The 56,270-nt window shown below is 59.8% G+C and carries 53 protein-coding genes (2 of these 53 cut by a window edge); 25 read left to right on the forward strand and 28 right to left on the reverse strand.

Going from position 1 to position 56,270, the window contains the following annotated elements; genetic code table 11:
- Both alaS and BUA15_RS00475 read left to right on the forward strand, forming a co-directional pair.
- Positions 1-71 carry the 3' end of an alanine--tRNA ligase gene (gene alaS, locus BUA15_RS00470; RefSeq protein WP_072713892.1) on the forward strand. It extends 2,791 nt beyond the left edge of the window, so 71 of the gene's 2,862 nt are visible here — the last part of the coding sequence; the start codon falls outside the window, past its left edge; its stop codon occupies positions 69-71.
- A gap of 12 nt (positions 72-83) precedes the next feature.
- Entirely contained in the window at positions 84-1,517 is a 1,434-nt protein-coding gene (locus BUA15_RS00475) for a polysaccharide deacetylase family protein (protein WP_072713893.1), read from the forward strand.
- A gap of 10 nt (positions 1,518-1,527) precedes the next feature.
- Here BUA15_RS00475 and BUA15_RS00480 read toward each other — a convergent pair whose 3' ends face one another.
- From BUA15_RS00480 to BUA15_RS00530, 11 genes are all read right to left on the reverse strand, one after another.
- Positions 1,528-1,923, reverse strand: coding sequence for a YbaN family protein (locus BUA15_RS00480; protein ID WP_072713894.1), 396 nt, complete (start codon positions 1,921-1,923; stop codon positions 1,528-1,530).
- Between the two features lie 89 nt (positions 1,924-2,012).
- On the reverse strand, positions 2,013-2,570 hold the full coding sequence (locus BUA15_RS00485) for a hypothetical protein (protein WP_072713895.1): 558 nt from the start codon (positions 2,568-2,570) through the stop codon (positions 2,013-2,015).
- Between the two features lie 123 nt (positions 2,571-2,693).
- Positions 2,694-4,769 (reverse strand): phenylacetic acid degradation bifunctional protein PaaZ, encoded by a 2,076-nt coding sequence (gene paaZ / locus BUA15_RS00490; protein ID WP_072713896.1) that lies wholly within the window; start codon positions 4,767-4,769, stop codon positions 2,694-2,696.
- A 36-nt stretch (positions 4,770-4,805) separates the two neighbouring features.
- Entirely contained in the window at positions 4,806-5,420 is a 615-nt protein-coding gene (locus tag BUA15_RS00495) for an acyltransferase (RefSeq protein WP_072713897.1), read from the reverse strand.
- A 17-nt stretch (positions 5,421-5,437) separates the two neighbouring features.
- Positions 5,438-6,643 (reverse strand): 3-oxoadipyl-CoA thiolase, encoded by a 1,206-nt coding sequence (pcaF, locus tag BUA15_RS00500; RefSeq protein WP_072714557.1) that lies wholly within the window; start codon positions 6,641-6,643, stop codon positions 5,438-5,440.
- A 50-nt stretch (positions 6,644-6,693) separates the two neighbouring features.
- Positions 6,694-7,134, reverse strand: a complete 441-nt coding sequence (locus BUA15_RS00505) for a PaaI family thioesterase (RefSeq protein WP_072713899.1) — start codon at positions 7,132-7,134, stop codon at positions 6,694-6,696.
- A gap of 23 nt (positions 7,135-7,157) precedes the next feature.
- A complete protein-coding gene (locus BUA15_RS00510) occupies positions 7,158-8,369 on the reverse strand; it encodes a 3-hydroxyacyl-CoA dehydrogenase NAD-binding domain-containing protein (RefSeq protein WP_072713900.1) in 1,212 nt (403 codons plus the stop codon).
- Positions 8,366-9,157 carry a 2-(1,2-epoxy-1,2-dihydrophenyl)acetyl-CoA isomerase PaaG gene (gene paaG, locus BUA15_RS00515; protein WP_072713902.1) on the reverse strand — a complete coding sequence of 264 codons (792 nt, stop codon included), beginning with the start codon at positions 9,155-9,157 and terminating at the stop codon, positions 8,366-8,368. Before paaG ends, BUA15_RS00510 begins: the two co-directional genes overlap by 4 nt.
- Before the next feature lie 185 nt (positions 9,158-9,342).
- The gene (gene dnaG, locus BUA15_RS00520) at positions 9,343-11,205 is read right to left on the reverse strand and encodes a DNA primase (RefSeq protein ID WP_072713903.1); all 1,863 of its coding nucleotides are present in this window, start codon (positions 11,203-11,205) and stop codon (positions 9,343-9,345) included.
- A 212-nt stretch (positions 11,206-11,417) separates the two neighbouring features.
- The gene (locus BUA15_RS00525) at positions 11,418-11,912 is read right to left on the reverse strand and encodes a hypothetical protein (protein ID WP_072713904.1); all 495 of its coding nucleotides are present in this window, start codon (positions 11,910-11,912) and stop codon (positions 11,418-11,420) included.
- A 60-nt stretch (positions 11,913-11,972) separates the two neighbouring features.
- Entirely contained in the window at positions 11,973-12,440 is a 468-nt protein-coding gene (locus tag BUA15_RS00530; RefSeq protein WP_072713906.1) for a DUF2085 domain-containing protein, read from the reverse strand.
- Between the two features lie 222 nt (positions 12,441-12,662).
- On the opposite strand from BUA15_RS00530, the gene groES reads away from it, so the two are divergent.
- Positions 12,663-12,962, forward strand: coding sequence for a co-chaperone GroES (gene groES, locus BUA15_RS00535; RefSeq protein ID WP_072713907.1), 300 nt, complete (start codon positions 12,663-12,665; stop codon positions 12,960-12,962).
- Between the two features lie 87 nt (positions 12,963-13,049).
- Positions 13,050-14,672: a chaperonin GroEL gene (groL, locus tag BUA15_RS00540; RefSeq protein WP_072713909.1), complete on the forward strand. Its 1,623-nt coding sequence runs from the start codon at positions 13,050-13,052 to the stop codon at positions 14,670-14,672.
- Positions 14,673-14,752: 80 nt separating this feature from the next.
- Here the strand turns inward: groL and dnaE are convergent, their stop codons facing one another.
- The gene (gene dnaE, locus BUA15_RS00545) at positions 14,753-18,298 is read right to left on the reverse strand and encodes a DNA polymerase III subunit alpha (RefSeq protein ID WP_072713910.1); all 3,546 of its coding nucleotides are present in this window, start codon (positions 18,296-18,298) and stop codon (positions 14,753-14,755) included.
- A gap of 157 nt (positions 18,299-18,455) precedes the next feature.
- Here dnaE and BUA15_RS00550 point away from each other — a divergent pair, with 157 nt between their 5' ends.
- The 5 genes from BUA15_RS00550 (at position 18,456) to BUA15_RS00570 (ending at position 23,803) form a co-directional block, all read left to right on the forward strand.
- Complete coding sequence (locus tag BUA15_RS00550; RefSeq protein WP_072713911.1) at positions 18,456-19,085, forward strand: amino acid kinase family protein; 630 nt, start codon at positions 18,456-18,458, stop codon at positions 19,083-19,085.
- Between the two features lie 124 nt (positions 19,086-19,209).
- Positions 19,210-19,386 carry a histone H1 gene (locus tag BUA15_RS00555; protein WP_072713913.1) on the forward strand — a complete coding sequence of 59 codons (177 nt, stop codon included), beginning with the start codon at positions 19,210-19,212 and terminating at the stop codon, positions 19,384-19,386.
- A gap of 98 nt (positions 19,387-19,484) precedes the next feature.
- On the forward strand, positions 19,485-20,372 hold the full coding sequence (locus BUA15_RS00560) for a DUF3078 domain-containing protein (protein WP_072714558.1): 888 nt from the start codon (positions 19,485-19,487) through the stop codon (positions 20,370-20,372).
- A gap of 69 nt (positions 20,373-20,441) precedes the next feature.
- Positions 20,442-22,553, forward strand: coding sequence for a tetratricopeptide repeat protein (locus tag BUA15_RS00565; protein WP_245771864.1), 2,112 nt, complete (start codon positions 20,442-20,444; stop codon positions 22,551-22,553).
- Positions 22,493-23,803 carry a type IX secretion system plug protein domain-containing protein gene (locus BUA15_RS00570; RefSeq protein WP_245771865.1) on the forward strand — a complete coding sequence of 437 codons (1,311 nt, stop codon included), beginning with the start codon at positions 22,493-22,495 and terminating at the stop codon, positions 23,801-23,803. The genes BUA15_RS00565 and BUA15_RS00570 overlap by 61 nt, the downstream gene beginning before the upstream one ends.
- A 136-nt stretch (positions 23,804-23,939) precedes the next feature.
- Here the strand turns inward: BUA15_RS00570 and BUA15_RS00575 are convergent, their stop codons facing one another.
- Both BUA15_RS00575 and BUA15_RS00580 read right to left on the reverse strand, forming a co-directional pair.
- On the reverse strand, positions 23,940-24,686 hold the full coding sequence (locus BUA15_RS00575) for an MBL fold metallo-hydrolase (RefSeq protein WP_072713916.1): 747 nt from the start codon (positions 24,684-24,686) through the stop codon (positions 23,940-23,942).
- Between the two features lie 106 nt (positions 24,687-24,792).
- The gene (locus BUA15_RS00580) at positions 24,793-25,800 is read right to left on the reverse strand and encodes a polyprenyl synthetase family protein (RefSeq protein ID WP_084660505.1); all 1,008 of its coding nucleotides are present in this window, start codon (positions 25,798-25,800) and stop codon (positions 24,793-24,795) included.
- 158 nt (positions 25,801-25,958) lie between these two features.
- On the opposite strand from BUA15_RS00580, the gene BUA15_RS00585 reads away from it, so the two are divergent.
- The 4 genes from BUA15_RS00585 to BUA15_RS00600 all read left to right on the forward strand — a co-directional run bounded on the left by BUA15_RS00585 (position 25,959) and on the right by BUA15_RS00600 (position 30,898).
- Positions 25,959-27,467 carry a sodium-dependent transporter gene (locus tag BUA15_RS00585; RefSeq protein WP_072713917.1) on the forward strand — a complete coding sequence of 503 codons (1,509 nt, stop codon included), beginning with the start codon at positions 25,959-25,961 and terminating at the stop codon, positions 27,465-27,467.
- 3 nt (positions 27,468-27,470) lie between these two features.
- Positions 27,471-29,051 carry a M14 family metallopeptidase gene (locus BUA15_RS00590; protein ID WP_072713919.1) on the forward strand — a complete coding sequence of 527 codons (1,581 nt, stop codon included), beginning with the start codon at positions 27,471-27,473 and terminating at the stop codon, positions 29,049-29,051.
- A 210-nt stretch (positions 29,052-29,261) separates the two neighbouring features.
- Positions 29,262-29,843 (forward strand): redoxin family protein, encoded by a 582-nt coding sequence (locus BUA15_RS00595; protein ID WP_072713921.1) that lies wholly within the window; start codon positions 29,262-29,264, stop codon positions 29,841-29,843.
- Between the two features lie 20 nt (positions 29,844-29,863).
- Positions 29,864-30,898, forward strand: a complete 1,035-nt coding sequence (locus BUA15_RS00600) for a hypothetical protein (RefSeq protein WP_072714561.1) — start codon at positions 29,864-29,866, stop codon at positions 30,896-30,898.
- On the opposite strand, the gene BUA15_RS00605 is transcribed toward BUA15_RS00600, so the two are convergent.
- On the reverse strand, positions 30,895-31,203 hold the full coding sequence (locus BUA15_RS00605) for a NifU N-terminal domain-containing protein (protein WP_072713923.1): 309 nt from the start codon (positions 31,201-31,203) through the stop codon (positions 30,895-30,897). The two genes, BUA15_RS00600 and BUA15_RS00605, sit on opposite strands and share 4 nt — an antisense overlap.
- 88 nt (positions 31,204-31,291) lie before the next feature.
- On the opposite strand from BUA15_RS00605, the gene BUA15_RS00610 reads away from it, so the two are divergent.
- The 3 genes from BUA15_RS00610 (at position 31,292) to BUA15_RS00620 (ending at position 33,214) form a co-directional block, all read left to right on the forward strand.
- On the forward strand, positions 31,292-31,675 hold the full coding sequence (locus tag BUA15_RS00610) for a phage holin family protein (protein ID WP_072714562.1): 384 nt from the start codon (positions 31,292-31,294) through the stop codon (positions 31,673-31,675).
- 70 nt (positions 31,676-31,745) lie between these two features.
- Entirely contained in the window at positions 31,746-32,759 is a 1,014-nt protein-coding gene (locus BUA15_RS00615) for a hypothetical protein (RefSeq protein ID WP_072713925.1), read from the forward strand.
- Between the two features lie 20 nt (positions 32,760-32,779).
- Entirely contained in the window at positions 32,780-33,214 is a 435-nt protein-coding gene (locus tag BUA15_RS00620) for a hypothetical protein (RefSeq protein WP_072713927.1), read from the forward strand.
- Here BUA15_RS00620 and BUA15_RS00625 read toward each other — a convergent pair.
- Genes BUA15_RS00625 through ytxJ form a run of 3 tightly spaced genes read right to left on the reverse strand, consistent with a single transcriptional unit; the run spans position 33,181 to position 34,738 of the window.
- Positions 33,181-33,825, reverse strand: a complete 645-nt coding sequence (locus BUA15_RS00625; protein WP_072713928.1) for a hypothetical protein — start codon at positions 33,823-33,825, stop codon at positions 33,181-33,183. The two genes, BUA15_RS00620 and BUA15_RS00625, sit on opposite strands and share 34 nt — an antisense overlap.
- 3 nt (positions 33,826-33,828) lie before the next feature.
- Complete coding sequence (locus tag BUA15_RS00630; protein WP_072713930.1) at positions 33,829-34,413, reverse strand: TlpA disulfide reductase family protein; 585 nt, start codon at positions 34,411-34,413, stop codon at positions 33,829-33,831.
- A complete protein-coding gene (gene ytxJ / locus BUA15_RS00635) occupies positions 34,358-34,738 on the reverse strand; it encodes a bacillithiol system redox-active protein YtxJ (protein WP_072713931.1) in 381 nt (126 codons plus the stop codon). The genes BUA15_RS00630 and ytxJ overlap by 56 nt, the downstream gene beginning before the upstream one ends.
- Before the next feature lie 157 nt (positions 34,739-34,895).
- Between ytxJ and BUA15_RS00640 the strand changes: the two genes are divergently transcribed.
- Both BUA15_RS00640 and BUA15_RS00645 read left to right on the forward strand, forming a co-directional pair.
- Positions 34,896-36,701, forward strand: a complete 1,806-nt coding sequence (locus BUA15_RS00640; RefSeq protein WP_072713932.1) for a M3 family oligoendopeptidase — start codon at positions 34,896-34,898, stop codon at positions 36,699-36,701.
- A gap of 172 nt (positions 36,702-36,873) precedes the next feature.
- Positions 36,874-37,989, forward strand: coding sequence for a RuBisCO large subunit C-terminal-like domain-containing protein (locus tag BUA15_RS00645; RefSeq protein ID WP_072713933.1), 1,116 nt, complete (start codon positions 36,874-36,876; stop codon positions 37,987-37,989).
- Between the two features lie 16 nt (positions 37,990-38,005).
- On the opposite strand, the gene BUA15_RS00650 is transcribed toward BUA15_RS00645, so the two are convergent.
- Positions 38,006-39,124, reverse strand: coding sequence for a M24 family metallopeptidase (locus tag BUA15_RS00650; protein ID WP_072713935.1), 1,119 nt, complete (start codon positions 39,122-39,124; stop codon positions 38,006-38,008).
- A 180-nt stretch (positions 39,125-39,304) separates the two neighbouring features.
- Between BUA15_RS00650 and hemA the strand changes: the two genes are divergently transcribed.
- From hemA to BUA15_RS00670, 4 genes are read left to right on the forward strand one after another with little or no spacing between them, the layout of a single operon-like run.
- Complete coding sequence (gene hemA / locus BUA15_RS00655; RefSeq protein ID WP_072713937.1) at positions 39,305-40,687, forward strand: glutamyl-tRNA reductase; 1,383 nt, start codon at positions 39,305-39,307, stop codon at positions 40,685-40,687.
- Positions 40,680-41,642 carry a hydroxymethylbilane synthase gene (hemC, locus tag BUA15_RS00660; RefSeq protein WP_072713938.1) on the forward strand — a complete coding sequence of 321 codons (963 nt, stop codon included), beginning with the start codon at positions 40,680-40,682 and terminating at the stop codon, positions 41,640-41,642. The genes hemA and hemC overlap by 8 nt, the downstream gene beginning before the upstream one ends.
- A 4-nt stretch (positions 41,643-41,646) precedes the next feature.
- Positions 41,647-42,369, forward strand: a complete 723-nt coding sequence (locus BUA15_RS00665; protein ID WP_072713940.1) for a uroporphyrinogen-III synthase — start codon at positions 41,647-41,649, stop codon at positions 42,367-42,369.
- A 7-nt stretch (positions 42,370-42,376) separates the two neighbouring features.
- Positions 42,377-42,799 carry a secondary thiamine-phosphate synthase enzyme YjbQ gene (locus tag BUA15_RS00670; RefSeq protein WP_072713941.1) on the forward strand — a complete coding sequence of 141 codons (423 nt, stop codon included), beginning with the start codon at positions 42,377-42,379 and terminating at the stop codon, positions 42,797-42,799.
- Positions 42,800-42,818: 19 nt separating this feature from the next.
- Here the strand turns inward: BUA15_RS00670 and glgB are convergent, their stop codons facing one another.
- Complete coding sequence (gene glgB, locus BUA15_RS00675; RefSeq protein ID WP_072713944.1) at positions 42,819-44,681, reverse strand: 1,4-alpha-glucan branching protein GlgB; 1,863 nt, start codon at positions 44,679-44,681, stop codon at positions 42,819-42,821.
- A 324-nt stretch (positions 44,682-45,005) separates the two neighbouring features.
- On the opposite strand from glgB, the gene glgX reads away from it, so the two are divergent.
- Both glgX and BUA15_RS00685 read left to right on the forward strand, forming a co-directional pair.
- Positions 45,006-47,189 carry a glycogen debranching protein GlgX gene (glgX, locus tag BUA15_RS00680; protein ID WP_072713946.1) on the forward strand — a complete coding sequence of 728 codons (2,184 nt, stop codon included), beginning with the start codon at positions 45,006-45,008 and terminating at the stop codon, positions 47,187-47,189.
- Between the two features lie 23 nt (positions 47,190-47,212).
- On the forward strand, positions 47,213-47,761 hold the full coding sequence (locus BUA15_RS00685) for an SPOR domain-containing protein (protein WP_072714563.1): 549 nt from the start codon (positions 47,213-47,215) through the stop codon (positions 47,759-47,761).
- 1 nt (position 47,762) lies between these two features.
- Here BUA15_RS00685 and BUA15_RS00690 read toward each other — a convergent pair whose 3' ends face one another.
- Entirely contained in the window at positions 47,763-48,236 is a 474-nt protein-coding gene (locus BUA15_RS00690; RefSeq protein WP_072713948.1) for a cupin domain-containing protein, read from the reverse strand.
- An 83-nt stretch (positions 48,237-48,319) separates the two neighbouring features.
- Here BUA15_RS00690 and BUA15_RS00695 point away from each other — a divergent pair, with 83 nt between their 5' ends.
- The gene (locus tag BUA15_RS00695; RefSeq protein ID WP_072714564.1) at positions 48,320-48,730 is read left to right on the forward strand and encodes a hypothetical protein; all 411 of its coding nucleotides are present in this window, start codon (positions 48,320-48,322) and stop codon (positions 48,728-48,730) included.
- On the opposite strand, the gene BUA15_RS00700 is transcribed toward BUA15_RS00695, so the two are convergent.
- From BUA15_RS00700 to mreC, 7 genes are all read right to left on the reverse strand, one after another.
- Positions 48,727-50,175 (reverse strand): lipopolysaccharide biosynthesis protein, encoded by a 1,449-nt coding sequence (locus tag BUA15_RS00700; RefSeq protein ID WP_072713950.1) that lies wholly within the window; start codon positions 50,173-50,175, stop codon positions 48,727-48,729. The two genes, BUA15_RS00695 and BUA15_RS00700, sit on opposite strands and share 4 nt — an antisense overlap.
- Positions 50,176-50,178: 3 nt before the next feature.
- Complete coding sequence (locus BUA15_RS00705) at positions 50,179-51,108, reverse strand: GNAT family N-acetyltransferase (RefSeq protein ID WP_072713951.1); 930 nt, start codon at positions 51,106-51,108, stop codon at positions 50,179-50,181.
- Positions 51,109-51,137: 29 nt separating this feature from the next.
- Entirely contained in the window at positions 51,138-52,577 is a 1,440-nt protein-coding gene (hslU, locus tag BUA15_RS00710; RefSeq protein ID WP_272482038.1) for an ATP-dependent protease ATPase subunit HslU, read from the reverse strand.
- A gap of 18 nt (positions 52,578-52,595) precedes the next feature.
- Positions 52,596-53,558, reverse strand: a complete 963-nt coding sequence (locus BUA15_RS00715; protein WP_072713952.1) for an NYN domain-containing protein — start codon at positions 53,556-53,558, stop codon at positions 52,596-52,598.
- Between the two features lie 67 nt (positions 53,559-53,625).
- The gene (hslV, locus tag BUA15_RS00720; RefSeq protein ID WP_072713953.1) at positions 53,626-54,177 is read right to left on the reverse strand and encodes an ATP-dependent protease subunit HslV; all 552 of its coding nucleotides are present in this window, start codon (positions 54,175-54,177) and stop codon (positions 53,626-53,628) included.
- 83 nt (positions 54,178-54,260) lie between these two features.
- Positions 54,261-55,751: a D-alanyl-D-alanine carboxypeptidase/D-alanyl-D-alanine endopeptidase gene (gene dacB, locus BUA15_RS00725; RefSeq protein WP_072713954.1), complete on the reverse strand. Its 1,491-nt coding sequence runs from the start codon at positions 55,749-55,751 to the stop codon at positions 54,261-54,263.
- Positions 55,752-55,754: 3 nt separating this feature from the next.
- Positions 55,755-56,270: the 3' portion of a rod shape-determining protein MreC gene (gene mreC / locus BUA15_RS00730; RefSeq protein ID WP_072713956.1), read on the reverse strand. Its footprint extends 309 nt past the window's final position; only the last 516 of its 825 coding nucleotides appear in the window; its start codon lies off the right edge, out of view — the gene reads right to left on this strand; the stop codon is at positions 55,755-55,757.

The raw sequence follows: 56,270 nt of genomic DNA on the forward strand, positions 1-56,270 counted from the left end.
GGCGCCAGCCTGAAAAGCTTCGGGAAGCGCTTGAAGCCGTGCCGCGTCTGGTGCAGCAAATGGTGGGCTGAGCACGCGCTGTAATGTCCGCCACCGTTTTTGTTGATCCCGCGCCGACGCTTGGCTACCTGCCCTGTTGCGTGGAAGGGCCAGCAGCCTGGTTGCCAAAGGCCGCCTACGCTCTGCGCATGTTGCTACTGCCGTTGGGCTGGGCACCGCGCTGGGTAGACCGCCTTACGCTGAAGACGCTGGGCCAAGGAGTTTATTACGGACCGGCAGCAATGGGGTGGCCAGAGGGGGTGCTGGCTATTTGGCTTCACGAAACAACCCCTGCCTACTTTGCCTCTGGCCAACCCTATGGGCCTGAACGGGTACGCTGGCGATGGAATGGCGTGGAACCCTGGCCGGTGCTTTTTGGCAGTCCCGATGGCGCTTTCGATGATCCCATCGCGTCCGTCTTTTTCTGGCTTTCGGGCTGGCAGGAACAGGTTGTGCCGGCCCGTGACGAGCACGGGCGCACGCGCCATGCCGATTCGCTCCAGGCTGCGCTGGGAATCGCCACGCGACCGCCTGTTGAAGCAACGCGCGCCGCGCTGGCCCGAGCGTTGGCGCACCACGGCATCTCTGTGCGGCCTCGCCAGTGGCAGGGCCACCGCTGGGCATTTTGCCCCACCATCGATGTAGACTATCTGCGTAAATGGCGGCCTGGCATTCTCTACCGGGAGTTTGTGCTGTATCCTGTTCGCAATCTGCGCCAGCAGCCGCTTGCTGCTCGTCTGCGACGGCTGGGAGAGGTGATAGGGGAACTGCTGAGCCAGCCCGATCCCTTCCGGGTGGCCTTCTGGCGCATTGTCGAACGGATTCGGCCGCTAGGCACCGGTACGTTCTTTTTCAAAGCCGGCGCTACCAGCGCGCACGACGTACGCTATCGATTAAAGGCAGCGCACCGGTGGGTGCATGCATTGCAGCGCGCTGGCATGGAAGTCGGGTTGCATCCGAGCTATCATGCGGCCGTCCATCGCGAACACCTGGAACGTGAACGCCATCGTCTGGCAGCGCTGCTGGATCGCCCCCTGCTATCGGTCCGGACGCATTACCTTCGCTGGATGGAGCCAGCGACGCCTCGGCTGTTGGCAGCGGCCGGTTTCCGAATTGACAGCACGCTGGGCTGGCCGGATCATGAAGGATTCCGACGAGGCACCTGCCTGCCCTTCCAGTTGTTCGATGTGCAGGCCAACGCGCCGCTGCCGCTCTGGGAGTTGCCGCTGGCCGTGATGGAATCGGTGCTGTTTGTGCGGCGCGGTCTGACGCCGACCAAAGCGCTGCGTGTGACCGAGACATTACTCCAGACATGCCGGCAGTACGGGGGCGTGTGCGTCGCGCTCTGGCATACTACCCTGTGGGACGAACGCGACTTTCCCGGTTGGGGCGCCCACTTCGAGCAGACCCTGCAACAGGCCGCGGCTCAGGAGGCATTGATTGTAGATTTGCGATCAGCGATAAAAAACTGGCGTTGAGCGGTACGGCTTATGTCTGGCTACTTGTTTCGCGTTGGGCCAGCACCTCTTCACGAGTGGGCACGCGCCGGCACAGGTACCAGATGCCAATGGCGCCCAGCATGACCACCAGTATTTTAGCGGTCAGCGTGGGCAGGCGCCAGGCGCTCAGCAGGAGGGACAGTACGATAATCGCGATGGCCCATCGCTTGGTGCGGCGTGGGACGCCGAGCCCGGCGCGGTAAGCACGGATAGCGGGGCCAATGCGCGGGAGATTCAGCAGCCATTGCTCCAGGCGCGGGCTGCTGCGGGCAAAGAAGTAAGCTGCTAGCAGGAAAAATGGCGTGGCAGGCAGAATAGGTAGAAAAATACCTAAGAATCCCAGACCAGTGCAGAGCAACCCACTGCCGAGACGAAGCAATCGCATAGCCGCAGGGCCGATTGGCACGGTGTTGCAGCAGGCACCTACGCTTGGCACAAACGGGCGTTTCCAGGCGAGATGCTTTTCTACAGCCTTTAACGAGAAGGCTGGCGGGACGAGTCGGCCGGCACCGAAACGTCGGGAGGAAGGGAGAGAAGCGTGCGCAAATCGATGGTTTCAAAGGGCCGTCCTTTCAAATAGAGTGGGCAGCCAAAACGTTCGGCATAATCGAGCAGGGCATGCCCAAGTTCTGAAAAGTCAGCATGCCAGCAGGGGATGATTAATTGCTGGCCGTCTACCGTTTCCACGCGCAGATCTTGATCGGTCAATTCCAGGCGATAGACATGCGCCCAGTCGAGCGTCCAGGCATGCCGACTGTAATCATAGCCGGTAAGCGTTGTCTCAGACAGGTGCAGGCGCCAGATTTGATGCTGTAGCCGATAGAGGCGCAGGGCGGCCCAGACGGTCAGGCTGCCCCAGAGCAGGCAGAGCAGCCCTGCCACCCACAGGTCGGAAGGAGCCTGGCGCCGCGCCGCAGCCAGGAGCACCAGCCCGCCAACAAATCCGGCCGCTGCAAGCACGACGGTCCATAAGGCCTGGCGACGCAGGCGTCGGAAAGCGGCCGGGTCATCAAAGATAAGCGGTTCTGCCATGATTGCGGCGCGGTCTTCTTAAAGATTTACGATGGGAAGGCCGATGGGTTCAAGACGTCTCCGGAAAACAAAAAAGCACCGCCGGTAATCCGACGGTGCTTTGTCGCAGGAGCAAAGGGAGCATCACGCTTCTGGCTCGGGTCGGCGAGCGACCAGCGTCAGGATGTCATAGGTGGCGACCAGTTCATCGTCCTGATTGGTTACATCCACGTGCCACCGGACGACTCCGCTGGGGCGCTCCCCTTTTCGGGCCTCGCGCGGAATCTTCTGCTTTACAGTCAGTTTGGCCTGGATGGTATCGCCTGGTTTGACCGGCTTTGTAAAGCGAAGGTTTTCCAGGCCGTAGTTTGCCAGGACCGGACCTGGACGCGGATCGACAAACAGACCGGCGGCTGCCGACAGCACAAAATAGCCATGGGCGACCCGTCCCTGGAAAAGCTCGCTTTCGCGGGCGGCCAGGTCGTCCATGTGGGCATAGAAGAAGTCGCCACTGATGCCGGCAAAATTGACAATGTCGGCTTCGGTGACGGTGCGTCGGGCCGTGGTGTACGTTTCGCCGATGCGCAGCTCATCGAAGTACTTGCGGAAGGGGTGTATGTCAGCTTCCGGTCGGGAAGCGCCAGGCATCCATTCGTTGGTGATGGCCGTGAGCATGTCGGGAGATCCCTGAAGGGCGGTGCGTTGCATGTAGCGATAGAGCCCGCGGATGCCCCCCATCTCTTCGCCGCCGCCGGCGCGGCCGGGTCCCCCATGCACCAGATGCGGCAGGGGGGAGCCGTGGCCCGTGTTTTCACGGGCGCAGGTGCGGTCCAGTACAAGCAAGCGGCCATGATAGGGGGCTGTGCCGAGCACAACGGTGCGGGCCACGTCAGGATCGGCTGTAACCAGCGACCCTACCAGACTGCCCCGTCCCATACGGGCCAGCCGGACGGCCTCTTCCAGATCGTGATACGGCATGACGGTGTTGACCGGACCGAAAGCTTCTACTTCGTGCGGAGCCGTATGCTCGAAGGGACGAGCGCAGTAAAGCAGGGTCGGTGGGAAAAAGGCACCGCGCTCAGGGTCTGCGTCAACGATTTCAAAACCATTACGGCTACCCCAGACGATCTCGCCAGCGGCTGCCAACGCCTCCAGACGAGCCTGCACTTCCGCTACCTGGTCGCGGCTGACGAGCGGCCCCATCTGCACGCGTTCATTGGCGGGGTCACCCACTACGACCTGGCGCAGCCGGTTGGAGAGGGCTTCGAGCACCGCATCGACGCGGTCAGCTGGTACCAGCGTGCGTCGAATCGCAGTGCATCGCTGGCCCGTTTTGATGGTCATTTCTCGGACCACTTCATTGACAAAGAGCTCGAACTCGGGCATATCGGGTGTTACATCAGGGCCGAGCATGGAAAAGTTGAGCGAGTCGGCTTCCATGTTGAAGCGGACCGACTCGCGCAGAATGGTCGGATGCGACTTCAGGCGCAGACCGGTTTCAGCCGAACCTGTGAACGTTACGACGTCCTGACCGGTCAGGTGATCGAACAGGTCGCCCACACTGCCGCAGATGAGCTGGAGCGCCCCTTCCGGCAGCAGCCCCGATTCCAGCATGAGCCGGACGACACGCTCGGCTACATAGGCGGTTACTGAGGCGGGCTTGACGATGGCCGGCATGCCGGCCAGGAAGGTGGGCGCCAGCTTCTCCAGCATGCCCCAGCAGGGAAAGTTGAAGGCGTTGATGTGGACGGCTACGCCTTCAAGGGGCACCAGCAGGTGATGACCGAGGAACGTGCCGCCCCGGGAGATGCGTTCCGGGTCGCCATCGAGCAAAAAGCGTTCATCGGGTAGTTCGCGGCGGCCTTTGCTGGCATAGACGAAGAATGTGCCAATGCCGCCGTCAATATCGAGCCAGGCGTCCTGTTTGGTGGCGCCGGTAGCTCGAGAGAGCTCATACAGTTCTGCTTTGTGCTCGTTGAGGTAGAGCGCCAGTGCTTTAAGCATGCGGGCGCGTTCGTGGAAGGTCATCTGGCGAAGTTTGGGGCCGCCTACGGTGCGGGCATATTCCAGCATGCCTTTGAAGTCGAGGCCTTCGCTGGAAATTTCGGCAATTGGTTCACCGGTGACCGCATGATACACCGTGCGGCCTTTTCCCTGGGGCGTGTGCCAGCGGCCCTGCGCAAAGCTCTGCACTTTGCCGAGATAGACGGTTGTCTCCATGGCGTTTGTGGAATGGTTGGTCTACAGGGGAGGATTTCAGGAGTTCTGGTGCGCTGCCAGCGTTTCACGAAACGTCTTGTAGATTGCTTCCATTCTGGGACGGTTGGGCGGTACTTCGCGCAACGGTTCGCAGGGGCGCAGGCTGCGGCGTAGTTGCTCGGGCAACTGCTGGTACAGGCGTGTGCCGGCCGTTTTCCAGGCCAGCCGTTCGTCGCTCACGTCTCCTACGATGCGAGCAGGAACGCCCACGGCAATTTTGCGGGCAGGGATTTCCATCCGCTCGGGTACCAGGCAAAGCGCACCAACGATACTGCCGGCCCCCACGATGGCATGGTCCATCACCACTGCGTTCATGCCTACCAGCGCATTGCGGCCGATTCGGGCTCCGTGGATGACGGCGCCATGTCCGATATGTGCTGATTCCTCCAGATGAACTGTTACGCCCGGAAACATGTGGATGACACAATTCTCCTGGACATTGCACCCGTCCTCAATGATAATTTCGCCCCAGTCGCCCCGGATGACCGCACCGGCAGCTACATACACGTTCCGGCCGATAATAACGTTGCCGATCACCGTTGCGTTAGGATGAATGAAGGCGCTCTCATGAATAACGGGGCGAAAGCCTTCAAATTCAAAAATGTTAGCCATCGTCTGGCTCTGGATAGTTATACGCGTTCGATTACGGTTGCCATGCCCTGGCCTACGCCTACGCAGAGCGTGCAGAGTGCGTAGCGGGCCTGTCGTTGTTCTAACTCGACGGTAGCCGTCAGGATCAGACGGGCGCCTGACATGCCCAGGGGGTGGCCCAGGGCGATGGCGCCACCGTTCGGATTGAGGCGGGGATCATCGTCAGCCACGCCCCACTGGCGGATGCAGGCCAGCACCTGCGCCGCAAAAGCCTCGTTGAGTTCGATCACGTCCAGGTCGTCGAAGGTCAGGCCGGCCCGTTGAAGGGCTCGACGCGCTGCTTCGACGGGACCAATGCCCATTATGCGCGGTTCCACGCCGACAACGGCGGAGCTGACAATGCGGGCTCTGGGTTTCAAGTTAAAGCGGCGCACCGCCTCCTCGGAGGCTAACAGCAGGGCGCAGGCACCGTCGTTCAGCCCGGAGGAGTTGCCAGCTGTTACGGTTCCCCCTTTTCGAAAAACGGGGGGTAGCTTGGCAAGGGCTTCAAGCGTTGTGTCCGGGCGGATATGCTCGTCGTCTTTTACCAGGCGGGGAGGCGCTTTGGGCTGGGGCGCCTCAATGGGAGCAATTTCCAGTGCCAGCCGGCCTCGCGCGCGCGCAGCAGCCGCTTTCTGGTGGGAGCGATAGGCGAACAGGTCCTGATCTTCTCGTGCAATACCGTACAGCTCCACCAGGTTTTCGGCGGTGCAGCCCATAGGCTCGGCGCCATAGCGGGCTTCCATTCTGGGGTTGACAAAGCGCCAGCCCAGGCTTGTGTCGTAGAGCGCTACGTCGCGTCCAAACGGACGACTGGCTTTGGAAAGTACAAAGGGGGCGCGCGTCATGTGTTCAATACCACCGGCCAGAAAGAGGTCGCCGTCGCCTGCCCGGATAGCACGGGCGGCCTCTACGACCGCACTCATGCCCGAGGCGCAGAGGCGGTTGATGGTTACGCCCGGGACGCTGGGCGGCAGATCGGCCAGCAGCAGTGCCATGCGGGCCACATTCCGGTTGTCCTCGCCGGCCTGGTTAGCGCAGCCCATGTACACGTCGTCAATGGCGGCCGGGTCGAGGTCCGGGTGGCGGTTCAGCAGAGCGCGCAGTACGTGAGCGGCCAGGTCGTCGGCCCGCACGGTAGCCAGCGCTCCTCCCAGGCGGCCAATGGGCGTACGAACGCCATCAATGATGTAAGCGTCACGCATAGGGTTGAACGTAGCCATTCCGTGATTAGAAGCGCTTCCGCACAAACGGTTCAGGCATGCGTCTGTTTCGTGCGGTATACGGTTCCGCGCACATATGCCACGCGGGTACCGTCGGCTCGGGTGACTATGACATCATAAAGTGCGACGCGACGGCCTGCTGACACCTCTTCAGCTACCGCCGTGAGCACATCGCCGGCTTTTACGGGCGTTGCATAGAAAACAGTGCTTTCCAGGGTCATGGTTACTACGCCGCAGGTATTGGAGGCAAAGGCCAGGGCACTGTCGGCCAGCGCAAAGGCAATGCCGCCATGAGCGACGGCAAACCCGTTGAGCATTTCCGGGCGCACCGTCATGCGCACCCTGGCGCGTCCCGGCTCGACCGAAAGGACCTCGATTCCCAGCCACTGGCTAAACGCATCGCGCGCCATCATCTGGTCCACAATGCGCCGGGCCCGCTGTTCGGGCGTTTCGTGCTGCGTCTGAGTGGGCATAGGCCTATCAGGGTGCAGTGGTACTACGTTGCATCCTCAAAGAAACGGGCTCCCTGCCGAATCATCTGTCGAAAGAGTGGACTGGGGCGGTATCGGTCTTCTCGGTAGGTTTCGTAGAGCGCCTCCATCCACCCCAGTACTGTTTCCAGCCCTAATTCGTCGGCCCAGTGCAACAGGCCTCGGGGGTAATTAACCCCTCTGGTCATGGCCAGGTCGAGATCGGCCGGGGAAGCTATCTGCCAGAAGACAGCATCGACCGCTTCGTTAATCAGCATGGCCAGGATGCGTTGAAAGATCTGCTGCCCGAGCGTCGGGTCTGTGGTTGGGGCAGGGTTGGTGGCCCCTTCGCGGTAGTCGTAAAAGCCGATGCCCGTCTTGCGGCCCAGCCGACCGGCTTCGACCATGCGCTGCTGCGTGAAGGAGGGCCGGTAGCGGGGCTCGTAGAAGAAGGCTTTCCAGAGCGTTTCCGTTACGCGATAGTTGATATCGTTGCCGATCAGGTCCATTAGCTCAAAGGGCCCCATGCGAAAGCCCCCGAGCGTGCGCATCGCCCAGTCAATGGTAGGTACATCAGCAATGCCTTCTTCCAAGATGCGCAGCGCTTCGCCATAAAAAGGACGCGCTACGCGGTTGACGATAAACCCGGGCGTGTCGCGGGCCACGACCGGCGTTTTGCCCCAGGCTTCCATGAGCGTGCGGGCGCGGTCCACCACCTCGGAAGCGGTGGCGACACCCGGCACGACTTCCACCAGCGGCATCAGGGGAGCCGGGTTGAAAAAATGCAGGCCGAGCACCCGCTCGGGGTGCTGGCAGGCAGCGGCAATGGCCGTTACCGACAGCGACGAGGTATTGGTGGCCAGAATTGTTCCGGGTGCTACCTGGCGTTCCAGCTGCGCAAAAAGCGTCTGCTTGGCCGCCAGATCTTCAACGATGGCCTCAATGATCAGTCCGCAGGCAGCCAGGGGCTTCAGATCGTCAGAGAGGAACGTGATACGGCCCAGGATTTCGGCGTCCTGCCCCGGCGGCAGTTTGCCCTTTTCGACGAGCCGCTCCAGGATGCGCTTCAGGTGAGCCCGCGCGCTTTCCAGCGCCTGCGGATTGGTGTCGTGAAGAAACACGGAGTGTCCAGAGGTCGCGGCTACCTGCGCGATGCCGCGGCCCATCGTACCAGCCCCGATGATGCCTACTGGTGTGTTGGCGGACAGGTCCGGAAACGTGATCGAAAGGGAGCTCATTTCCCCTGAAAGTTGGGTTTACGTTTTTCAAGAAAAGCGGCCACGCCTTCTTGATAGTCGTGCGTGCGACCGGCTTCGGCCTGCAGCTGGGCTTCCAGTTCGAGCTGAGCATCCAGGTTATTGGTGAACGTGTGGTTCAGCGCTCGCTTGATCATGCCCAGCGCGCGGGTGGGCATGGCAGCCAGGCGACGGGCCAGGGCGGTTGCTTCGTCCATCAAGCGGTCGGCCGGACATACCTGATAGATCAGGCCCATCGCATGGGCTTCAGCGGCCGAAAGCTTTTCTCCCAGCATCATCAGGGCCGTAGCGCGGGCCAGTCCGACCAGACGAGGCAGCAAGAAGGTGCCGCCGCTGTCCGGAATCAGGCCAATGCGCGCAAAAGCCTGGATAAACGCAGCATTTTCGGCTGCTACCACAAAGTCGCAGGCCAGGGCAATGTTGGCACCGGCACCTGCAGCGGCTCCGTTGACGGCGGCTACAAAGGGCTTTTCGGTATGACGAATCAGGCGGATGATCGGGTTGTACTGGGCGCGCACGATTTCGCCCAGGTCCGGTGCGGGTTCTCCTTCACGGGGCAGCACGGCCTGCAGGTCCTGTCCGGCGCAGAAGGCGCGTCCCGCACCGGTCAGCACAATGGCACGCACGGCCGGGTCTTGGGCTGCCTGTTGCAGCGCATGGATGGTTTCGTCGGCCATGGGCCGGTGAAAGCTGTTGAGCACGTCCGGCCGGTTCAGCGTCAGTGTGGCTACGCCTGCTGTCACTTCGTAACGGATGAAGCGATAGTCCATGGCAATGTTGTGAATTGGAAGCGGTTTTGATCTGAAAGAAAACTTATGAAAGAAGGGACCAAAACGGAAAGCCCCGTAGGAGGTAGCCTCCGGCTCTGCCTTTGCTGAAGCGCGCGGCAGCAGCGTGCCCGTTGAGATCCTGGCGCGCCTGGAAAGGCGGAGAGGCATTCGGGGGCCGGTACAGATCAGGGACGGGGGAGTAGTTCAGGATTAAGAAAAGCGCGGCGTTCGATCTGACGGCGAAGTTGCAAGATGTGGTTGAGACGGGCAATAATTTCACGCAGACGCGCCTCATTATGCTGCGCGCGCAGTTGTTCTTCTTTGAGCTGGTGAATGAGCTCATCAATACGTTGCAGTTTAAGGCGCATCATTGCATCGGCGGCCGCTTCATAGGCGCGGTCGCGCAGGCGAGGAACAGGAATGCCTTTGCGCGCCCAGTTTTCAGAAGGTTCGTAGGGTTCCATAAGGGCCTCTGTGGCGAGGCGTTGCAGCTCGGGGCCATAACGACCTTCCAGGAAGGGGCGTGCGTCAACGGCACCGGTTTCGTACTGTTCAAGCAATCGGGTAATCAGTTGACGAGGGGGGCCTTCGGTGAATTCCTCCAGCGCCATATGCCCCAGGACAAAGGCAATCATCGGCCGACCTTCTTCCAGCATGAGGCGCACCAGCAGGCGCTCGGCTTCGTGCCAAACGGGAGGAGGCTGCGGCGGTAGCGACACCGACGTAGAGCGGGGGGAAGGCGCTTCGCGTGCAGGAGCCGTTTCAGTTGCCTGCAGGATTTCCAGAAGGCGAACCGGAGGAATTTTCAGCAGTTCAGCAGCGCGGCGCACGTAGGGTTCGCGTAGTAGCGGGTCAGGAAGGCGCGCAATAGCCTCCACAATAGTGCGGGCCACTTCGGCTTCGCCCTCCGGCGTATCGAGCTGTCCCTGACGGCGCGCCAGTTCGTAGTGGAAAGTCACAAAATCCCGGCGGTGGCGCTGCAGATATTCCTGGAAAGCCCGCGCGCCCTGCGCCCGCACGAACGAATCGGGGTCTTCGCCCGGAGGTAGCGATACCACGTAGACGCTCAGGCCGCGTGCAAGAAACAGTTCAATGCTGCGCAGGGCTGCCTGCTGGCCGGCCGCATCAGCATCATAGAGCAGTACAACCCGCCGCACATAGCGAGCCAGCAGACGGGCTTGGTCAGGCGTAAGGGCGGTACCACTGGTAGCGACTACGTGCTCAATGCCGGCCTGATGCAGCGCGATCACGTCGGTGTAGCCTTCGACCAGAATGGCTTCGCCCTGGGCTCGCAATGCCTGCCGTGCCTGGTAGAGTCCATAGAGCGTGCGCCCTTTGTGATAGACAGGCGTTTCAGGCGTGTTGATGTACTTAGGCTGGTCTGGATGCGGCGTGAGCAGCCGTCCACCAAAGCCAACGACCCGGCCGGTATGCGAAAAAATGGGAAACATGAGCCGATGGCGAAAGCGGTCGTAATACCCGGTGCGCTCTTTACGAGGGAGCACCAGGCCCGCCTGTTCCAGCACCTCTGGCTGGATGCCTGCCTGCGTTGCTGCCTTCAGCAGAGCGTCCCAGGCGTCGGGCGCGTAGCCCAGACCAAAGCGACGAACCGCTTCCGGACGAATGCCCCGCTGTTTGAGATAAGCGCGAGCAACCTGGCCGATTTCCGGATGGCTTAGCTGCTCAAAGTAAAAGCGGGCTGCAAAGCGCAACGCATGGTAAAGCGCCGGACGCAAATCATGGGTGTCCTCTTCGCCGTCCGGAAGTGGAATGCCGGCGCGCTCGGCCAGCAGGCGCACGGCTTCTACGAAGCTGACGCGCTCTATCTGTTGAATAAACGCAAACACATCCCCTCCTACCCCGCATCCGAAGCACTTAAAAATGCCCAGGGTAGGATTGACGCTAAAGGACGGCGTCTTTTCTTCATGAAAAGGACATAGCCCGAACCAGTTGGAGCCGCGGCGTCGAAGCGATACGTATTCGCCTACGACCTCGACAATATCGATGGCCGCACGGATGGCTTCAATGGTAGCTTCCGGAATGCGCATGGCTATGGGGCAATCGCAGCGCGCCTGGGTCCAGGATGTACGCCAGGCGCGCCATCTCGGGTCCGGCGCGCGCCGCGTTAAAAATGCAGCCTGGTTGGAGATGGTTAGAGAAGCGTACGCCAGACCCACTGCGAAGCACCGTCAACGGCTTCGCCCCATGCACCACAGGTGCGCCGGCTTAATCTAAACAGAGATATTTTAATCGGTGGCAGTTAAATAGCGCCCGATTCGACGGAAGCGTCGGGTCCTTCAGGTCCCTTCTTAAACGTAGCGGCACCGATTGCCCCACCAATTAATCCGATAAGCCCTCCAATGACAGCGCCAAACAGCAGCCCGAGAGGTCCAGAAACGGCACGGATCCAGCGAAGCGCCATCTCGGCCTGCTCGGGAGGCATTTCGCTCAACTGTCCACTGGCTTCCATTACGGCAACAGGATCCGGCAGGATGCCTATGCGAATTAGCAGGAAGGCCAGTATGCCTCCAATAAGGGCGGCGGCAATGCCGGCCAGCAGACCCATCAGGGCCCCCTGGCCACCGGGAAGGGTTACCTGATGCGCATTGGTATAGTGCCAGACGGCCAGCATGCCAGCTCCTAGATACAGCAAACAGGCGAGGCAACCGCCCACCACGGGAATTTGAGAGATCAGCACATTGGCAACGCCAATGACCGCGCCACCCAGCAAGATGGAAGGTAGCTTCTCTGCCATAAGCTCTTCAGGGATTGGGTTAGTGAATGTTACGTGGCTTTCCTTCAACAGGATGGTGTGCTATGCCGGCTGGGGGGGCGCCTTTCGCGGCGCATGGCAGAGGGTTGCTGTGAGTAGCAGCCCCACCACAAGGCCAAACCAGAGGCCGGTGAGCGTGCGGCTAAGCGGCGTGTTGTTCCATAGCTGAAGGATTTGCAGCCCCCAATCCAACGCAGGGGGAAATAACGCAACAACCAGCAGCCAACGTGCCTGCCGGTACATCCAGGCTGCCCTGGCGCCAAACATTGGCAGTAGCAGAGCTCCCAGGAAGAGGCCGGTGTAGATGCCATAGCACCGCTGGCAGACAGCCAGTTGGACGCCGTCGATCCAGAAGGAGCGGTCGGGTAGTTGATGGCACAGGGGGGCAAAGGCGGCCATGAGCAGCGCGCGCGCAGAAGGTGAGACAAAGGGAGGTAACGAGACCAGCAAAAGCAACAGACCCGAGACGCCAAGCGCTACGTAGCGACCCCCGTTGGATTGTAACGCCATGGTAATAAAACCAGTGATGAACCGTGACCTTTTAAAAGCTACACATTTTGCCCGATCTATGCCAGTTTGTTTTGTGATTTCTTCACCGGACTTCGGAACTCCCCCGAAAAACGAGCGGTTGAAGGCTTAGCACTCTCAAGAGGAGAGTGCTAACAAATCTTGATCGTTTCTTTAAAAGCGGGGTTGCAACGTCCACCCATAAACCCAACGGAGGAGCGCGGTATGGCAAAGGTTAAGATCAAACCGCTCAGCGACCGTGTGGTGATCAAGCCGGAGCCACCGGAGGAGAAGACCGAAAGCGGTCTGTACATTCCGGACACGGCGAAGGAAAAGCCGCAGCGGGGTACGGTGATCGCCGTCGGTCCCGGTCGTGTGGAGAACGGGACGAAGATCGAAATGAGCGTTAAGGAGGGAGATAAGGTGCTGTATGGCAAGTATGCCGGCACCGAGATTACGATCGACGGCGAAGAGTACCTCATTATGCGGGAGACGGATATCCTGGGTATTATTGAAGAGAAGTAAGCGCTGCGAGACGATTCGTGGCGCTTTTTTCGTGAACCGTTGTCCGGAAAACCGGTGAGCTGAACCAAACAAGCTGGAGGGAAAACGATGGCTGCGAAGCAGATTACGTTTGATGCGGATGCGCGCATGGCGCTGAAGCGGGGCGTCGATAAATTGGCCGATGCGGTCAAGGTTACGCTGGGACCGAAAGGTCGGAATGTGATCATTGAGAAGAAGTTTGGCGCCCCGACGGTTACAAAGGATGGCGTAACGGTTGCCAAGGAAATTGAGCTGGAGGATAAGCTGGAAAATGTCGGCGCCCAGATGGTCAAGGAGGTCGCCTCAAAGACGAGCGATGTGGCGGGCGATGGGACAACCACGGCGACCGTTCTGGCTCAGGCCATCCTGACGGCGGGCCTGAAGAGCGTCACGGCGGGCGCCAATCCGATGGATCTGAAGCGCGGCATCGACAAGGCCGTGGAGGTTGTGGTGGCCGAGCTGCGCAAGCAGAGCCAGGAGGTGCAGGATAAGGACCGGATTGCGCAGGTGGCCACAATCTCGGCCAACGGCGACAAGGCGATCGGACAGCTTATCGCCGACGCTTTCGAAAAGGTTGGCAAGGATGGCGTCATCACGGTCGAGGAGGCCAAGGGTACCGAGACGACCCTGGAGGTCGTCGAAGGGATGCAGTTCGACCGGGGTTACCTCTCGCCCTACTTTGTGACGAACCCCGATACGATGGAGGCCGTCTTGGAGGAGGCCTACATCCTGATCCATGACAAGAAGATCTCGGCGATGAAGGATCTGCTGCCGATTCTGGAAAAGGTGGTCCAGACCGGCAAGCCGCTCCTGATCATCGCCGAGGATGTGGAAGGCGAAGCGCTGGCGACCCTGGTCGTTAACAAGCTGCGTGGCGTGCTGAAAGTGGCGGCCGTTAAAGCGCCAGGCTTCGGAGATCGTCGCAAAGCGATGCTGGAGGATATTGCCATCCTGACGGGTGGTACGGTGGTCTCCGAAGAGAAAGGATATCGGCTGGAGAACGCCACGCTAGACTATCTGGGCCAGGCGGAGCGCATCATTATTGACAAGGACAACACCACGATTGTCGGCGGTAAGGGCGATCCGGAGCAGATTAAGGCCCGTGCCAACCAGATCCGGCAGCAGATTGAGGAGACCACGAGCGATTACGATCGTGAAAAGCTGCAGGAGCGGTTGGCGAAGCTGGCCGGTGGTGTAGCGGTGCTGAAGATCGGTGCAGCCACCGAGCCTGAAATGAAAGAGAAGAAGGCCCGCGTCGAAGACGCGCTGCACGCGACGCGTGCGGCCGTTGAGGAAGGCATCGTGCCGGGTGGTGGCGTGGCCTACATCCGGGCCATTCCGGCGCTCGACAAGGTGGAGGTCGAGAATGAAGACCAGAAGATCGGCGTCCAGATTGTCCAGCGGGCGCTGGAAGAGCCGCTCCGGCAGATCGCCGAGAATGCGGGCTGGGAAGGCTCGATCGTGGTGCAGCGGGTCAAGGATGGTGAGGGCGACTTTGGCTTTAACGCCCAGACCGAGGAGTTCGGCAACCTGCTGAAGCAGGGCGTGATCGACCCGACCAAGGTCACGCGCACGGCGCTGGAGAATGCCGCTTCGGTGGCCGGCCTGCTGCTGACCACGGAGGCCGTCGTGGCCGAAAAGCCGGAGAAGGAAAAGGCGCAGACGCCGAGCCCCGGAGACATGGAATTCTAAGCGCGCCCTGACACACCCCCGCAACCCCGAAGCGGGGCTGCCGCACCAGGCAGCCCCGCTTTATTTTGCGTCGGGCCATGCTACGACGGTACCGGCATGGCCAGGCGACGGCTTTCCAGGCGAACCGCCTCGGGACCGAAAAGCTGGAGCGTCTGCTGCATGAGCGCGTCGCTGAGTTCAATCAGGCAGCGCCGGCTGAGCAGCCGCTGACGCCCACCGGGAAAGTCGTCGCTGAGCAGGTCAAAGTATAGCTTGCACCGGCCCGGATGGGCCCGACAGAGCGCATGAAAGCGATCGATCTGCTCCGGATGCACCTGCTCCAGATCAAGTTGCACCACAAGCGCCTCGACCAGCTCGTCACGCACCTTCCACATCGGCCACAGTTCGTCCACCAGTATCTTGACGCTGCCTCCGCGCACTTCAACCTGTCCTTCAACCAGCACGACCGCATCCACTTCCAGGTGGGGCATGACGCGCTCCAACACCGAAGAGAAGATGACCAGCTCTCCCTGACCGGTAAAGTCTTCAATGGTCGCAAAGGCCAGCGGACGACCATTGCGGCCGATGCGCCGCTGCACTTCGGTAAGAATCCCACAGATGCGATGACGGGGCCGCATCGGACGGCTTGCGTGACCGTTTGCCGTACCGTTAGCTGATCCATTCCGGGGGACCTCTTCCTCCTTCAGCGTGCGGGAAAGCTCGGCCAACGTGGTGGTAGCAAAGGCATTAACCTCGGCGCGATACGCTTCAAGTGGGTGTCCGGTCACGTAAAAGCCAATTAGCTCCCGCTCCTCCTTCAGGCAACGGGCGCGCGACCAGGGCTCCACGACCGGCAGATTGGGAGGGGGTAAAGCGGTGCGCGTGCCGCTTTCTCCAAAGAGGGAAGCCTGCCCCGCCATCTGGTCGGCCTGCACTTTCTGGGCATATTGCACAGCCAGATCAATCGCTTCGACAAGCTGCGCCCGATGCCCCTCCAGCTCGTCAAGCGCACCTGCACGCGCCAGCGATTCCAGCACTTTCTTGTTGACAACGCGCAGGTCCAGATGGCGCACCAGGTCAAAAATTGTGTGGAACGGCCCATGCTTTTCTCGGGCTTTGAGGATGGCCTCAATGGCGCCCAGGCCGACCCCTTTGATGGCGCCCAGACCAAACCGAATGCGCCCCTCCTCAACCGTAAAATGGGCCTGGCTTCGGTTGATCGAAGGCGGCAGCAGCTCCAGCCCCATGCGGCGCGCCTCGTCAAGCACCACCGCCAGCTTCTTCGTGTCGCCCATTTCGCTGGTCATCGCCGCCGCCATGAACTCGGCCGGGAAATTGGCTTTCAGATAGGCGGTCTGATAGGCCACGATGGAATAAGCTGCCGAGTGCGACTTGTTGAACCCGTACCCGGCGAACTTTTCCATCATGTCAAAGATTTCATCGGCTTTTTCCGTAGAGATTCCGTGCAGACGGGCCGCTCCTTCGCGAAAGATTTCCCGCTGCCGCCGCATTTCTTCCACCTTTTTTTTACCCATGGCCCGCCGGAGCAAGTCGGCCTGGCCCAGGGTGTAGCCCGCAATGACCCGGGCCATTTCCATGACCTGTTCCTGATAAACCGGGATGCCATAGGTGTTTTTAAGAACAGGTTCGAGCAGGGGATGGGGGTACTCCACCGGCTCCAGCCCGTGCTTGCGGGCAATGTAATTGGGGATCAGGTCCATAGGGCCCGGCCGGTAGAGGGCGTTCATGGCGATCAGGTCGTCAATGGACGTTGGCTTGAGCTTGCGCAGCCACTCGCGCATCCCTTCGGATTCAAACTGGAAGATGGCCACCGTCTCGCCTCGCTGAAACAGCGCAAATGTTTTGGGGTCATCCAGGGGAATTTCGTCCAGGTCGATGTCAATGCCGTGGTTTTCTTTGATGAGTTGCAGCGTATCGTTGAGAATGGTGAGTGTTTTCAGCCCGAGAAAGTCCATCTTGAGGAGACCGAACTCCTCAATCCATTTACCGTCGTACTGGGTGGTGACCGTGTCGTTGTCTTTGCCTTTGGCAATGGCTACCGGGACGTAGTCGTGCACCCGGCCTGGTGCAATGATGACGCCCGCGGCGTGCACGCCGGTGTGCCGCACGGAGCCTTCCAGCACCTCAGCGTAGTGGAGCAGCTTGCGGATCTGCGGATCATTGCTTTCCTTGAGCGCGCGGAGCTCGGGCACCTCCTCGTAGGCGGTGGCGAGCGTCACTTTGGGGCCGTCCGGAATGAGCTTGGCAATGCGGTCGGCTTCGGCCAGCGGAATGCCCAGCACACGGGCCACGTCGCGGATGGCCATCTTGGCCCCCATGGTACCAAAGGTGATGATCTGGCAGACGTTCTCGCGGCCGTATTTCTGCACGACGTAGTCGATCACCTTCCCGCGGCCCCGGTCGTCAAAGTCGATATCGATATCGGGCATGGAGACGCGCTCCGGGTTGAGAAAGCGCTCGAAGAGCAGGTCGTACTTGAGCGGATCGATGTTCGTGATGCCCAGGCAGTAGGCCACCGCACTGCCGGCTGCTGAGCCGCGGCCTGGACCGACGCGCACGCCAAGCCGACGGGCAGCGGTGGTGAAATCCTGCACAATCAGGAAGTAGCCGGCGTAGCCCATCTTCTTGATGATGGCCAGTTCGTGTTCGATGCGCTCGGCCACTTCCTGGGGCAGCGGGTCGCCGTAGCGGCGGCGGGCCCCTTCAAAGACCAGATCCCGCAGGTAGGCATCCATGTCGCCGTTGTATTCCGGCGGGATCGGGTAGTGCGGCATGAGCAGTTTGCCGGTTGGAAGCTGGAAGCGGCATTTGTCGGCCACTTCGCCCGTAGTGGCCATCATTTCGTCAACCAGGCGGGGCTCAATATCGGCCAGGAGCGCCTGGCGCATTTCGGCCGGACTTTTCAGGTAGAACTGGTCGTTGTCGAAGCGCATGCGGTTGGGATCCGACAGATCCTTACCCGTCTGGAGGCAGAGTAGCACGTCGTGGGCCTCGGCGTCCGTGCGGTCCACGTAGTGCACGTCGTTGGTGGCAATGACCTTGACGCCATACTCCCGGGCCCACCGGAGCAGAATAGCATTGACTTTTTTCTGGTCCGGCAGTCCGTGATCCTGGATTTCGATGTAGTAATCCTCGCCAAAAAGCTCCAGGTACCACTCAAAGATTTTCCGGGCAGCCGCTTCGCCTTTATGGAGGAGCGTCTGGGGGATTTCTCCCTGCAGGCAGCAGGTCGTTGCAATTAATCCTTCATGGTACTGCGCCAGCAGCTCGTGGTCGATGCGGGGCTTGTAGTAGTAACCTTCAAGATAGGAGATGGAGGAGAGCTTGATCAGGTTGCGATAGCCAGTTTCGTTCTTGGCGAGCAGCACCTGATGGTAGCGGGTGCGCTCGCTGCGATCGTGGCGACTGGCAGGGGTCAGATAAAACTCACAGCCGATGATGGGCTGAATGCCCATCTTTTCAGCCGTGCGGCAGAATTCGGGCACGCCAAACAGATTGCCATGGTCAGTGATGGCAAGGGCTTCAATTTCATATTCGGCGGCGCGCTCCAGCAACGTTTGAATGCGAGCAGCTCCATCCAACAGGGAATACTGGGTATGGCAATGCAGATGACTGAAGCGATGCATAGAGGCCCGAAGGTGATTGGGGTTGGCAACTCTCCCGTGGTGGCTGGTTTAAAGAACGAAGTGGCATGCTAGGATGCAAGGGGCCGATGGCGAATCTTTCCGACAGATGCCTGCGTTGGCGCCGCATCGTCGTAGAACATTGAAGGGGCGCGCAGCCATGCCAGTTGGTCTGTTATATCTGGATGAAGGACATCTTGAGGATCTGTTGCTGGTGCAGCGCCTGGCCCAGGTGCTGAAGCAGTTGCCAGCCCCCCTGGTGCTGGTACATGGCAGTGGAGGACGGGCGGAGCAGTTGCTGGAGGCGGAAGGATATGTGCCGGAGCGTCGGGCGGGGGTGCTAGTAGCCCATACCGATCGGGAACGGATGCTTATTGAGCGAGGCATTCGCGAAACCAACCAGCGCCTGGTGGCCGGGCTGAATGAACTGCTAATTCCAGCCGTAGGCATTCAGGGCAGTGATCGGGGATTGCTGCGGCGCGAACGGACGGGAACGCTACAGGTAGGCCACATAGCATGGCTGGCGCGACTCCTGCACCAGGGCGTCTGGCCCGTTGTGTCCACTCTGGTGCAGGCAGCAACACAGCAGGTCGTGGAAGCACCGGCGGCTGAGGTGCTCCGTGCACTGGCCAGCGCCTGGGCATCGGATGCTGTTGTTCTCCTGCTAACAGATCGGCAGGGACAGGTGGCAGACGCGGCCGTAGCAACCGCATGCCAACAGCAACACCTCAGAACCTGGCGCGGCCAATTAGAGAAGCTTCCGGAAGCGCTGAAACAGGAAGTTTTTTAATGATTCTGTTTCCCCTCTGCTTGACACAATACGTGCAGTATGTTAAGTTGGTGAACAAATAGCAGCGCACTCGTAGGTACATGAGTGCCCATTCCCTGAAACCAAAAACCGAAGGAGGTCTCCTATGAACCGCTTCGAACAGCTCCGCGATCTCGTCTTAGGCCTCGAGCAGGATTTCAAAAAGTTCTACGAGAAAGGCAACAAAGCCGCCGGTACGCGCATCCGGAAGGCTATGCAGGAACTGAAAAAGCTGGCTCAGGAGATCCGTGTAGAAATTCAGGAGAAAAAGAAGGCAATGTAACGGATGCGCTTTTCTCTTTTCGCCACGCGTTCGTAAAAAGGCTATGCCGCACGCATAGCCTTTTTTATTGGATACAGGTACTAATGGATTTTGGATTTATGTGTTTTAGAAACAAGGGGATAATTTTTATAGCAATTGGATTGCTTGGATGGATTGCGGAAGCCGGTTGGGCGCATACGGTCGATACGAGCCGGGTGGTCTGGAAGAAAAGCCTGAGCACCCGGTTGTCGGCTACGCAAGCCGCGTTTAGCAACTGGGCGGAAGGTGGATTAAACGCACTGGCCCTCTCAGGGGCGCTAAATGGAACGTTTGAGCGCATTTCGCCTGCCTGGCGTCAACACTATGACGTGCGGCTGACGCTGGGGGTCGTTAAACAGGACACGCTTGAAGTGCGCAAGGCGGAAGATCTTATCCGATTGGCTGCTTCGCTGCAATACCGGGGGGATGGCTTTTTTAGCCTGTTCAACCCGACCATGTCGGCCGATCTACGCACGCAGTTCGCCCCGGGCTACAATTACAACAAAAACCCGCTTGGAGATGGTCGCCCACCACCGGTCAAGGTCTCTGATCTGTTTTCGCCAGCGATCCTGAACCAGGCCATGGGCCTCACCTATCAGGCGGATGGCTGGTTCCGCCAGCGGCTGGGGATCGGAGCCAAGGAAACAATTGTGCTGATTCAGCGGCTTCGCAAGCTGTACGGACTGGAGCCGGATCAGACGGTTCGGTTTGAAGTAGGGGTGGAGTCTCGTACGGAAGTTGATCGAGAGCTGTTCAAAAATGTCCGCTTGAAATCGCGTCTGGGCCTTTTTGCGGCCTTCAATAAGCCTGATCTTCCCGATATGCTCTGGGAAAACCTGCTGGAGATGCAGGTAAATAGCTGGTTAGGCACCAGCCTGGAAGTGGTAGCGCTTTACGATCGGGATGTGAGTAACGAGGTGCAGCTCAAGGAAGTTTTTTCGCTCGGGGTGACCATCAAACTACTTTGAAGCCGGATGGTCTGAATGCCGCGTGGGCAAAGGGCAGGGATTGGGCGCTGTGGGTTCATTTATGGCGGCATGAGTCTGGCCCTCTGGCCGGTGCCGTTGCTGGGAATGGTGCATGCCGCGTCGGCTGCGCTGATAGCGCTGGGGGCATTTTTCGTAGCAGGTGGGTGGGCCTGGCGCTTCTTCCAGCAGGGCGGTCGCTTGCGAGACGCGCTGCGCATGCAACTCCTTCTGTTGCTGATTCCCTGGGCGTTGCTTACGCTGACGGTGCTCTGGCGGCCTAACTGCGACTACCTGCGCGGAATGCTTTTTTTCCTGCTATTTCCCCCTGGTAGCGTGGTGCTGGCCGTTACCCTGGCTAATGCGCTGGAAAGTGCCGGCGTGCAACATGGCCGTCGCTGGTTCGCCCTCATTGGACTGGGGACGTGTGTGCTCCCCGTTGCGTATGATTTGTTGCTGCATCCTCAGCTTTACACGTACAATCATGTTTTTGGGGGCATACTTGGTCCGCTCTACGATGAAGACCTGGCGCTGCGCCCGGGGCTGCTGAGCTTTCGCGCGCTGACGTTGCTCTGGGCCTTCTGGTTTGGGTTGGTGGCCTGCTTTCATCGAACGCCTCGGTTGCTGCAGGCGGGGTGGTGGCCTGCGTTGTGGAGCATAACGGCATTGCTGGGTACCTTTTATCTGCTGGCTGTTCCACTGGGCATGAACACATCCACGACGGGACTGGCACAGGTCCTTTCGGGTCGGATAACGCGGGGGAGCGTAACATTGCACTACGATCCGCGGCGGATGACGCAGGAAGAAGCGATGCTGCGAGCCTACCGCGCTGCTTACGATTATGAACGGTTGGCCCGACGGCTGGGAATTGCTCGGCCTGATCCCGTTCGCATATTTGTCTTTGGGGATCCGGTTCAACGGGCGCAGCTAACCGGTGCCCGATACACCAGTGTAGCGCTGGTCTGGCTGGCCTCACCACAGATTCACCTGTTGCAGGGGCGGTTTGAACAGAGCATTGCACACGAGCTCGCTCATGTGCTGGTGCGAAAGTGGGGCCTTCCACTGCTGGGCTTTTCGCCACGCATTGGTCTGGTTGAAGGATTGGCCGTAGCTCTGGAGCCGCCAGATGGGCAGCCGACACCCCACGAACAGGCCGCCGTGGCCGGTCTGCTAGCTCGAAATCGCACTGACTCGCTTACAGCGCAGGTGGCGCAGCTGCTCAACCCCTGGGGATTCTGGACGAGCCGAAGTGCTGTGGCATATACGTTGACAGGCTCGTTCGTGCGCTACCTGTTGGATCGTTTCGGAGCGGCTCCGCTGCGCAGGGTGTATGGGGGCACGTCGTTTCAATCCGCCTATGGCCAGCCGGTTGATAGCTTGGTAAGGGAGTGGGTGCGATTTCTCCGGCGCATACCCTATGTGGATCGAGCGACTCTGGCCGTTGTAAGAGAGCGGTTTCACGTGCCGTCGCTTTTCGAGCGGCGCTGTCCGCACTATGTGCCTCCTCATGAGCGGGCATACGAGGCGGCGCAGCGCATGCTGGAGCAGGGCGATACGTTGCAGGCCGAAGCATTACTGGACGAGGCCTTACGTCGAAATTCAGCCTTCATACCGGCCCTGGTGCGTTGGACGCAGTTGCGCCTCCTGCGGGGAGATGCGGCATCGGTTCGAGAGCGCCTGGCCGGCGCCGACACGCTGCAGGATCGCCGTCTCCAACTGCATCTGGCCGATGCGTTGGCGCTGATGGGAAAGGTCGAGGCCGCGCGGGTGCTGTATCGGAGGCTTTATCTTCAATGGCCTTCTTATGACTTGAATGGGAGAGGCGGGATTGTGCTGCGTTATGCGGCCGTTGGGCGCCCGGGCGCGTTACTTCACGTATTACGCTGGCTCGAAAATCCTCGGGAGCGCTGCAAAAGCCCATTTGAGGATGTATCTTGGGACCAGACGCTTCCGCCTGGCTGGGCTCGCACGCTTCGTCAGGCAATGCAGTGGTGGACGTTAGGGTGTGGGGAGGCGTCGGCCTCAGAGATCCTTGCGGGCGGTCGCGCTCTGGTGGAATCGTTGCGGCAGGTCGGTGCTTTCAGTGCGGCGGCCTGCGTGCAGGAGACAACTTTATGGCTTACATGGCTGCGCAACGTCTTTCCCGAATATCGGTCGGTCTGCTGTGCGTACTGTTCCTGGTAATAGCCTGCGCGAGCATCCGGGAAGGCAGGCGGCAGCCATCGCGTGCGGCAGAGCAGCGCTTCGTCTCGCCGGTCTTAACGGTAGGGCCGCGCCTGGGGCCTGATGCGGAAACGGTAGGACTGGTTCAGCTCTACCGGGGCGAAGATGAGCGACAATGGCCCATCTTGCAGATGGGAGGACGCGAGCGGCTCACCTTACGGTTTGACTTGCTGGCGGAGCGGGGGCGTCCCCTTTCGGTATACTTTTACCATGCCGATCATACATGGCGGCGAGATCTGACGCCGGTTGAATACCTTGAGGCATTTGCGCGGGACGATCTGCTTGATTACACGCCTTCTGAGCATACGGCCATTCCCTATCAGCATTACGTTTATCGTTTCCCTAACGACAATATTCGGTTTCGGCTGAGCGGCAACTACATTTTGCGGGTTACCGAGCAGGGACAGGAGGAAGCGGTGTTGTTTGAGCGTGCATTTTTTGTAGTGGAGGAGCGCATTCGAGTTGAAGTGCATCTGGAGCGTTTCCCAGGCAGCCAGCTCTTTCCGGAGGTGCGGCCGCTGGCCCGCTTTCGGCCGCCGGCTGAAATCAGTGGGGCGGTGTTTGACTACGTGGTCTGCTTTGCTCGCAACGGAGCGTTTGAGGCAATGCGATGCAGTCGGCGCGTGTTGTTGGATGAGCAGCCCATGCTTCTTTTTTTGCTGGAAGAGCCGTTTCCGCCCGAACCGGCCGATTATTTTCTGGATCTGAGTGTGTTGCAGCCGGGTGGGCCGCGCGAGCGGGTGAATCGCGCCGGAAGCCCTCCGGAAGTCTGGTTGGCTCCCGACTACGTGCGTTTTGGAGGCAGCGATACCGATCCGTTGCTGGCCGGACAGTCTGTGGTGGCAGCAGTTGTGCAAGACGCGCCAGGCGATCCGCACCGAACCGCGGAGTACGTGCGCGTGCACTTTCGTCTAATCCCAGAACGGCGCTGGCAGCAGTCGCTGTGGCTCACCGGCAGCTTTACCGGCTGGACGCGCCGGCCTACCTACCGGCTCCGCTGGAATCCGGAGCGTCGTCGCTATGAGGGCGCAGCGCTTGTCAAGCAGGGCTGGCACACATACCGGTATGTGCTGAACGGGGCGCAGCCGGTGCGCGCCAACGCAGCGGCGTTGCCGCGAGAGGACAACATATACACCGCCTTTGTCTACTACCGCGATGCTGGCTCGGGAAGTGACCGGTTGCTGGGCATAGGGAGTCAAACGGACAGGTAGCCCGTTTTGTCATGTGCCCCCACCTGGCTCGTGCTGGCTTTGCTTAAGCCATGTGCTTGCGGGAAGCAATGCGTCGAAAAAAGCGCGACGTTCCCTACTGAGGAAAAGATGGCAGCCGTGGGCGCCTACCTGTGGGTCACAGGTCGTAGCGGCCCAGTTCTACGCCCAGCTCCGTATCGGCAAAGTGCTGGCGCGCTTGGGTAAGGCTGGCTTCCGTCAGGCCGGGTGGTAGATGGACCAGCAGCAGCCGCCGGGCACCTGCGCGGGCTGCCTGACGCGCAGCCGCTTCAGGCGACGTGTGGCCTGGTCCCTCGCCAGTAGCTTCATGGACCAGGATGTCGGCATGGCGGCCCAGTTCCAGAATGGCCTCGGTGGGTTCCGTGTCGCAGGAATAGGCAATCACCCGGCCGGTAGGGAGGTGTTCGAAGCGTAGCCCTACGGTAGGTACCGGATGAACGACCGGCCAGGCGCGGATGCGCCAGCGCTCATTCTCCAGCACCAGCGCTCCGGGTTGATAGGGCACTTCACGCCAGTCGCGTGTTGGAAGCCCCTCCCAGGTAGCAGTGTTATAGGTGTCGAAGCAGCGCCGGGCCTGATCGATTGCGGGCTGGATGCCGTAGATGGGAATGGGCTCGCGGCGACCCAGCAGCCAGATGCGTTCCATGAACAGGGGAAAGCCGCTGGTGTGATCTGGATGTTCATGGGTGAGAATCAGTGCGGTCAGCCGCACCGGATCCAGGCCGGCGGCTAACATTCGCTGAATCACATCGCCGCCGCAATCGACCACGATCAGGGAGGCTTCGTCGGCAACAGCCAGTATCGTCGTGGTGCGGTGGGGGTCGCTCACCGCCGCACCGGTTCCCAGCAGGTAAAGCGAAGGCATGGTGCTTCCTGAGAAGTTAGGTGCCTGTGCGTAACGGCTTCCTCAATTTAGCACAAAACGATGATCGGCGCGCAGCTTCACAGGCACTTTGCACCGTTGGGGATGCTTATCGGGTGCGGGTAACGGTATAGTCCACCAGATCAATAAGGGCCTGGCGGGCATCACTTGGGGGATAGCGTTCAAGAATGGCGCGGGCCTCGTGGGCGAGGGCTTCCATGCGCTGGCGCGCGTAGGTCATGCCGCCATACGCCTCGGCAAAGTAAGCGACGCGCTGGATATCTTCGCGCGTTTTTTTCTTTTTGCGCACAATGCGCAGAATGCGTCGGCGTTCGGAGGCAGGCGCTACGCGAAGGGCATAGATGAGTGGCAGCGTCAGTTTCTTTTCCTTGAGGTCGATGCCGATGGGTTTGCCCACATCCTCGCCGTAATCGAACAGATCATCGCGGATCTGAAAGGCCAGCCCCAGTTTTTCTCCCATGCGATGCATTTCATGAATCACCTGGGGATCGTCTGTTGCGCTGAGCGCGCCGCACTTGGTGCAGGCGGCAATCAGCGAAGCGGTTTTATCCGAGATAATGCGGAAATAGGTGGCTTCATCAATATCCAGATGGCGGGATTTTTCGATCTGAAGCAGTTCGCCTTCGCTCATGCGGCGCACTGCATCGGACAGCGCGTGAAGCGTCTCGTAGTCGCGGTGCTCCAGCGCCAGCAGCAGTCCGCGGCTGAGCAGAAAGTCGCCAAAGAGGACAGCCACCTTGTTTTTCCAGATGGCATTAATTGAAAACATGCCGCGCCGCCGCTCGGCACCGTCAACTACGTCGTCATGCACCAGGGTTGCCGAATGCAACAATTCAACCAGGGCAGCCGCCCGATAGGTGGCTTCTGTAATCCCACCGCATAGTCTGGCGGTAAGCAGCACCAGCAGGGGACGGATGCGCTTACCTTTCTGACGGAGCAGATAGCGCGCGACGTGATCCAGCAGGGGCACCGAGGTGCGCATGGCGTCGCGGAAATAGCGTTGGAAGCGTTTGAGTTCGTCCGCGACCGGACGCTGAATATCTTTCAGCGAGATGGTGCGGGTGGATTGAGCCGGGAAGGTTGCACGCACGGGTATGCTGATCGTGATTACTGGTGGAACGTCTTCTCGCTGAAACGACAACAGCCGATAGAAGTTTGGGCAGTCGCTTTACAGAAAGTGTTGCCAGGACTCGCACCTTCTCCTGAAAGCTTGTATTTTTGTGCGCGGACGTTCACGGAAGTTTCGCCTGAGCAATGCAAGAGACACGACAGCATTTCTCCACCCGATTGGGATTGCTGCTGAGCGTACTGGGTATTGCGGTGGGGACGGGCAACATCTGGCGTTTTCCTCGCATTGCGGCGCAGAACGGTGGGGAGCTGGGAGCAGGAGCGTTTCTGCTGGTATGGGTTGTGTTTCTGTTTCTCTGGAGCGTGCCGCTGATTGTGGCAGAATATGCGCTGGGGCAGAAGGGGCGCATGGGCGTGATTGGCACCTTTGTGCGCGTGGGCGGCCGCTCGATGGGCTGGCTGGGGGCATTTGTGGCGTTGGTATCGACGGCGATCATGTGCTACTATGCGGTTGTTACCGGCTGGTGTCTGTACTATGCCGGTCGATTGCTAGTCGGGCCGCTTCCTCGCTCGACGGAGGCAGCGCAGCAGTTCTGGGAGGGGTTTCAGGCGAGCTTCTGGCCCGTAGCATTTCAGGCGCTGGCGCTCGGACTGGCCATTGCTGTGATCTGGACCGGTGTTCGGGCCATTGAGCGGGCCAACCGCGTGCTGATTCCCTCCCTGCTGGTCATTTTGCTGGTTGCACTGGTGCGGGCATTGACGCTGGAAGGTGCATTGGAGGGCGTGCGCTACCTGTTTACGCCCCAGTGGAGCGATCTGACGCGGCCTCGGCTATGGCTGGAGGCGCTTACGCAAAACGCCTGGGATACCGGGGCAGGATGGGGACTCATCCTGACCTATGCCGCCTACATGCGGCGCGAACATGGGGTGGTGAAAAATGCTTTTCTGACCGGAATCGGTAACAACACGGTATCGCTGCTGGCTGCGCTGACCATCTTCGGGACGGTGTTTGCCGTACTGGGAGCGGAGATGTCGCGGGCCGAGGTGCTGGAAGTCATGCGCACGAGCGGACCGGCTTCGACAGGACTGACGTTCATCTGGCTGCCGCAACTTTTTGCTCGGTTGCCTATGGGCCAGGTGTTAGCCGTACTGTTTTTTGTGGGATTGACGTTTGCCGCGTTCAGCTCACTGATTGCGATGGTAGAGCTGGCCACGCGCGTGTTGATGGATCTGGGCATTCAACGGGCACATGCCCTGAAAGGCGTGGGAGTCGGTGCCTGGTTGTTAGGACTGCCTTCGGCACTGAATCTGACTATTTTTGGCAATCAGGACTTCGTCTGGGGCGTGGGCTTGATGCTGTCCGGCGCCTTTGTGGCCCTGGCCGTGATGCGTTACGGTCCTGGACGGTTGCGGCAGGAAACGATTGCCATCAACCCCTGGGACTGGCAACTGGGGCGGGGCTGGGATGTGCTCATGCGGTGGGTGGTGCCCCTGGAAGCCATTGTGCTGCTGGGATGGTGGCTCTACCAGGCAGGCGTGGTCTATGCACCGGAACGGTGGTACGACCCACTGGCTCCTTATTCGGTCATGACGTGTCTCGTGCAGTGGGGTATTGCGCTGGGAGCGTGCTATCTGCTGAATGACTGGCTGGTGCGTCGGATGCAGCGTCCGGCGCCTGTGCAAACCAGGACATAACCGATGCGTGGTTACTGGCTGTTGTTGACGCTGGGACTGGCCCAGGTAACCCTGGGCCAGGGCGTGGACCTGGCCTTCCTGCAAACGCGGGCTGAGGCGACGGGGTTTGCCGAGACAACGCGCTACGATGAGGTCATGGCCTTTCTGGACGTACTGGAGGCCAGTTCCCGCCGCATTCATGTCATGCGCTTTGGATATACCACGGAAGGGCGCGCCTTGCCTCTGGTCATCTATGGAGAGGTGGTGAATGCCACCGACGATGGCGTGCAGGCTGCGCTGGCACCGCTTCGTGTGTTGATTGTGGCCAATATTCACGGAGGAGAGGTCGCCGGTAAGGAGGCTACCCTCATGCTGCTGCGGGCACTGGCAGCTGGCATGTATGCTGAATGGGCCGATTCACTTGTTCTGTTGGCGGTGCCGATCTACAACGCGGACGGCAACGAGCGCATCAGCCTGTACAACCGACCGCGACAGAACGGACCAATCGGGGGAATGGGGCAGCGTTCCAACGCCCAGGGCTATGACTTGAACCGAGATTTTATGAAGGCCGATGCACCCGAGACACGCGCGCTGCTTCAGGTGCTGCGCGACTACAATCCGCATGTTCTGATAGATCTGCACACGACAGACGGCACGTACCATGCCTATCCGCTTACTTATGCCCCTCCGTTGCATCCCTCCACTCCTGCATCGCTGGTAGATTACCTGCGCCGGGTCTGGCTTCCGGCAATTGACGACACGGTCTGGACCAAACACCGTTGGAAATTTTTCTATTACGGCAATCTGCCCTGGCCTGGCAGCAAACGCCCACCTGGATGGTACACCTTTGACCATCGGCCACGTTTTGCCACCAACTACGTCGGGCTCCGAGGCATCATCGGGCTGCTCAGTGAGGCCTATGCCTATGCTCCGTTTGAAGAACGCATTGAAGCAACGTATGCCTTTCTGGAGGCCGCGCTTTCGTTTGCCGCGGCTCATGCCAGCGAGATCCGTGCGCTGGTTGAACAGGCACAACAGGCTTCACCGGTAGGTCAGCCCATTGCGCTGCGCGCGCGCATTACGCAGGCATCCAAACCAGCACTTGTGCTGCTGGGAGCTGTTGATTCGCTCCGGCACCCTTATACAGGACGGCTCATGTTGCAGCGCCGCAAAGAGGTTTTTCCCGAACTGCTTCCGCTGTACGATCGCTTTATGCCTACCGAGACCATCTCGATTCCTCAGGGTTATCTGGTGCCGGATAGCCTGGCGCGCGTGCGCGATCTGCTGGAAGTCCACGGGATTCCCTGCGTGCCTGTCAAACCAGGGCGTACGCTTGCGGTTGAGCGTTTCAGGATTGATTCGGTCGCTGTGGCAGACCAGCCCTATCAAGGGCACAGAGGACAGGAAGTGTGGGGAAAATATGTGCGGCAACGGCTGGCGGCGACCGCAGGCGATTGTGTGGTAACCATAAATGGGCGCACGGGGCGTCTGGCGGCGCTATTGCTGGAGCCGAGGTCCGACGACGGTGTGGTCGCCTGGGGACTCGTAAAAGACTATGTGGCGCCAGGACGTTTCTATCCGATCGCGCGCATACCCGTCCCGTAAGAAACTCTACGCTTCAGTTTATGGTACCAACCACACCAGGCGTGGCCACAATCATGACGGCGCATCCCGGGGAATCGCGTGATCAGGGGCAACAGTAACGCAACCGAGACGTACGCTGGCAATACCCTGGGAGAGCAGCCAGCATATGTGGCCAGCAATTTCCGGTCTATCAGGCTCCTCCCCATCTATGCAACGGCATGCAAGAGGCTGATGAAGTACGCTATTGTTACAGGGTTACTGCTGCTTACCTGGCCTGCCCAGGCTCAGCTACCCCTGGCAGATCGTCCTATGCCTTCGGTTGATGGGCGCCAGGTAACGCTTGCGCAGCTTCGTGGAGCGCATGGACTGGTGCTTATTTTCTGGAGCAATCGTTGCCCGTGGGTGGATCGCTATGAGGCGCGCGTGCAGGAGCTGGCCAGAACGTATGAGGCCCGGGGGATTACATTTGTGCTGGTAAACGCCAACGACCCCAACAGCTCTCCCCGGGAATCGCTGGCGGCCAGTCAGCAACGGGCCCAGCAAAGAGACTATGCCATGCCTTATCTGATAGATGAGGGTGCGGCGCTGGCTCGGGCATTGGGAGCGTCGCGAATGCCTGAAGCATTTGTCTTTGACGCTCAAGGCCGGCTCGTCTATCGGGGAGCCATTGACGACAGCCCTGGCGATGCCGCTAATGCGCAGCAGGTCTATCTGAGGACAGCGCTGGAGGCTCTGTTGCAGGGGACGCTGCCGGAAACAACCAGAACAGGTGCCTTCGGATGTCTGATTCGCTTTCCACAGGATGGGCGGTGAGTGCGCAGCTTGCCAAACGCATGCAGCGGCTGCGGCAGCTGGCCCGGCAATGGCAGGCACCTTCGTTTCCTGAGCGGCAGGCAGCCGTTGAACGTGCGCTGGCTACCTCAGACTTTTTGACGGAAGAAGCAGCGGCGTTTGCACTGAACTACCAGATGCACGTGCTGACAGAGCAAGCGCTGCATCGCTTGGTAACCGAACTGCCGCCGGCCTCCGGGCAGCGCGTATTGCTCTGGCAGGCCGATCGGGCACCGCTGGCAGGTTGGGAAGAGGCGCTGCTGCTCTGGTTAAGTGAACACCGGGGCACCCTGCTGCTTTCAGAACCAGCCGCTACGTTGGTGGGCGCTCTGTTGCAGGCGCTGGAAGTCGAGACGTTGCAGCTTGGCACGGAGGCTAACCTGGCGCAGTACCTGAACGAAGCCGATGTGCTGCTGGCGGTCGGAGACGAAACAGTGCATCAACAGGTGCAGGAAGCATTACGACAGGTTCGGCGTCCGCCCCGAAACGTGCGGCTTCTCCCGCTCCGTTATGGAGTAGCCGTGTTGGATGGACAGGAAACGCCGGACGAGCTGGAAGGGTTGGCTGAAGATGCGTTGCTTTTTGAAGGGGTTAGCAGCCGGAACGTGCGGTTGCTGTGGGCTCCGGAATCGCTCCAGCCCGATGCGCTGCTTGAAGCCCTGTCGCTGTTTCGCGGCGTGTTTCCGGCCCATCCGGCTACGCCAGGACGCCTGAAAATGCCGCAGGCGTGGCTGAAAGCAACGGGCACGCCCCACGCCTATGGCGAGGGCATGGAATTCCTGGTTAGTAAAGGACCACCTGAGGTACAAGCGCCGGGGCACCTGCGCTGGGTATCCTATCGCCGGCTTGATGAGGTAGCAAACTGGCTGCGCGCGCATGCTTCTGAACTCTCGGTTGTCGTGGCACGCGCTGCCTTGCTGCAGCAGTTGCCTCCCTTGCCCGGGCGCGTCGTGCCTGGCCAGGCGCACCGGCCTTCGTTTCCAGACCCTGCGAACGCAGCGGTCGGTGTACTTCGCGAATTGTTGGCCGCAGCTTAACGGACGGTGCGTTCGGCCAGATAGGCGCGCAGCACTTCGCAAACAGGGTGCTCGATAAGGTCCCAGGAAACGTCAGGCCGTTTGGTTACGGTGACAAACTCCGGCAGAATAAGCACGTCGCAAACGCCCTGGATCGCAAACAGAGCGGCTGCCAATGGATGCGCCGCCGCCGCTTCGGCCGAACGAAAACTCAACAACCCACTGTCAATAAAAGTCTGTCCCGGCGCTGTAAATTTGAGACTATTGGGGTTGGGAGTGGGTTGACTTTGCAGCTCTGCGGTTGAAGATTTCTTCCAGAAACGCATAGCGCCCGAAAATTTCCTTTGGGGAATGCGTAAACGGAAAGCCCGGCACGTAGCCGGGTTCCATGTGGCCAACATAACGGAGCAACCTATGGCAACAACGGATACCCCATCGCATCACTGGCAGCGTCTGCGTCAGCAAACGCAGGAGCTCGTAGAAGACCTGCGGGCGTGGGTAGAATTGCGCCTGACGCTTACTCAGATGGAGATTGAGGAGCGTATCGAAACGCAAATCCGCCGCTTGCTGCTGCGCTTGCTCATAGGAGCACTGGCCGGACTTGCGGCTGTGTTTGTGCTCGTAGCGGTGGCGTTAGGGTTGGGAGCTTGGCTGGGCCATACGGGCTGGGGATTTCTGGTGGTAGCACTGGGGCTGATGGCTGTTGCGGCTGGATTGCATTTTAGCCGGCGACGTTCGAGCAAAGCAGTGCCGACGGCAACGCCAGCAGGGGAGCCAGACCGCGCTGCAAACGCTTAATCCCGGCCCACAGGGGTCGATTATTACAGGAGATGGCGTGGATTGACCCCGGATTCTGTGAAGAGGCAGCATGACTACTTACGAGCTGACCCAGCACCTGAGCACGCTCCTGCAGACCACCGATAAGGATCGGCATTTTGTGCGATATGTTTTCGTGCTGGCGCGTGCTTACGACCGGCTCGGTGTCGAGCTAATGGAGGGGTTAACGAGTCGGAACCGAACGCTATTTTCTCGCAAACATCACGCGGTGCGAGACGCTTTCTACGAGGTGCGTCGCCAGACCGAGACGTTCCCTGTCGGGCAAATCTTTCATGAACTGATTGAGCTGCGCGAGAAGCTATCGCAACTGACCCAGCAGTTTGCAGAGACCGGTCAGGAGCGGGAGGCGCTGCAAGGGTTTGCGGCGGAACTGCATGGCTTCTATGAAGCCTTCGAGCAGTTTGTGCGGTCAGCCAGTGATGAAGCATTTGGTGCGCTGATGCGCGCGGCCCACCATTTGCATCTTCGTCTGCAGACGCTGCGCCAGGTGCTTCGGCTGATCTGTACGACCTTGAACGCGGAGACAGCGCCGCAGGAAGGATGTCAGTTGCTAACGCTCCTCTTTGATGGGAATGGTGACTACGAGCGTTTACTGGTACGCCTTCAGGCGCTGGAAGTTGCTTATCGCCACCTGGAAGCCTTGACCGGTATTACGGAACCTGCGCTGACCGTCCAGCGATTGGAAGCTGACCGACGCATGCGAATCAGCGTGGAAGGAGAGGCGCGTCTGATTGAGGTGCTAACTGGCTTGCTGGAGCGCTACGTGTTGTTTCGGGCTCATCTGAACGGGGCAGCGGATGATGAGGTCGGGTATCGGGTCGGCGCAACGCAATCCTTAATTAACCTGGTGGATGCGCTGAAGCAAGCAGAACTGACGGATATACTGGACGATGAGCCGCGGTTGAAAGCGTGTGCGCTGGAATTGTACCGGGAACTGGAGGTGTTGGTAAGTGACGGGGCGTTGTTGCAGATCAATGAGCGGCACCTGCCCGGTTCGCCGGCGTATGTTTCTGGCGCGCAACCAGCGCCAGCCTCGGCCGCCTGAAGTACAGACTTGCCCGCAAGATGCAAGTGCCGCGGCGAATCCGGCTGGAGCAGGCATGCGTTCGTGCAGACCGGCAGGATGCACTGGCAACGTTAACCGAGCGATTATTTCTGCGTCGGTCCTTTCTCTACCTGAAGCCATCCGATCAGCAATGGCTGCGGCCGGAGCTGGTGCAACTGCTGCGTCGGCACAGCCGGCTTTACCGAACCATCAGTACACCTTTCGACGGTCCGTTACCCTTTGCACTGGGCTACTTTCAGGTGCGCGAAGGTAAACTGGAGTCTGTTGCTGAGGCCATTCCTATAGAAGATCCAGCGCAGGTTGCCTGGCTGCTCAGTGAATTTCTGCAGCCAGGCGCCCGCCTCTGGGTGGAAGAGGAAGGGAGGTGGCAGGGATGGCAAATTGAAGGAGAAGGTAGGCTTCAGCAGCTTGCCGGAGCACCCGACAGGAAATAAGCGTGCAGATACTGAAGCGCCGTTTCGGGCGGCATTTCTGCCGAAGGTTGCTGGCCGGGCAGTAAGACAATCGCTGTGAGCTGGCGTCCGGCAGGCGTCAGGTGATCGCGTAGCCGCAGCGCCGGGCAGCGTCCCTGGTAAGCCAGGATGGCTGTTACCTGGTGAGGCCGGCGCGGATAGGGGGGATCGGCAGGAAGCTGATGGCGCAGATGCGTAAGCGCCTGTTGCAACGCGTCTAACGAGGAGTCGGGTAGCGGAATAAACAGATCAATGCAATAATCGCGGCCAAAGTCAATTTCTACTGTGCTGTAGTGGGGGGCGTCCGGTTGCCAGTTTATCCGAAGTCGGCCACAGCCCTGGGTGAGCCGGGCGACGGCTTCTGCCAGTTCGGCAAAGCGGACGATCAGCTCATCTTGAAGACCCTGGTAGGCTGCGCTGAGGGTATCCGGAGCGGAAGCACTGGCCACCTCCATAGCGGCCCGATACGCTGCTTCTTGCAACCACTGCTGCAGATCCGGATCGGCATTAATCCGCTCCTGCCATTGGCGAACTGGTTGCCACAGCATGGGCTGCAGCAAAGCGAGCCAGTCGTCAACGGTGCGGTGCGCCATGGCTCAGGAAGCCGATTCGTTAAGCAAGGCTTCCAGACGAGGACGCATCGCCTGCGTGGGAAAGATGCCCAGCACCTCGTAGCGCATGCGGCCTTCTCGATCGATAATCACCGTAGTGGGTAGGGCGAAAATGCCGCCGTATGCTTCGGCTATGGTGCCGTTATCCAGTACAATGGGATAGTTGATCTTAAAATCCCGGGCAAAGGGGGCAACGACTTCAGCGCCCCCTTCGTCCAACGAGATACCCACGACCAACAATCCCTGGTCCCCCAGTTCTTGCTGCAATGCAACGAGATCAGGGATTTCCGTGCGGCAGGGAGGACACCAGGTAGCCCAGAAGTTTAGCACAATGACCGACCCTCGGTAATCGCTCAGGCGAAAGGCGGAGCCATCCAGACGGGGCGCCTCGAAGTCAGGAGCAGGTCGGGGCGGCTGAATTTCTCGAACGCCAGGCAAAAGCACCGGTTGTTGCAAATCGGCAGCCGCCTGGTCGGCGGATTTCGATTGACAACCAGCTCCTACAACAAGCAGGCTACTGATCAGTACGGCTGGCGGTAACCAACCGGTCCAGCGTCTGGGCAAGGGCATGGGTCGTAATGGCATAGTGGGAAGCATGAAAAACTACCTGTCCTCGGTAAATTACGAAAGCCTGAGGCGTCTCGTGGCGGATGCCCAGGCGGCGTGTGATGGCGTCGGAAACGGACCGCGCCGTCTGCACCACTACTTCATAAACGGGTACAGAACGGGCGGCAGCCAATTGCAGCACTTCTTCACGAGCCTGATAGCTGATGCCACAGCGTCGGCTGTGCTTAAACAACACAATCGGCTTTTGAAAAGAGTGGGCCAGCACTGTTTCCAGCGCTGCCTCGTCGGTAATCGGAGTAAGCAAAATGTCGGGTACTTGCGGACGCATTGCGCAAAAAGTTACAGATGCCTACGGAGAAAAAAATGACAGGAAACAGGCGAAGGCATTGGATCTTGGCTATACTACCCTTCGTTGCGATGCAACATGAGACGTCTTCTGGAGGCTTTCGTTTCATGCACCAAAAGTTTCAAAGCGGAGCATCAGTATGCAGACCGGAGCTGAGCATGTACGCTGGGATCTAACCGATCTGTATCCTGACGAGGCTGCGTTGAAGCAAGATCTGGAGCAGGCTCTCGCCGAAGCAGATGCATTTGCCAGGACCTATCATGGCCGGATTGGAACGTTGGAGGCAGATGAACTGGCGCGGGCGCTTCGTCGGTATGAGGCGATTTTAGATCGTCTGGGCCGGGCCTATACCTATGCTTATTTGCACTGGAGCACCAATACGGAAGATCCTGCGCGTGGCATGTTGCTGCAGCACGTGCGTGAGCGCTACACGCAGGCTTCGCAGCAGCTACTTTTTCTGGAGCTGGAGTGGGCCGCTATTGAGCCTGCGCGCGCCCGGCAACTTATGGAAACCGATGCATTGCGGCCCTACCGGCACTATCTGGAGCTGCAGCAGCAGATGCGTCCGCATCTGCTCAGCGAGCCGGAAGAGAAAATCCTGACCGAAAAGCGCATTACCGGGCGAGATGCCTGGACGCGCTTCTTTGACGAGCTGCTGAGCAGTCTGCGTTTTGAATTAAACGGCCAGTTGCTGACCGAGCAAGAAGTACTGGCCAAACTGTATGATCCAGACCGTGACGTGCGACGGCAGGCAGCTCTGGCTTTCACGGAGGGGTTAAAGCCACGCATGCGGGAGCTGACCTACATTTTCAACACAGTGCTGGCCGACAAGGCTTCCGATGACCGGTTGCGTGGGTACCGGACCTGGATTGAGAGCCGCAATCTGGCCAATGAGGTCAGCAGCGAGATGGTCGAGGCGCTTATCCGGTCGGTTACGGAGCGCTACGACCTGGTAGCGCGCTTCTATAAGCTTAAGCGGCGGTTGCTGGGGTTGGACGAACTGTACGACTACGACCGGTATGCGCCGCTCAAAGAGGCCGGTACGCGTTATCGTTGGGAAGAAGCGCGGCAGATGGTTGAAGAGGCCTATCGGGCGTTTCATCCGCGCCTGGGTGAAATTGTCGCGCAGTTCTTTGAACGGCGCTGGATTGATGCGGCCATGACGCCGGGCAAGCGAAGCGGAGCGTTCAGCCATGGCGCCGTGCCCAGCGCGCATCCTTACATTCTGCTCAACTACACCGGTACAATTCGCGACGTACAAACACTGGCACATGAACTGGGCCATGGGGTGCACCAGTACCTGTCGCGCCGGCAGGGTATTCTGCAGGCCGACACCCCCCTTACGACGGCCGAGATGGCTTCGGTCTTTGGAGAAATGCTGGTTTTTGAGCGTCTGATGGCGGCCGAAGCTGATCCGTCCAATCGGCTAGCTATGCTCATGGGCAAAATCGATGATACCATGGCCACGGTTTTCAGACAGGTGGCCATGAACCGCTTTGAAGATCGCATGCACAACGCGCGGCGTCAGCAGGGAGAGCTTCCCATGGAGGCTTTCTGCGATTTCTGGATGGAGACGCAGCAGGCTATGTTTCAGGGAAGCGTGAGGCTGGGAGACCACTACCGGTACTGGTGGAGCTATATTCCTCACTTCATTCACACGCCCGGCTACGTCTACGCCTATGCATTTGGTGAATTGCTGGTGCTGGCGCTTTTTGCCCGTTACCGGCAGGAAGGAGCCGAGTTTGCCGAGCGCTATCTACACCTGCTGGAAGCCGGCGGGTCCGATTGGCCGCATGTGCTGGTTGGCCGGCTCGGTGTTGATCTGACGGACCCAGAATTCTGGCATGAAGGTCTGGCGGCGATTGAAGCCCTGATCCAGCAGGCTGAAGCACTGGCCGCACAGGTGCAACGGGTTGGACAGCCAACGCCTGCCCAGTCCGGATAGGTCAAGCCGTGCTGTGATCAGCGGCGCGCTTCGCAGTAAGCGGCTTTTATGACTGGGCCTTCCTCTGTCTATGGAAAACATCCCTTCGATGGAACGTAGTAAAGCAGGCGGCTCTGGTCCGGGCCGCCTGTCCTTATCTTGGGCTTTCCTGAGAGCATACGAATGAACGCCAATGGATAACCGACTGAAGGTGGTTTACCGGTTGGCGGTCGCCCAAGAGGAGCAGGGAGCTTTTGCGCGGGCACTGCTGCTAGAGCAGACGGTAGAGACGCCTGAAGAAGTTGCGATGCGGGTACCGGTCGTGCAGGAGCGCCTGATGGGCGAAATCGTAGCGCTAGAACCATTGGAAGAAGGCGGCGCGCGCCTGGTACTGCACCTGCCCGTGGAGACCGCTATGGTTGACCCGGCTCAGTTTATCAATGTGCTGTTTGGCAACGCCTCTCTGCATGAACAGGTCGTTTTAGAGGATTTTGAGCTGCCGCCGGTGTTGATGGAGCGTTTTTCAGGGCCGCGCTTTGGCATCGAGGGCGTGCGGCGCCAACTGAACGTATATGACCGGCCGCTGACGGCCTCGGCGCTGAAGCCGGTAGGCCTTTCCGTTGATGAACTGGCTACTCTGTGCCAGAGCCTGGCCGAAGGAGGCATCGACCTTATCAAAGACGATCACTACCTGGCTGATCATCCGTTTGCCTCGTTCGCGCAGCGCGTGCAGCGTTGCCAGGAAGTGGTGCAGGAAGTGTCGGCGCGGACCGGCCGGCGCGTTGTGTACGCTCCCAGTCTGTCGGGCACCCCTTCGGAAGTGTTGCGGCAGGCGGAAATTGCCCAGCAGTATGGCGTTGGAGCGGTGCTGGTTGCTCCTATGCTTCTGGGATTGCCGTTTTTTTATGAGCTGGTCACGCGTCATCTGGAGGTTCCTGTGCTGGCCCATCCCAGTTTTGCTGGAGCCCAACGCATGCGTCCGGAAACGCTGCTGGGCAAGCTGTTTCGCTTGTTTGGAGCCGATATGATTATCTTTCCAAGCTTTGGAGGACGATTTAGCTATAGCCGGGCCACGTGTCGAGCGCTGGCCGACCGGGCGCGCCAGGCCTGGGGACCGTACCGCTCAGCGCTACCCGTGCCAGCGGGGGGAATGCAGGTGGAGCGTGCCCGTGAGCTGGTCGAATTTTTTGGACGCGATGTCATGTTGCTCATAGGAGGCAGCTTACTGCGCGCGCAACCTGGACCCGAACTGACAGCCCGAGCGCGGGCTCTGGTCGATAGCGTTATCGAAGCAACGACGCTTTCGTAGCGCAGCAGGCTCTCTGCTAACCCAACTGGCGCAGCGTGCGTGGATAGTTACTCAGCGTTTCGGCACCGGTCGGGGTAACCAGCACGTTGTCTTCAATGCGGGCTCCTCCTCGCCCTGGCAGGTAAATGCCAGGTTCAATGGTAAAGAGCATCCCGGGGGCCAGCGGTTCACGGTTGTCGTTCCGTATATACGGTGGCTCGTGAATTTCCAGCCCCAGACCATGGCCGGTGCGATGGATGAAATAAGCCCCGTATCCAGCCTGCTCAATCACCTGCCGTGCGGCCTGGTCCACTTCACCGGCCGGCACCCCGGGGCCAACGCGGGCGCGCGCAGCTTCGTTGGCTTCGAGCACAAGCTGCACGATGCGCAGCAGTTCATCGTCCAGTGTTCCGTAGGCAAACATACGCGTCAGATCGGCACAGTAGCCCTCAACCCGAGCGCCCCAGTCGATCAGGATGAGGGCAGGGGGAGTCAGCGGCCGATTGCCGGGAATGGCATGCGGATTGGCGCTTTCCGGACCAAAGGCAACAATAGGGGCGAACGGAAGGTCTGGATCACTACCGGCCCGCAAGAGCTGTAGCGTTAGCTCAGATGCTATCTCACGTTCGGTAACGCCCGGGCGAATCGCAGGAAGCGTGGCTTCAAGCGCCTGCCAGGCTACCTCTAGTGCGTTACGCGTGGCGGCTATTTCGGCGTCGTCTTTCTGACTGCGCAGCCGCATGACCAGCGTTTCGGCCGAGGCAACGCGCAGCTCGGGAGCCGCTGTTTCCAGTAATTGAAGCTCCAGCACCCGAAACCATTGCGGCTCAATGCCAACCTGTGCCTGCGTAAGGCCGCAGCAGCGAAGCGCTTGTGCAACAGCCCGGGGCCATGTGTCCGGGTGCTCTCGGTAGGGAAATGCCTCGCAGACAGTCGGAAGCGTAGCTAGCTTGCCCGCTTCCAGCTCAGGCAATACCAGGGCTGGCTTCCCCGAGGCCGGAAAGATGCCTATAACGGGTCGCTCCGATAAATGAACGGCAAGACCGGTCAGGTAGGTCAGCGTTGGGCTGGCATTCAACACCACTGCGTCCAGCGAAGAATCCTGCAGCAGATGCTGCAGGCGGTGCAGTCGTTTTGTATAGGGAGGATGCGACATCGCTTTCAGGTTCTTTTTGAAACGTTCCGCCGCGCAAAAGATAACGCAGACCAGACAAAAACGGATGGCCCGACGCTTGCCAGTCCAGCTTTCCACAACCTTTTACAGGGTTTCACGAACTCCGGGTATCTTTGTCCGTATTTTTAGGACTCAAAAAGGAGAAATTAGGTGCAGGGCCATATGCGGGGCTTCCACGCGTTCGGGCTGAACCATGAGACGGCGTCGGTGCGTGTCCGGGAAGCGTTTGCCCTGGACCAGGAGGCGAAACGGCGGCTCTATGCTACCTGGCGGGCAGCGCGTGAGGGTGAGCTGATGTTGGTCTCCACCTGCAATCGAACGGAGGCCTATCTCTACGGCACGGACGAAGAGGTGAGGGCGGTGCGTGCCCTTCTCAGTCAGCATGCAGGGCGTCCCTGGCCGGATAAAGAAAGCTTCCATTTTCAAGATGAGGCTGCGCTGCGGCATGTACTGGAAGTAACCTGTGGATTGCGTTCCCAGGTGTTAGGGGATGCCCAGATCTTTAGCCAGATCAAGGAGGATTATCGCCTGGCTGTAGAGGCCGGCAGCGTCGGCACAGCCATGCATCGGTTGCTTCATAGCGCTTTCCGGGCGGCCAAGCGCGTGGCATCGGAAACCACCTTGCACCAGGGAACCACATCGGTTGCGGGGGTAGCGATACAGGCCGCCTGCCAGCACTTTGCCCGTCGTGGGCAGCCGGGTCTGGAAGGCGTGCGCGTGCTGGTAGCAGGGGCAGGGGAAATGGCCCGCCTGGCGCTGGAGGCGCTGCGAGGACTGGCGCCTGCGACGCTGATGCTGACCAATCGCACCCGAAGCCGCGTAGCGGAATTGGCGCAACCGGGTGAGCTGGTTGTGCCCTGGGCGCAGCGGGCGCAGGCGGTGGCGCAATGCGATCTGGTAATTGTGGCAACCAGTGCGCCAGAGCCGGTCCTGACAGCCGATATGATGCCCCCTCGTTGTGGAGAGCATCCGCTGCTCTTGATTGATCTTTCCATTCCTCGAAATGTCGATCCTGCGATCGATCGACTGCCCGGTTATCAGGTGCTGGATCTGGATGCCATTAAAGCACGGCAGGCGGCTGTTGAGGCGCGTCGCCGGCAAGCGGCACAGCAAGCCCGTCAGATCTGCGAAGAGCTTTTGCATGAATTTGTAACCTGGTATTTCCACCAGCAAGCCCTGCAGCCGGTTATTCAGACCATTCGCGATACGTTCGAAGCCATTCGCCAACAGGAGATTGAACGGCATCACCGGCGCTTTTCAGAAATTGACCGAGAAGAGCTGGATCGGCTGACCCGCTCTATTATGCAGAAGTTGCTGGCCATTCCCATTGTGCGCCTCAAAAGCATTGACCCCGATAGCATTGATTTTGTGCGGGGTATTCAACTGCTGGCGCAGCTCTTCAGTCGGCCCAGTTGCGAGGAAGCGCGCGCCGCGCAGCTACCTGAACCCTCGGTGTTGCTGGAACGCGCTCGGGCACAGGAACCCTGCCCTTTTGTTACGTTGCCCGTCACGCGCACGGAACGCTCGGAAGCAAACCATGGCTAGACCAACGTTGACGCTTGGGACGCGCGGAAGCGTTCTGGCACGCCGGCAGGCTGCGTTGATTCGTTCTTTTCTGGAAGCGCAGGGCGTAGCGGTGCAGGTGGAAATCATTCGCACCACAGGAGATCGCTTCCAGGAGGTCCCTCTGGCAAAGATCGGAGCGAAAGGGTTGTTTACAAAGGAGCTGGACCAGGCCTTGCTGGAAGGGCGCATAGACCTTGCTGTGCACTCGCTGAAGGACCTGCCTACCGAAATGCCCGAGGGACTGGTGATCGCAGCGATTCCGGAGCGAGCGTCGCCCTGGGATGCGTTTGTCGCACATCCTGCTTTCTCAGGACGCGTGGAAGATCTTCCCCGGGGGGCTGTGATCGCTACTTCCTCAATACGACGCCAGGCGCAATTGCGGGCCTGGCGCCCAGATCTGCAGGTTGTGCCGGTGCGTGGTAACGTGGATACCCGGTTGCGCAAACTGGAAGCCGAGAAGTGGCACGGGCTTATTCTCGCCGAAGCCGGCCTGCAACGCTTAGGGCTACAGGAACGCATTCGGCAGCGTCTTGCCGCCGATATTCTAATGCCGGCGGTAGGACAGGGAGCCCTCGGCGTGGTCTGCGCGGCCGACAACCAGCAGGTGCGGGCGCTGCTTGAGGCGTTGCATCACGCGCCTACGGCGGCAGCCGTGCGGGCCGAACGGGCATTTCTGCACGCGCTGCAGGGGGGCTGCCAGGTGCCGGTGGCAGCGCTGGGCACGGTGGCGCCTGACGGAACGCTGGTGTTGCGCGGCCGCGTTGTTTCGCTGGACGGGCGTCGGCAGGTGGAGGGCGTGCAACGCGGATCCATGAAGACGCCCGAGGCGGTTGGGGAAGCCCTGGCAAGAAGGTTGCTGGCGCAGGGAGCGCAGCTCATTCTGGAGGAAACACGGGAGGCGTCTGAAGGATACGCCCCCCAGCGACCGAGGTGAAATCATGGCCGGGGAAGTAGTGTACCTGTTCCGAGCAGAAGCAGCTTCCTCGGATCCATTTGCGACGCGGCTTCAAGCAGCGGGCTACCACCCCCTGGTGCTGCCGGTTCTGTCAGTAGTCTGGCGCAACACGGCTCACCTCCAGGCAGCGCTTGCGCACCCGGAAGTATATGGCGGGTTGATTTTTACCAGTCCTCGGGCCGTGGAGGCCGTTCGGCGCCTGGGAACGCCTCCGGCAGCATGGCGCTGGCGACGCGTGTACGTGGTCGGACCGCGTACGGCAGCCGCTGCCCGCGCAATGGGATGGACGCCTCAGGGAGAAGAAGCAGGCTCGGGGCTGGCCCTAGCCCGATTGATTCTGCAGGAGCCCTGGCCGTCGCGGCCCCTGCTGTTTCTGTGCGGCGAGCGACGACGCAGCGAGCTACCGGAGCAGCTTCGCACCGCCGGTTTTCCTCTGGAAGAGCTGGTCGTCTACGAGACGCGGCCTGCGACGCCGGTCTTACCGGCTGGTGCATCGGCACCTGACTGGGTCGTATTTTTTAGCCCCTCTGGATGGGAAGCAGCTCGTAGTCTTCCCATTAAGTGGAAACAGGTGCGTGTGGCGGCCATTGGACCCACCACCGCTGCTGCATTGCAGGAGAAGGGAGTGGCGGTAATGGCGGTAGCCCGAACACCTACCCCGGAAGGGTTGTTGGCAGCAATACAGGAAGCAACCAGCCTATCGTAAGGCAACCATGTGGATGCAGCGCATCATTACCTTGCGGCCGCGCCCGCGCGGTTTTCACCTGATTACCGAAGAGGTACTGGCACAACTGCCGGAGCTGCGCCTGGTGCGGGTAGGGCTCCTGCACGTATTTCTGCAGCACACCTCGGCCAGCCTGACGCTCAACGAAAATGCCAGTCCAGAAGTGCGGGCCGACTTTGAGCGCTATTTCAATCAGGCGGTGCCGGATGGGGCGCCTTACTTTGCGCACACGCTGGAAGGTCCTGATGATATGCCGGCGCACATTAAAGCTTCACTTCTGGGAAGTAGCCTGACCCTGCCTGTTCGGGACGGACGGTTGGCGCTGGGTACCTGGCAGGGGATCTATCTGTGCGAACACCGCAACCACGGAGGAGCCCGCCGGCTGGTTTTGACGCTCTGGGGTGAGCAATGAAGCAGCACTGGAGAAGGAATTAAGATTCGGGCTCCAGGATGAGGATGGCCAGTGGCGGCAGAGTCAGCTCCAGGTGAAAGGGGCGGCCGTGCCAGGATTCAGGCACGGCTTCGACGCGACCGAAGTTGCCCATGCCGCTTCCCCCATACGCAACGGCATCGCTGTTCAGCACTTCTCGCCAGGGGCCACCGATGGGAACGCCCACGCGATAGTGTTCGCGGGGCACCGGGGTAAAGTTCAGCACAAAAAGCAGCAGGCGGTCTGTATGTTTGCGCAGGTAACAGATGACGCTTTGATCGCGATCGTTGAAGTCGATCCATTCGAATCCTTCTGGTCCATCATGCCATAGCGCCGGGTGCGTACGGTAGAGATGGTTCAAGTCGCGCACCCAGGCCTGGATGCCCCGGTGGTATGGCTGGTCCAGTAAGTGCCATTCGAGCTGCGTGTCATGGTTCCACTCGTGGTGCTGGCCGAATTCTCCGCCCATGAAAAGCAATTTTTTGCCCGGGTGGCCCCACATGTGTCCATAGAGCAAGCGTAGATTAGCCGCCTTTTGCCAGTCGTCGCCAGGCATCTTGGTCCATAGCGAGCCCTTGCCATGCACGACTTCATCGTGGGAAAGCGGTAGGATGTAATGCTCTGAAAAGGCATACCACAGGGAGAACGTGAGGGTGTCGTGGTGGTACTTGCGATGCACCGGGTCGCGGCGCATATAGTCCAGCGTGTCATGCATCCATCCCATGTTCCACTTGTAGAGGAAGCCCAGTCCGTTGTTGTAGGTGGGCGCTGACACGCCAGGCCATGCCGTGGATTCCTCGGCGATGGTGATGGCTTCCGGGAAGTGCAAGTAAACAGTTTCGTTGAACTTTTTGATAAAGTCGATGGCCTCCAGGTTTTCTCGACCACCGAAGATGTTGGGCGTCCATTCCTTACGGGAATAGTCCCGGTACAGCATGGAAGCGACGGCATCCACGCGCAGGCCGTCTACGTGGTAATAGTCGAGCCAGAACAGGGCGTTTGAAATCAAAAAATTACGTACCCCTGGCTTGTTGTAGTCGAACACATAGGTTCCCCAGTCGGGGTGGTGGCGCATCCTGGGGTCGTCGTATTCAAACAGCGTGGTGCCGTCGAAGTAAACAAGTCCCTGGGGATCGGCTGCGAAGTGGCTGGGGACCCAGTCAAGGATGACGCCAATGCCGCGTTGGTGCAGGTAGTCGATCAGGTACATGAGGTCCTGAGGTGTGCCGTAGCGAAACGTTGGAGCGTAGTAGCCGACCACCTGGTAGCCCCATGAGCCGTAGTATGGGTGCTCCATGATAGGCAGCAATTCAACGTGCGTAAAGCCCAGGTCCTGCACATAGTCGGCCAGTGGTTCAGCGATTTCTCGATAGGAAAAGGAGACGCCGGGTTGCTTATGGCGCCAGGATCCCAGGTGCACTTCGTAGATGGAAACGGGCTCGTAGAGGCTGGCCGGACCTTTTCGGCGCTGCATCCAGGCGTCATCGTGCCAGGTATAGTCGAGCCGCGTGATGATAGAGGCCAGTCCTTCGATAGGACTTCCAGTAGGGGGCTCCATGGCAAAAGCATAAGGGTCCGTTTTGTCGGCCTGATAAAAGCCATGGCGAATGCGGTACTTGTAGGCATGGCCTGGGAGGGCACCAGGCACGTAGCCAGCCCACAGTCCAGCTCCGTAGCGTTCTAATTGATGGGCTTCGGGATCCCAGTTATTAAATGCTCCCAGCACCGAAACGGCATCCGCGTGGGGAGCCCAGACGCAGAACCAGGTTCCTTCCTCGTCCGGATGGGCACCCAGCTTTCGATAGCTGTCGTAAAACGTGCCGCTTTCCCAGCGTCGAATATCCTCTTCGGTAAGCCAGCTCATAGAAAGAACTTCTGGATGCAGCTCTTTAGTTTGTAAAGCACGCGCCGTATTTTAGGGCGCCTGCGGCAGCTCGGCCCCAAGATACAACGCGCACTCGGGAAAAGGATGCCTGTTTCTTCAGAGTTTGGGCAAAAAGTGACGGGCCGGATGCGTTCAAAGTGGGGGCGGAAGCGGTCTGCAGGCGGCGGCGCATGCTGCCTGAAGGCTTGTGCCCGTCAGGTAAGCCGTACGTACGTTGTCGTAAACCTGCTGAAAAAATAAAGGAGCGCGCGCAATCGGTGTGTCTTTTGTGCAGAATGCAGCAAAGCGAAGGTGCAGCGCATCATGTCCGAAACACAGCAACCGGTTACCTCGGCAGCCGCTGTCTGGCCTGGTCGACCGTACCCGCTAGGTGCTACCTGGGATGGGCTGGGGGTAAACTTTGCGCTTTACAGCCAGCATGCCGAGGCGGTAGAGCTGGTGCTGTTCGATCATCCAGACGACCCCGCGCCTTCGCGCGTAGTCGAAGTTACCGAGCGGACGGGACCTATCTGGCATGTTTATCTGCCGGGTTTGCGCCCCGGTCAGCTCTATGGGTATCGCGTGTATGGCCCGTATCGGCCGGAGGAAGGTCATCGTTTCAATCCAAACAAAGTGTTGTTAGACCCTTATGCTAAGGCCATTGGCCGGCCGCTTCGCTGGCATGATAGCCTTTTTGGCTACAAGATCGGTGACCCTGCCGGTGACCTGTCGTTTTCTGAGGAAGATAGTGCGCCATATGCACCGCTTGGGGCTGTCGTAGAAAGTTGCTTTGAGTGGGGGGATGATCAGCCTCCGCGTATCCCCTGGGAGGACACAATCATCTATGAGACGCACGTCAAGGGCATCACGAAGCTGCATCCAGAAGTTCCGGAACCGCTGCGCGGAACGTATCTGGGGCTGACCTGTGAACCTGTGCTGGAGCACCTGAAACGGCTGGGCGTCACGACGATCCAGTTGTTGCCTGTGCATGCCAAGGTGCACGACCGGCATCTGGTGGAACGCGGGCTGCGTAACTACTGGGGATACAATCCGCTCTGCTATTTTGCCCCAGAGCCGGAGTATGCCACCAATGGGCCTATTTCGGCCGTGCGTGAATTTAAAATGATGGTGCGTGCCCTGCATGCTGCCGGTTTTGAAGTGATCGTTGACGTGGTCTACAACCACACAGGAGAAGGGGGAGTGCTCGGGCCTACCTTGTCGTTTCGCGGCATTGACAACCGGGCCTACTATAAAGCCGATCCCAACAACCCTCGTTTTCTGGTTGACTATACCGGTACCGGTAACACGCTGGACGTGGGCAACCCCTACGTCATTCAGTTGATCATGGACAGCCTGCGTTACTGGGTTACCGAGATGCATGTAGACGGATTCCGGTTCGATCTGGCAGCCGCGCTGGCGCGGGAGCTCTACGATGTGGACATGCTCTCTACGTTTTTTCAGGTGATCCAGCAAGATCCCGTGCTCGGACAGGTTAAGCTGATTGCCGAACCCTGGGACGTAGGTCCCGGCGGCTACCAGGTGGGCAATTTCCCATGGCAATGGACCGAATGGAACGGCCGCTACCGAGATGCGGTGCGTCGTTTCTGGCGGGGCGACCGGGGGCTCAACGGCGAGTTCGCAACGCGCTTTGCAGGCTCCAGCGATCTGTACGAACGCAGCGGACGCCGGCCGTTTGCTTCTATCAATTTCGTCACAGCACATGATGGATTTACGCTGGAAGACCTGGTTAGCTACGAGAAAAAACACAACGAGGTCAACCTGGAGGGCAATCGGGATGGCATGGACGAGAATTACAGTACCAACTGTGGCGTGGAGGGGCCGACGCAGGATCCTTCGGTGCTGGCGCGTCGGGAAGCGCTCAAGCGCAGCTTGATTAGCACGCTTTTTCTCTCGCAGGGGGTTCCCATGCTGCTGGGCGGCGATGAGCTCTCTCGCTCGCAGCACGGCAACAATAACGCCTACTGTCAGGATAACGAAATCAGTTGGTACCACTGGCAGCTCGATGAGCGCAAGCGGCAATTTCTGGAATTTGTCCGCCAGGTGATCTGGTTTCGCAGGCAGCACCGGAGTTTTCGACGGCGGCATTTTCTGACCGGATTGCCCAATGGCGGCGAGGCGCCAGATGCGCTCTGGTGGCATCCCGAAGGACGTCCCATGCAACATGACGACTGGAGCAATCCGGAACTGACCACGTTCGGGCTTCTGCTGCACGGCCATGCAATCCAGGGCACCGATGCACGCGGACGACCGTTTCGGGACGATACGTTCTTGATTCTGTTTAACAATGGAAAAGAGGCCGTGCCAGTTGTGGTACCGGCCATGTGTGCGGGCAGCAAACCGCACCACTGGGAGGTGGTACCTGTCTTCCGTCGCAATCTGGAGACGTCTAGCTGCGCGCCCGGTGAAACGCTCTGGCTGCCGCCTGGCGTGCTAACCGTACTGGTAGCGAAACCTCCGTTTTCTGAGGGAAACCAGGAGCAGGGCTGATGTTTACAGAAGGCATTAAATCTATGGGAACAAGCTGCTGTTTACCCGTGCGCTTTGTCCTCTGGAGTCTGGTGTTGCTACTGGCAGGCTGCGTTGCAACACGGGGCGTTCAGGAACAGACAGGCCCAGCGCCTGAAGAGGCGCCGGTCGACTGGGCGGTTTATGAAGATTTTGATCCAACCATCTACCCGGATCCGCCTCCGCCTCCGCTTGAAGTGCGACATGAGGTTCCTGAAATTCTGATGGAGGGCCGTGCCGGTGTGGGCACGACGCGGATGGTAGCAGGCTACCGCGTACAGATCTTTCTCACCGAAAGCAAGGAGACGGCTGATAGCATCTATGCGGCAGCAGTGGCCTGGTGGCAGCAAATAGCTGCGCAGGGGTTACTTGAGGGCATTCTGGGAGCGCATGCAGATCCCCCCCCGGTCTACATTGTCTACCGGGCTCCTTATTATCGAATTCGACTGGGGAACTTCCGGACGCGTGAGGAAGCTGAGCGCCTGCGTGCGTTGGCCGTGCGGCGCTTTGAAGGAGCGTTTATCACCTCCGATCAAGTGATCGTTGAGCAGTAGCTCAAAGGCGCACGTACGGGCCAATTACTGGGTGCTGGCGAAGCTGGGCCGCCTCTTCAGGGGTAGGCCGGACCGGCCGATCCCGATCCGTCGCCACCAGGCACAGAAAGCCCAGCGCCTCATCGTCAGGGGCCTGAAACTGATGCCAGGTCCATGCGGGCACATGGATTAAGTCGAAGGGCGCTACTTCAAAGACCTGCTCGCCCACAATGGCACGTCCGCGTCCCCGTAAGATCAGCACGGCATGCACGTGAGCATGCCGCTCAAAGGTAGAGTACCCGCCCGGGGCTACCTCAAAGTAGCGCAGTTCGGCAGGCAGACCGCTTTCCGGTCCGAACAGAACCTGGCGTGTAATGTCTCGAAAGTGCGTGCCTTCTGGTTTGTAATGCTTGAGGGGCACCGCGTCCCATCGGAATCCTTTATCGGTCGGGTGAAAGTGCCGGCAGATAGTAAGAAGCGTCTCGACGTCTGCCATGGTTATTCCGGGATTGAAAAATGTCGAGCTGTGGACGATACAGTCGGGGAGCCTGTGTAGTTCCAGGGCTGCTGTTCTACAGCATGAAGTTATCGGCATCTGAAAGCGTTGCGCCTGTTGCGTGGGGGTTTCTGGAAGAGGTTTCAGTGCTGTGCCTGTTGTTTGCGGCGCAGTCCGAGCGACGTACTGATCCAGAAGTCTGGCTGAAACGATTGGCTCCGGAAGCTTCGGCCTCGCATCGAAAAGCGGCCCTTGAGGCGGCACAGACTCTTTTTAGAGCGGGGTGTGGGATGGCGCTGGTGACGTGGGTACTGGAAGATCGGGCGCCGCGTTGGTCGCGCCAGCAGCGACGACACGTTCTGCAGGTGCTGACCGAGTGGGCAGTTGCCTGTGGGGCGCCGCCCCTGCAACTCCGGGTGCTGGTTCAGCTTGAGCAGGTGGAACAGCGGCGTCGCCGTAGGGCCGGTCGTTATGGCGACCGTCCACCTCGTTAAGGGAGGGATTGGACGAGTCGGCGTTCCATCCATGTGCTAAGGCCCAGATAGAGCAGAACGCTGAGCATAGCCCCGCCCAGGTAAAGAGGAGGGCTTAGCCAGGAAGCGGAGAAGTAGAGCAAACCCAGGAGCGGGAGGCTGTAAAGCGTACAGCGTAGCAGGGGGCCGAAGGCATCGCGGAAGGTGACGCCTACCAGTCGGAACAGGACGCTAAGCTGAAAGACGCGTCCCAGGAGGCCGGCCAGTCCAAGGAGTAGCAAGGCTGTTGCTGGCTGGCCTTGCAGCCCGCCAGTAATCAGCGCAATCGTTTGGAGCAGGAAAAGCAAGGCGCTGGTGGCAAAATCGGCGCGCTGGCGTTCCAGTACGTCGAACAGTCGGCTGAGCGGTGAGGCCAGGCTGGCCAGTAGGAGCCATGGAGCAATCCAGGCGGCATATACGCCGGCTGTTCGCCACGGCGCGCCAAAGATGAAAGCAAATAGCTCCGGGCCCAGCAGCATCAGCAGGAGCACAGGATAGAGTCCTATCTGGAGCAGGCGGCTGTAGACGCGTCGGGTCAGCGCGCGCAGCCCCTCGCCATGACGCGCCTCAGCAGCGCGTACAAAAAAAACCTGGCCGGTTGCACTGCCCACCAGTCCCAGGGGAACTGTCAGTACCATGAAGGCGCGTCCAAAGAAGCCCAGCACTTCGGCATCAAAAAAGAGAAGCAGTAGCAGAAAAGGCAGGCGCATGCTCAAGGCGTTGAGCAGGGCGGCTGGCAGGGTAAACAACGGGAAGTGTCGATAGCGTCGTGCCAGGACAGCCAGCGAAGGAGAAGCGGCCGGTGTTGACAGGCGATGCCGCAGGTGCCATCCGTAGAGCAGCAATGTGCTGAGGTGTCCTCCCAGAAATCCACCGATAAGGCCAGCGGTACCTGCCTGCAAGGGAGGAAGGCCGGCAGCCAGCCGCAGCGTGGTAGTGGTTGTGGCGCGCAGCGCTGTTCCGACCGAAAGCGTTCGAAAAGCCTGTTGGCGCGTAAGCCACAGCTCCGCCAGCCGGGTACTTCCCATAAGCAGGAGGGTGGGCGCCAGCCAGGGAAGCCACGGAGCCAGCGTGGTCTCCCCCCTGTGTTGCAGCAACCATTGGGCGGGAAAGCTCAGAAGCAGACAGAGCAGGCTAAGTCCGGCCAGAATGTAGCCTGCCAGCCGCAGTAGGCCGAGAGCTTCTGCGTTGCATCGGGGCAGCAGCAGAGCATCCTCATACCGCAAAGTGCTGCATACGAACAGTAAGCTCACCAGCGCCACGAACGCATCCAGCCCGCCAAACGCTTCCGGCGTATACAGACGCGTCAGCAGCGGCTGGGCCAGGTAGGACAGCGCCAGGGCCAGCGACGATCCTGACAGGAGGGTCAGCACCGGTCCCCGAAAAGACCGGGCGGACGGGGGAGAAGGTGTTGGAGTGGGTTCCATAGCTCAGCGCAGGCCGGGCACGTGACGCAGCAGCGTTTGCAGAAACGATCGATAATACGTCAGGCGGAAGTATAGATGAAGCGTTGGACAAAAGCGGCGTTTGAATTCGGCAATGGACGGCGTATTGGCCCCGACAAAATCGAACTGCCGAAAGCCTTCTGCGCGAAGGCGGCTCCACAGGTGCCCCAGGAGGACTGTCATCGCGGGGCCCGGCGTGCTGCCGGCCAGCCAGTACCAGGCGCGGGGGCGCTGCACCATGAGCGCTACGGCTGCTTCAATCTGGCCTGTTGGGCTCTGAACGCCAAACAGCCGAACGAGGCCGGTCGTGGTGAGGGCATTCAGCAGCGTGGTCAGGTGTTCGGCCGGTGCTGGCGGACGACGCCGATGGCGTTGGTAGCTGGCGGCTACCAGGCGGGCGATCACGGGAGCCAGCGCTGCATCTTCGATCAGCCGGTACGTTGCGGCTGCTTTGCGAAAAAGACGGCGAGGATTGGCAGACCAGTGAGTTGGTGTGGCCCGCTCAAGATCTATCTCGTAGGTGTAGAGCGGATGGGCTCGCCAGCCGTGCCATAGCGCCTGGCGCACGTCTGTTAAGAAGGGCGGCAGGTGTAACTCGACGCGCGCGTAGCGTTGGCTCAGCGTAATCAGCAGTTGATCGGGTAGTGCCGAAGTGGATGGGTCTGGTAGGATCAGGGGGGACTCTGGAAGAAGGGGGGGATGCGTTGCCAGGCGCCAGGGGCCTATCTGGCGGACCAGCAGGGCTACGGCCACCGTTTCCTTTCCTGCTCCTACTTCTACGATCTCGATCCGTCGGCCGAAGAGCTGCCCTATCATGCGCAACACCTCCGGATGGGCAAACGGTGACGTCCGGGCTGCCTGTAGGGCTTCCCAGCGTCGCCATCCTTCCGGATCGTCCAGCAGATAGCAGGTCACGGGCGCGGGTGAACGCCAGGCCTCTGGGCTTAGAGAATATACTGACTCAAGTCCCGGTTCTGCACAATATTGCTCAACCGCTTTTCAACCAGGTCGGCATCTACCACAATCTTTCGGTTGGCCGGAACATTGTCCGGTACCTCAAAGAGAATATCCTCCAGGAGCGTGGTCAGCACCGTGTGCAACCGACGGGCCCCAATGTTTTCGACCTCTTCGTTCACGCGGGCTGCAATCTCAGCGATTTTGCGTACGGCTGCGTCGGTGAATTCAATGTCCACCCCTTCTGCTTTTAGCAGCGCCTGATATTGTTTGAGGAGGGCATTTTTGGGCTGCGTGAGAATTTTGTAAAAGTCCTCCTCGGTCAGGCTTTTTAACTCGACGCGGATGGGGAAGCGGCCCTGCAGCTCTGGGATCAGGTCGCTGGGCTTGGCCACGTGGAAGGCTCCGCTGGCGATGAAGAGAATATGGTCGGTGCGAACCATGCCGTATTTGGTCATAACGCTGCAGCCTTCCACCAGCGGTAGCAGGTCGCGCTGCACGCCTTCGCGAGAGACGTCCGGCCCGCCTCGGGCGCTATCCCGCGCCGCCACCTTATCGATCTCGTCGATAAAGACAATACCTGACTGCTCCACCCGCTCCAGCGCCTCCCGCGTAACTTTGTCCATGTCGATAAGCTTTTGCGCTTCTTCTTGCGTGAGAATTTCGCGTGCTTCTGCTACCGTAACGCGGCGCTTTTTGCGGCGGCGGCCGGTCAGGTTACCAAAGAGTTCTTGCAGGTTAACGCCCATTTCTTCGATGCCCAGCGGTCCGAAGACCTGCACCATAGGCATCGTGTCAGAGGCCACCTCAATTTCGATTTCTCGGTCGTCCAGCTCTCCTGCCTTGAGTTTTTCACGAAAGCGCTGGCGAGTGCGCTCCCGGGCTTCTGCCTCAGCGTGATCGGTAGCTGTGGTAGCCGTGCTCTGAAGGAAGAAGCCTGGGCCCTGTACCATTTCCCGTTGAGGGGCAGGACGGGCAGGAGGGACTAAAATGTCCAGGATGCGTTCTTCAGCCAGCTCGCGCGCCCGGTCGCGCACGCGCTGCTCGTGTTCTTCGCGTACCATGTTGACCGCGATATCGACCAGATCGCGGATCATGCTGTCCACATCGCGGCCTACATAGCCAACTTCGGTGAACTTAGTAGCTTCCACTTTGATGAAGGGAGCGCCGGCCAGTTTGGCCAGGCGCCGAGCAATCTCGGTCTTGCCCACGCCGGTCGGGCCGATCATCAGAATATTGTTGGGCATAATCTCTTCCCGCATTTCCGGCGGGGCGTTTAGCCGACGCCAGCGGTTGCGCAGGGCAATGGCCACGCACTTTTTGGCTTCGTCCTGACCAATGATGTATTTGTCCAGTTCGGCGACAATTTCGCGTGGCGTGAGTTCGCGCTTCATTCCGTCCTCCCGATGCGTGAGGGGTTTCGGCTCCATACCCGACAGGTTGACGACTTAAAAGGCCGACGGTTCTTCTCCAGAAGGATCTTCAACGTGATCTTTTTCGGATAGATCTCCGGAGGTGTCGGTTTCAAAATCGGATGTCGCGGCCAGGGTTTCCCGAATGCGGCGCACGTCAGGGTGGTCTTCGTGCAGGATGAGTACGGTATAGTCGTAGGGAAATCCTCGACGGCGTTCCAGCCGAATAGCGCCTGCTGCTTCGAGCCGGTTAATCAGTTCTTTAGGTTCGACTTCGGAAGCATCAAAGGTTTCTGACATTTTTCGGAGCAAGGGGGTCAGATAGACCTCATCGTAGCGACCGAAGTGTTCGACAATGAGTTCGAGCGCTCTGAGCGCAGCCGGATCGTCGGCCAGGGAGGCAAAGACGGGTGGAGGAGCGGCAGTGGACTCAATGGTGGAGCCTGACAGGTGGGTCAGCAGGCGACGCAGACCGGCATGCTCCAGAATCGGGCGGGGATCCAGCAGCAGGCGGTCGCCCAGGCGCTCGTAAACCAGGTCTGATGGCGGCGCCAGTTGGAGCAGTGCGACCTGGCGGCCATGGCTGCGCAGATATTCCAGCAGAGGGAGATACGCCAGGTCGCCACTTACTACCACAAACGCCTGCACTTCTGGATGGCTTTGCAGCGTGTGCAGCGCGTCGATGGTCAGTTGCAGCGAACGAGCAGGAGGGTCCAGGCTGGCTGGAACCATGCAGGGGACAATGCCCTGTTCGGCAAGGACGCGCTGAATAGCCAGTCCGTCCTCGTACTGCTCAAAGTCTGCGTAAGCACGACCCAGAACCACCCGAAAACGCCGGCGTGCCAGCAGGTACCGACGAAGGCTATAAAGCAAATCGGCTAACTGTCCATTAATGCTTTCCTCCTCTTTCAGATAGCGGACGGTCTGCCGGTACAGGTTCTCATAATCCACAAAAAGCGCCGTAGTGCGAATCGGTTTTCTGGAATGCAAACGATCCATTACTTTTTTGTTAATGATTTTTGTTATGATTTATGTAATAAATTGGAAAATGTATGTTTTGATAAATTTACTTTGAATCGATTTCCAGGATGGTGAGCTCGTGGTTGGTGTAGATGCAGATATCGGCTGCAATGGCAAGCGATTCTTCAACGATAGCCCGGGCCGAGAGGTCAGGGCGGTGTTTGCGGAGGGCTCGGGCGGCTGCTAGGGCAAACGGACCACCCGAGCCGATGGCCACAATATTGTCATCGGGTTCGATCAAGTCACCGTTGCCGCTAATGAGAAGCAGACGGTCTGGTGAGGCAACTGCCAGCAGTGCATCCAGGCGGCGCAGGTAGCGGTCGGTGCGCCAGTCTTTGGCCAGTTCGACGGCAGCCCGGAGCACATTGCCACCATGCTGTTGGAGTTTGCCTTCAAAGCGTTCAAAAAGGGTCAGCGCATCGGCGGTAGCCCCTGCAAAGCCTGCCAGAATCTTGCCGTTATAGAGCGCGCGCACTTTCTGGGCCCGGTGTTTCATGACCGTAGTGCCCAGCGTTGCCTGGCCATCGGCGCCCAGCGCTACCCGGCCGTTGTGCCGTACGCCCAGAACCGTAGTGCCATGAATTTGTTGGTGGGGCATCGGTTTGCGCCTGCTTTTGTCCACGCAAAATGCGGTCCATGAACGGTCAGAGGGGAGGGGTTGATCCCGTCTGTTTGATTCCTTCACTTGCGATAGCGAGCGAGCTGTTCTACGAAAGCGTCGATGGTGCGGCGCACCTGGCGGGTAGGAAGGGTATAGTGGTTACAGAACAGCGCAAAGGCGAGCAGGCGTCCGTCTGGTGTGCGAACGTATCCGGCCAGTGCGCTGGTGTTCGACAGCGTACCTGTCTTGGCCCGGACGCGATCGCTGAGCTGTCGATCCTGAAGGGTCGTTTCCGGTTCACCACCGGTGGGTAGCGACGTGTAAAACGTCTGGCGCACGGCCAGGTCGGGATGGCTGGCCATGTAGGCCAGCAGACGAACCGTTGCTTCAGGCGTGACCAGATTCTGCGCCGACAGGCCAGAGCCGTCCACAAACTGAATGCGGCTGGTGTCGATGCCTGCTCGAAGCCAGGTGCGAGCAGCTGCTGCCAACCCCATCTCGGCGGATCCGGGGACCAGTGTGGTGTCGGCTACCGGGCGTTCGGCGCCCAGCGTCCGCAGCAGCATTTCGGCGTACAGATTCTGACTCCGCCGATTGATAACCCGCACAATCTCAGACAGGGGCGGTGAGGTATAGGTCGCCACGGTCCACAATCTGGAGCTGGTATAGTCAGGTTTGATGGAGAGGGCGTCAACGTCCACGGGCTGTCCCTCTACAGCGATGCCTTCAGCGAGCAGCACTTCGCGCAGGACGTGCACGAAAAAGCGCGTTGGATTACTGACGGTGAGCGACTCCGTATCTCGGCGGCCTTCCGGCACCCGGCTGAACAGCACGATCGTGTTGGTGCCGGGTAATCGCCGGTACCCCTCTTTCAGGGGCTGATCGGCCGGAATGGTATAGGTTTGATTGATCAGAGATACATAGGTAGTGGGTGGCTCCCAGGAGATGCGTCCGGGTTCGCCGGCGCGGCCTGCTTCGATGGTAACGTCCACGCAGTTGTCGTTGAAAGATAGCGCGCTGATTTCCGCAGCGTACCAGTAGGTCAGGTCGTCCCAGCTCCAACCGGTACCCAGCGGCGTGTCGTCAAAGTAATCGTCGTCGCCAATAAGGTCGCCCGCGATTCGCTGGATTCCCTTACGGCGCAGTGAATCGGCCCAGGCTCGGAAGGTAGCGGTGCGGTCTCCATCGGTAAAACGGCCGCCAATGGCGGGATCCCCTGAGCCGCGCACGATCAGGTTCCCCTGCAGCACGCCGTCTACGATTGGTCCATCTGCCAGGAGGCGGGTAACGTAGCGAAAGTCAGGCCCGAGCTGCTCGAGAGCAGCTGCTGTTATGAACAACTTGGTTACCGAAGCGGGCGTAAAGTTTTGCCGGGCGTGGCGTGCATAGAGCACGGTACTGTCGCGCAGATCCAGCACCAGCGCTCCCCAGAAAGCCGAAGCGTAGGCAGGAGCGTCAAGCAGTTGATTCAGGGTAGCTTGCAGGTGCTGTGCCGGCTGAGCAAGGCTCGTTACGGGCCGTCCTGGTAGGCTCCACAGCAATAGCAGGAGTATGCCGAATTTGGGGCGCATCGCTCACGGTGGGTTAGGCGTGTGCAGTCGCTGGCGCTCCAGATCAGGCTTATGCAGGATGACAAATACATAGGAGGCGCGGTCCAGCGGGGAGGCCGGTTCCAGGTAAATGCGCAGCGTATTCAGACCGGGCTGGCGCGCTACTTCGGTTATGCGACCAATGGGAAAGCCTGGAGGGAAGATGTTACTGTAGGGCGTTGTGACTACCAGCATGCCCGGGCGCACCGGCTCGGTGCGGCTGACAAATTCCATCAGCAGGCGGTCAGGGTGCTCGCCGTCCCAGCGCACAATGCCTACCGCTCCGATAGCCTGGATGCGGGCCGCCACCCGAAAGTCTGTGTTCAGGTAAGAAAGAACGCGGGCATAATGCGGCGTGACCAGGGTAACGGTGCCGATGATTCCGCGGTCATCCACGACGGCCATGCCGGGTTGCACGCCGTCTGTGCTGCCCGCGTCGATTGTTAGCAGGTTGCGCTGGCGCGTCAGGTCTTTGGCAATGATGCGGGCGGCCCGTACCGG

Origin of the sequence: Rhodothermus profundi, assembly GCF_900142415.1 — a bacterium.
In the GTDB taxonomy this organism is placed as follows: Bacteria; Bacteroidota; Rhodothermia; order Rhodothermales; family Rhodothermaceae; genus Rhodothermus; species Rhodothermus profundi.

Coding starts and splice junctions, on each gene's coding strand:
- BUA15_RS00475 (WP_072713893.1), top strand. CDS start 84: ATGTCCGCCACCGTTTTTGTTGATCCCGCGCCGACGCTTGGCTACCTG.
- BUA15_RS00480 (WP_072713894.1), bottom strand. CDS start 1,923: ATGCGATTGCTTCGTCTCGGCAGTGGGTTGCTCTGCACTGGTCTGGGA.
- BUA15_RS00485 (WP_072713895.1), bottom strand. CDS start 2,570: ATGGCAGAACCGCTTATCTTTGATGACCCGGCCGCTTTCCGACGCCTG.
- paaZ (WP_072713896.1), bottom strand. CDS start 4,769: ATGGAGACAACCGTCTATCTCGGCAAAGTGCAGAGCTTTGCGCAGGGC.
- BUA15_RS00495 (WP_072713897.1), bottom strand. CDS start 5,420: ATGGCTAACATTTTTGAATTTGAAGGCTTTCGCCCCGTTATTCATGAG.
- pcaF (WP_072714557.1), bottom strand. CDS start 6,643: ATGCGTGACGCTTACATCATTGATGGCGTTCGTACGCCCATTGGCCGC.
- BUA15_RS00505 (WP_072713899.1), bottom strand. CDS start 7,134: ATGCCCACTCAGACGCAGCACGAAACGCCCGAACAGCGGGCCCGGCGC.
- BUA15_RS00510 (WP_072713900.1), bottom strand. CDS start 8,369: ATGAGCTCCCTTTCGATCACGTTTCCGGACCTGTCCGCCAACACACCA.
- paaG (WP_072713902.1), bottom strand. CDS start 9,157: ATGGACTATCGCTTCATCCGTTACGAAGTGACAGCAGGCGTAGCCACA.
- dnaG (WP_072713903.1), bottom strand. CDS start 11,205: ATGCGCATTCCGGAAGCTACCATTGAAGCCATCCGTGCGGCCATCGAT.
- BUA15_RS00525 (WP_072713904.1), bottom strand. CDS start 11,912: ATGGCAGAGAAGCTACCTTCCATCTTGCTGGGTGGCGCGGTCATTGGC.
- BUA15_RS00530 (WP_072713906.1), bottom strand. CDS start 12,440: ATGGCGTTACAATCCAACGGGGGTCGCTACGTAGCGCTTGGCGTCTCG.
- groES (WP_072713907.1), top strand. CDS start 12,663: ATGGCAAAGGTTAAGATCAAACCGCTCAGCGACCGTGTGGTGATCAAG.
- groL (WP_072713909.1), top strand. CDS start 13,050: ATGGCTGCGAAGCAGATTACGTTTGATGCGGATGCGCGCATGGCGCTG.
- dnaE (WP_072713910.1), bottom strand. CDS start 18,298: ATGCATCGCTTCAGTCATCTGCATTGCCATACCCAGTATTCCCTGTTG.
- BUA15_RS00550 (WP_072713911.1), top strand. CDS start 18,456: ATGCCAGTTGGTCTGTTATATCTGGATGAAGGACATCTTGAGGATCTG.
- BUA15_RS00555 (WP_072713913.1), top strand. CDS start 19,210: ATGAACCGCTTCGAACAGCTCCGCGATCTCGTCTTAGGCCTCGAGCAG.
- BUA15_RS00560 (WP_072714558.1), top strand. CDS start 19,485: ATGTGTTTTAGAAACAAGGGGATAATTTTTATAGCAATTGGATTGCTT.
- BUA15_RS00565 (WP_245771864.1), top strand. CDS start 20,442: ATGAGTCTGGCCCTCTGGCCGGTGCCGTTGCTGGGAATGGTGCATGCC.
- BUA15_RS00570 (WP_245771865.1), top strand. CDS start 22,493: ATGGCTGCGCAACGTCTTTCCCGAATATCGGTCGGTCTGCTGTGCGTA.
- BUA15_RS00575 (WP_072713916.1), bottom strand. CDS start 24,686: ATGCCTTCGCTTTACCTGCTGGGAACCGGTGCGGCGGTGAGCGACCCC.
- BUA15_RS00585 (WP_072713917.1), top strand. CDS start 25,959: ATGCAAGAGACACGACAGCATTTCTCCACCCGATTGGGATTGCTGCTG.
- BUA15_RS00590 (WP_072713919.1), top strand. CDS start 27,471: ATGCGTGGTTACTGGCTGTTGTTGACGCTGGGACTGGCCCAGGTAACC.
- BUA15_RS00595 (WP_072713921.1), top strand. CDS start 29,262: ATGAAGTACGCTATTGTTACAGGGTTACTGCTGCTTACCTGGCCTGCC.
- BUA15_RS00600 (WP_072714561.1), top strand. CDS start 29,864: ATGCAGCGGCTGCGGCAGCTGGCCCGGCAATGGCAGGCACCTTCGTTT.
- BUA15_RS00605 (WP_072713923.1), bottom strand. CDS start 31,203: ATGCGTTTCTGGAAGAAATCTTCAACCGCAGAGCTGCAAAGTCAACCC.
- BUA15_RS00610 (WP_072714562.1), top strand. CDS start 31,292: ATGGCAACAACGGATACCCCATCGCATCACTGGCAGCGTCTGCGTCAG.
- BUA15_RS00615 (WP_072713925.1), top strand. CDS start 31,746: ATGACTACTTACGAGCTGACCCAGCACCTGAGCACGCTCCTGCAGACC.
- BUA15_RS00620 (WP_072713927.1), top strand. CDS start 32,780: ATGCAAGTGCCGCGGCGAATCCGGCTGGAGCAGGCATGCGTTCGTGCA.
- BUA15_RS00625 (WP_072713928.1), bottom strand. CDS start 33,825: ATGGCGCACCGCACCGTTGACGACTGGCTCGCTTTGCTGCAGCCCATG.
- BUA15_RS00630 (WP_072713930.1), bottom strand. CDS start 34,413: ATGCCCTTGCCCAGACGCTGGACCGGTTGGTTACCGCCAGCCGTACTG.
- ytxJ (WP_072713931.1), bottom strand. CDS start 34,738: ATGCGTCCGCAAGTACCCGACATTTTGCTTACTCCGATTACCGACGAG.
- BUA15_RS00640 (WP_072713932.1), top strand. CDS start 34,896: ATGCAGACCGGAGCTGAGCATGTACGCTGGGATCTAACCGATCTGTAT.
- BUA15_RS00645 (WP_072713933.1), top strand. CDS start 36,874: ATGGATAACCGACTGAAGGTGGTTTACCGGTTGGCGGTCGCCCAAGAG.
- BUA15_RS00650 (WP_072713935.1), bottom strand. CDS start 39,124: ATGTCGCATCCTCCCTATACAAAACGACTGCACCGCCTGCAGCATCTG.
- hemA (WP_072713937.1), top strand. CDS start 39,305: ATGCGGGGCTTCCACGCGTTCGGGCTGAACCATGAGACGGCGTCGGTG.
- hemC (WP_072713938.1), top strand. CDS start 40,680: ATGGCTAGACCAACGTTGACGCTTGGGACGCGCGGAAGCGTTCTGGCA.
- BUA15_RS00665 (WP_072713940.1), top strand. CDS start 41,647: ATGGCCGGGGAAGTAGTGTACCTGTTCCGAGCAGAAGCAGCTTCCTCG.
- BUA15_RS00670 (WP_072713941.1), top strand. CDS start 42,377: ATGTGGATGCAGCGCATCATTACCTTGCGGCCGCGCCCGCGCGGTTTT.
- glgB (WP_072713944.1), bottom strand. CDS start 44,681: ATGAGCTGGCTTACCGAAGAGGATATTCGACGCTGGGAAAGCGGCACG.
- glgX (WP_072713946.1), top strand. CDS start 45,006: ATGTCCGAAACACAGCAACCGGTTACCTCGGCAGCCGCTGTCTGGCCT.
- BUA15_RS00685 (WP_072714563.1), top strand. CDS start 47,213: ATGGGAACAAGCTGCTGTTTACCCGTGCGCTTTGTCCTCTGGAGTCTG.
- BUA15_RS00690 (WP_072713948.1), bottom strand. CDS start 48,236: ATGGCAGACGTCGAGACGCTTCTTACTATCTGCCGGCACTTTCACCCG.
- BUA15_RS00695 (WP_072714564.1), top strand. CDS start 48,320: ATGAAGTTATCGGCATCTGAAAGCGTTGCGCCTGTTGCGTGGGGGTTT.
- BUA15_RS00700 (WP_072713950.1), bottom strand. CDS start 50,175: ATGGAACCCACTCCAACACCTTCTCCCCCGTCCGCCCGGTCTTTTCGG.
- hslU (WP_272482038.1), bottom strand. CDS start 52,577: ATGGAGCCGAAACCCCTCACGCATCGGGAGGACGGAATGAAGCGCGAA.
- BUA15_RS00715 (WP_072713952.1), bottom strand. CDS start 53,558: ATGGATCGTTTGCATTCCAGAAAACCGATTCGCACTACGGCGCTTTTT.
- hslV (WP_072713953.1), bottom strand. CDS start 54,177: ATGCCCCACCAACAAATTCATGGCACTACGGTTCTGGGCGTACGGCAC.
- dacB (WP_072713954.1), bottom strand. CDS start 55,751: ATGCGCCCCAAATTCGGCATACTCCTGCTATTGCTGTGGAGCCTACCA.